This window comes from Gorillibacterium sp. sgz306347 (assembly GCF_059735245.1).
Genome location: NZ_JCAPET010000008.1, coordinates 1 through 57,671 on the forward strand (window position 1 = coordinate 1; position 57,671 = coordinate 57,671).

At 54.5% G+C, this 57,671-nt stretch carries 49 protein-coding genes and 1 pseudogene (1 of these 50 running past the window's edge); 6 read left to right on the plus strand and 44 right to left on the minus strand.

All coding sequences use genetic code 11. From position 1 onward, the window contains the following. Positions 1–331: 331 nt before the first annotated feature. On the plus strand, positions 332–874 hold the full coding sequence (locus AC6I6H_RS06310) for a cupin domain-containing protein (protein WP_497952890.1): 543 nt from the start codon (positions 332–334) through the stop codon (positions 872–874). Here the strand turns inward: AC6I6H_RS06310 and AC6I6H_RS06315 are convergent. The 6 genes from AC6I6H_RS06315 to AC6I6H_RS06340 form a co-directional block, all read right to left on the minus strand. After that, complete coding sequence (locus AC6I6H_RS06315; protein ID WP_497952891.1) at positions 871–1,110, minus strand: hypothetical protein; 240 nt, start codon at positions 1,108–1,110, stop codon at positions 871–873. The genes AC6I6H_RS06310 and AC6I6H_RS06315 overlap by 4 nt on opposite strands. A 60-nt stretch (positions 1,111–1,170) precedes the next feature. After that, positions 1,171–2,982: an ABC transporter ATP-binding protein gene (locus AC6I6H_RS06320; protein WP_497952892.1), complete on the minus strand. Its 1,812-nt coding sequence runs from the start codon at positions 2,980–2,982 to the stop codon at positions 1,171–1,173. A gap of 4 nt (positions 2,983–2,986) precedes the next feature. Continuing rightward, the gene (locus tag AC6I6H_RS06325; RefSeq protein ID WP_497952893.1) at positions 2,987–4,855 is read right to left on the minus strand and encodes an ABC transporter ATP-binding protein; all 1,869 of its coding nucleotides are present in this window, start codon (positions 4,853–4,855) and stop codon (positions 2,987–2,989) included. 200 nt (positions 4,856–5,055) lie between these two features. Further along, entirely contained in the window at positions 5,056–6,192 is a 1,137-nt protein-coding gene (locus AC6I6H_RS06330) for a glycosyltransferase family 61 protein (RefSeq protein ID WP_497952894.1), read from the minus strand. A 247-nt stretch (positions 6,193–6,439) separates the two neighbouring features. Then, positions 6,440–7,474 (minus strand): zinc-binding dehydrogenase, encoded by a 1,035-nt coding sequence (locus tag AC6I6H_RS06335; protein ID WP_497952895.1) that lies wholly within the window; start codon positions 7,472–7,474, stop codon positions 6,440–6,442. 124 nt (positions 7,475–7,598) lie between these two features. Further along, on the minus strand, positions 7,599–7,994 hold the full coding sequence (locus tag AC6I6H_RS06340; protein WP_497952896.1) for a MerR family transcriptional regulator: 396 nt from the start codon (positions 7,992–7,994) through the stop codon (positions 7,599–7,601). A gap of 401 nt (positions 7,995–8,395) precedes the next feature. Between AC6I6H_RS06340 and AC6I6H_RS06345 the strand changes: the two genes are divergently transcribed. Beyond that, entirely contained in the window at positions 8,396–11,062 is a 2,667-nt protein-coding gene (locus AC6I6H_RS06345; protein ID WP_497952897.1) for a cation-translocating P-type ATPase, read from the plus strand. A 121-nt stretch (positions 11,063–11,183) separates the two neighbouring features. Here AC6I6H_RS06345 and AC6I6H_RS06350 read toward each other — a convergent pair whose 3' ends face one another. From AC6I6H_RS06350 to AC6I6H_RS06370, 5 genes and pseudogenes are all read right to left on the minus strand, one after another. Then, entirely contained in the window at positions 11,184–11,468 is a 285-nt protein-coding gene (locus AC6I6H_RS06350) for a HesB/YadR/YfhF family protein (RefSeq protein ID WP_497952898.1), read from the minus strand. Next, positions 11,468–12,517, minus strand: coding sequence for a UDP-N-acetylmuramate dehydrogenase (locus AC6I6H_RS06355; protein WP_497952899.1), 1,050 nt, complete (start codon positions 12,515–12,517; stop codon positions 11,468–11,470). The genes AC6I6H_RS06350 and AC6I6H_RS06355 overlap by 1 nt, the downstream gene beginning before the upstream one ends. 129 nt (positions 12,518–12,646) lie before the next feature. After that, the gene (gene ppsA / locus AC6I6H_RS06360; RefSeq protein ID WP_497952900.1) at positions 12,647–15,280 is read right to left on the minus strand and encodes a phosphoenolpyruvate synthase; all 2,634 of its coding nucleotides are present in this window, start codon (positions 15,278–15,280) and stop codon (positions 12,647–12,649) included. A gap of 383 nt (positions 15,281–15,663) precedes the next feature. Beyond that, positions 15,664–16,768: pseudogene (locus AC6I6H_RS06365) on the minus strand (Gfo/Idh/MocA family protein). A 33-nt stretch (positions 16,769–16,801) separates the two neighbouring features. Next, positions 16,802–17,461, minus strand: a complete 660-nt coding sequence (locus AC6I6H_RS06370) for a ThuA domain-containing protein (protein ID WP_497952901.1) — start codon at positions 17,459–17,461, stop codon at positions 16,802–16,804. Between the two features lie 307 nt (positions 17,462–17,768). Here AC6I6H_RS06370 and AC6I6H_RS06375 point away from each other — a divergent pair, with 307 nt between their 5' ends. Next, on the plus strand, positions 17,769–18,467 hold the full coding sequence (locus AC6I6H_RS06375) for a helix-turn-helix transcriptional regulator (protein ID WP_497952902.1): 699 nt from the start codon (positions 17,769–17,771) through the stop codon (positions 18,465–18,467). A 19-nt stretch (positions 18,468–18,486) separates the two neighbouring features. Here the strand turns inward: AC6I6H_RS06375 and paiA are convergent, their stop codons facing one another. Next, complete coding sequence (gene paiA, locus AC6I6H_RS06380; RefSeq protein WP_497952903.1) at positions 18,487–19,008, minus strand: spermidine/spermine N(1)-acetyltransferase; 522 nt, start codon at positions 19,006–19,008, stop codon at positions 18,487–18,489. Between the two features lie 24 nt (positions 19,009–19,032). Further along, entirely contained in the window at positions 19,033–19,485 is a 453-nt protein-coding gene (locus AC6I6H_RS06385) for a MarR family winged helix-turn-helix transcriptional regulator (RefSeq protein ID WP_497952904.1), read from the minus strand. 188 nt (positions 19,486–19,673) lie between these two features. Here AC6I6H_RS06385 and AC6I6H_RS06390 point away from each other — a divergent pair, with 188 nt between their 5' ends. Then, entirely contained in the window at positions 19,674–20,222 is a 549-nt protein-coding gene (locus tag AC6I6H_RS06390; RefSeq protein WP_497952905.1) for a GNAT family N-acetyltransferase, read from the plus strand. A 23-nt stretch (positions 20,223–20,245) separates the two neighbouring features. On the opposite strand, the gene AC6I6H_RS06395 is transcribed toward AC6I6H_RS06390, so the two are convergent. The 20 genes from AC6I6H_RS06395 to AC6I6H_RS06490 form a co-directional block, all read right to left on the minus strand. Beyond that, positions 20,246–21,463, minus strand: a complete 1,218-nt coding sequence (locus AC6I6H_RS06395; RefSeq protein ID WP_497952999.1) for a GTP-binding protein — start codon at positions 21,461–21,463, stop codon at positions 20,246–20,248. A gap of 113 nt (positions 21,464–21,576) precedes the next feature. Further along, positions 21,577–21,942: a (2Fe-2S) ferredoxin domain-containing protein gene (locus AC6I6H_RS06400; RefSeq protein WP_497952906.1), complete on the minus strand. Its 366-nt coding sequence runs from the start codon at positions 21,940–21,942 to the stop codon at positions 21,577–21,579. 15 nt (positions 21,943–21,957) lie between these two features. After that, complete coding sequence (locus tag AC6I6H_RS06405; protein WP_497952907.1) at positions 21,958–22,860, minus strand: class I SAM-dependent methyltransferase; 903 nt, start codon at positions 22,858–22,860, stop codon at positions 21,958–21,960. Positions 22,861–22,902: 42 nt separating this feature from the next. Next, positions 22,903–23,703, minus strand: coding sequence for a heme ABC transporter ATP-binding protein (locus AC6I6H_RS06410; RefSeq protein WP_497952908.1), 801 nt, complete (start codon positions 23,701–23,703; stop codon positions 22,903–22,905). Continuing rightward, a complete protein-coding gene (locus AC6I6H_RS06415) occupies positions 23,700–24,695 on the minus strand; it encodes a FecCD family ABC transporter permease (protein ID WP_497952909.1) in 996 nt (331 codons plus the stop codon). The genes AC6I6H_RS06410 and AC6I6H_RS06415 overlap by 4 nt, the downstream gene beginning before the upstream one ends. Positions 24,696–24,790: 95 nt before the next feature. Next, positions 24,791–26,008: an ABC transporter substrate-binding protein gene (locus tag AC6I6H_RS06420; RefSeq protein WP_497952910.1), complete on the minus strand. Its 1,218-nt coding sequence runs from the start codon at positions 26,006–26,008 to the stop codon at positions 24,791–24,793. A 179-nt stretch (positions 26,009–26,187) separates the two neighbouring features. Then, complete coding sequence (locus AC6I6H_RS06425; RefSeq protein ID WP_497952911.1) at positions 26,188–27,132, minus strand: TIGR03943 family putative permease subunit; 945 nt, start codon at positions 27,130–27,132, stop codon at positions 26,188–26,190. 21 nt (positions 27,133–27,153) lie between these two features. After that, positions 27,154–28,161: a permease gene (locus AC6I6H_RS06430; protein WP_497952912.1), complete on the minus strand. Its 1,008-nt coding sequence runs from the start codon at positions 28,159–28,161 to the stop codon at positions 27,154–27,156. Positions 28,162–28,348: 187 nt separating this feature from the next. Continuing rightward, positions 28,349–29,977 carry an alkaline phosphatase gene (locus AC6I6H_RS06435; RefSeq protein ID WP_497952913.1) on the minus strand — a complete coding sequence of 543 codons (1,629 nt, stop codon included), beginning with the start codon at positions 29,975–29,977 and terminating at the stop codon, positions 28,349–28,351. Between the two features lie 168 nt (positions 29,978–30,145). Then, the gene (locus AC6I6H_RS06440) at positions 30,146–31,354 is read right to left on the minus strand and encodes a hypothetical protein (protein WP_497952914.1); all 1,209 of its coding nucleotides are present in this window, start codon (positions 31,352–31,354) and stop codon (positions 30,146–30,148) included. 140 nt (positions 31,355–31,494) lie between these two features. Further along, on the minus strand, positions 31,495–32,427 hold the full coding sequence (locus AC6I6H_RS06445) for a helix-turn-helix transcriptional regulator (RefSeq protein ID WP_497952915.1): 933 nt from the start codon (positions 32,425–32,427) through the stop codon (positions 31,495–31,497). A 172-nt stretch (positions 32,428–32,599) separates the two neighbouring features. Then, positions 32,600–34,510, minus strand: a complete 1,911-nt coding sequence (locus tag AC6I6H_RS06450; RefSeq protein WP_497952916.1) for a cellulase family glycosylhydrolase — start codon at positions 34,508–34,510, stop codon at positions 32,600–32,602. Positions 34,511–34,525: 15 nt separating this feature from the next. Next, complete coding sequence (locus AC6I6H_RS06455) at positions 34,526–35,653, minus strand: SGNH/GDSL hydrolase family protein (protein WP_497952917.1); 1,128 nt, start codon at positions 35,651–35,653, stop codon at positions 34,526–34,528. An 82-nt stretch (positions 35,654–35,735) separates the two neighbouring features. Next, the gene (locus tag AC6I6H_RS06460) at positions 35,736–36,092 is read right to left on the minus strand and encodes an ArsR/SmtB family transcription factor (RefSeq protein ID WP_497952918.1); all 357 of its coding nucleotides are present in this window, start codon (positions 36,090–36,092) and stop codon (positions 35,736–35,738) included. Continuing rightward, positions 36,043–38,439, minus strand: a complete 2,397-nt coding sequence (gshAB, locus tag AC6I6H_RS06465) for a bifunctional glutamate--cysteine ligase GshA/glutathione synthetase GshB (protein ID WP_497952919.1) — start codon at positions 38,437–38,439, stop codon at positions 36,043–36,045. The genes AC6I6H_RS06460 and gshAB overlap by 50 nt, the downstream gene beginning before the upstream one ends. Positions 38,440–38,742: 303 nt before the next feature. Further along, positions 38,743–39,351, minus strand: a complete 609-nt coding sequence (locus AC6I6H_RS06470) for a flavin reductase family protein (protein WP_497952920.1) — start codon at positions 39,349–39,351, stop codon at positions 38,743–38,745. 27 nt (positions 39,352–39,378) lie between these two features. Then, positions 39,379–39,990 (minus strand): alpha/beta hydrolase, encoded by a 612-nt coding sequence (locus AC6I6H_RS06475; protein WP_497952921.1) that lies wholly within the window; start codon positions 39,988–39,990, stop codon positions 39,379–39,381. Then, positions 39,987–40,937 (minus strand): ring-cleaving dioxygenase, encoded by a 951-nt coding sequence (locus tag AC6I6H_RS06480; protein ID WP_497952922.1) that lies wholly within the window; start codon positions 40,935–40,937, stop codon positions 39,987–39,989. The genes AC6I6H_RS06475 and AC6I6H_RS06480 overlap by 4 nt, the downstream gene beginning before the upstream one ends. A 118-nt stretch (positions 40,938–41,055) precedes the next feature. Continuing rightward, entirely contained in the window at positions 41,056–41,514 is a 459-nt protein-coding gene (locus AC6I6H_RS06485; RefSeq protein WP_497952923.1) for a MarR family winged helix-turn-helix transcriptional regulator, read from the minus strand. A gap of 160 nt (positions 41,515–41,674) precedes the next feature. Then, on the minus strand, positions 41,675–44,146 hold the full coding sequence (locus tag AC6I6H_RS06490; protein ID WP_497952924.1) for an ATP-binding cassette domain-containing protein: 2,472 nt from the start codon (positions 44,144–44,146) through the stop codon (positions 41,675–41,677). Between the two features lie 188 nt (positions 44,147–44,334). On the opposite strand from AC6I6H_RS06490, the gene AC6I6H_RS06495 reads away from it, so the two are divergent. Next, entirely contained in the window at positions 44,335–45,102 is a 768-nt protein-coding gene (locus tag AC6I6H_RS06495; RefSeq protein WP_497952925.1) for a MerR family DNA-binding transcriptional regulator, read from the plus strand. A 37-nt stretch (positions 45,103–45,139) separates the two neighbouring features. Here AC6I6H_RS06495 and AC6I6H_RS06500 read toward each other — a convergent pair whose 3' ends face one another. From AC6I6H_RS06500 to AC6I6H_RS06515, 4 genes are all read right to left on the minus strand, one after another. Continuing rightward, complete coding sequence (locus AC6I6H_RS06500; RefSeq protein WP_497952926.1) at positions 45,140–45,754, minus strand: DedA family protein; 615 nt, start codon at positions 45,752–45,754, stop codon at positions 45,140–45,142. Positions 45,755–45,777: 23 nt separating this feature from the next. Next, on the minus strand, positions 45,778–46,419 hold the full coding sequence (locus AC6I6H_RS06505; protein ID WP_497952927.1) for a hypothetical protein: 642 nt from the start codon (positions 46,417–46,419) through the stop codon (positions 45,778–45,780). 22 nt (positions 46,420–46,441) lie between these two features. Continuing rightward, positions 46,442–46,756, minus strand: coding sequence for a PadR family transcriptional regulator (locus AC6I6H_RS06510; protein WP_497952928.1), 315 nt, complete (start codon positions 46,754–46,756; stop codon positions 46,442–46,444). 198 nt (positions 46,757–46,954) lie between these two features. Then, entirely contained in the window at positions 46,955–47,842 is an 888-nt protein-coding gene (locus AC6I6H_RS06515) for a fructose bisphosphate aldolase (protein ID WP_497952929.1), read from the minus strand. Positions 47,843–48,000: 158 nt separating this feature from the next. Here AC6I6H_RS06515 and AC6I6H_RS06520 point away from each other — a divergent pair, with 158 nt between their 5' ends. Next, positions 48,001–48,786: a PhzF family phenazine biosynthesis protein gene (locus AC6I6H_RS06520; protein ID WP_497952930.1), complete on the plus strand. Its 786-nt coding sequence runs from the start codon at positions 48,001–48,003 to the stop codon at positions 48,784–48,786. Between the two features lie 60 nt (positions 48,787–48,846). Here AC6I6H_RS06520 and AC6I6H_RS06525 read toward each other — a convergent pair whose 3' ends face one another. From AC6I6H_RS06525 to AC6I6H_RS06555, 7 genes are all read right to left on the minus strand, one after another. After that, positions 48,847–49,812 (minus strand): ABC transporter ATP-binding protein, encoded by a 966-nt coding sequence (locus AC6I6H_RS06525; protein WP_497952931.1) that lies wholly within the window; start codon positions 49,810–49,812, stop codon positions 48,847–48,849. Next, positions 49,805–50,788, minus strand: coding sequence for an ABC transporter ATP-binding protein (locus AC6I6H_RS06530; RefSeq protein ID WP_497952932.1), 984 nt, complete (start codon positions 50,786–50,788; stop codon positions 49,805–49,807). Before AC6I6H_RS06530 ends, AC6I6H_RS06525 begins: the two co-directional genes overlap by 8 nt. Positions 50,789–50,795: 7 nt before the next feature. Then, entirely contained in the window at positions 50,796–51,725 is a 930-nt protein-coding gene (gene opp4C / locus AC6I6H_RS06535; protein WP_497952933.1) for an oligopeptide ABC transporter permease, read from the minus strand. Positions 51,726–51,738: 13 nt separating this feature from the next. Then, positions 51,739–52,692: an ABC transporter permease gene (locus AC6I6H_RS06540; RefSeq protein WP_497952934.1), complete on the minus strand. Its 954-nt coding sequence runs from the start codon at positions 52,690–52,692 to the stop codon at positions 51,739–51,741. Continuing rightward, complete coding sequence (locus AC6I6H_RS06545) at positions 52,689–54,443, minus strand: ABC transporter substrate-binding protein (protein ID WP_497952935.1); 1,755 nt, start codon at positions 54,441–54,443, stop codon at positions 52,689–52,691. The genes AC6I6H_RS06540 and AC6I6H_RS06545 overlap by 4 nt, the downstream gene beginning before the upstream one ends. A gap of 292 nt (positions 54,444–54,735) precedes the next feature. Continuing rightward, positions 54,736–55,644 (minus strand): ArsR/SmtB family transcription factor, encoded by a 909-nt coding sequence (locus AC6I6H_RS06550; RefSeq protein ID WP_497952936.1) that lies wholly within the window; start codon positions 55,642–55,644, stop codon positions 54,736–54,738. Between the two features lie 58 nt (positions 55,645–55,702). After that, positions 55,703–57,671, minus strand: the 3' portion of a protein-coding gene (locus AC6I6H_RS06555; protein WP_497952937.1) for a DEAD/DEAH box helicase. The gene runs 1,331 nt beyond the window's last position; 1,969 of the gene's 3,300 nt are visible here — the last part of the coding sequence; the start codon falls outside the window, past its right edge — the gene reads right to left on this strand; it ends in the stop codon at positions 55,703–55,705.

Consider the following 57,671-nt stretch of genomic DNA (forward strand, 5'->3'; position numbering starts at 1 on the left):
GCGCGTGATGGACATTGGACCACGGCATAGCCAAAAAATCCACCCCGAAATAACGCAACTTTATTTTCATTTTCTGTGATGCCCGCCAGGGCATGGGCGGCTAATGGGAAACGCGGATCAATGATATGCAAATGAGCATCAAATAGGGTTCGCATATAACTCTCCTATCACAGCGGATGTTCAAACCGCTCCCGGGCAGCCCCCCATTCATTATGCCGGGTCAGAGCACCTTTTCTTGGACTTCCGCCCAATGTTGAAGGCTTGAAGTCCCTTCTCTAGGCACCTGCATATGGTAAAAGGGAATCCTGCTCCTGGAGGAGATGAATGAGGAATGTATCCTGTACCACCACATTATCACTATCAAGGGCTAAGTCCTTTGTATAACACCTGGGGTGATAACCCCCTTCAACTTCACCCGTTTCATTATAACTATTATTATAACGAGAAAAACCGTAAGGGACAGATCCCCTTAAAAGACTATGGCCCGAATCCGTTCGTCGTGAATATTGACCAGGCAGCCAAGCAAAATCAAACGTACCGTACTGCTTTATGGACCGGGAAGCATTTTCAAGTAACCCTGATGAGTATTAAGGTTGGCGATGATATCGGATTGGAAATTCATCCGGCAACCGATCAGTTCATACGGATTGAAGAAGGCCAGGGCCTGATTCAAATGGGAGACAGAAAAGACAAATTAAATTTCCAGGCAATGGCTCGCGATGACTACGCCATTATGATACCGGCCGGAAAATGGCACAATGTAACGAATACGGGAACAACCCCGCTGAAGCTGTACGTTATCTATGCCCCTCCCCATCATCCCCACGGTACGGTACACGAAACAAAGAAAACCGCCCAAGCTGCTGAAGGCTAGTCACCCCGTTTGGGAACGATTTCCCGCTCGGCCATGAGAAGAAGCGGATTGTATCCAAGCGTTGGTGTACAGAAAAAGCTGTCGAGGTCCTTTCTCGACAGCTTTTTTGTATTTACCAAGGTTTCGTTGTTAATCTCATAAAGCGGTTTGAACAGAAAGTTCTTCTGTTGATGGCGGGTGCGGTAGCTGTTCTGCTTCCAGAGATACGTGTCATAAGTATGCTCAGCCTGAGGCATCAAAAATTCCTTTGGCTTGCTGAAGTCGCCGGCAAGTCCGCAATTAAATATGCATATGATCTATTCGGCTCCTGCTGCAAGCCGGGAAAGCTTTTGCTGCATCGCGAACTGGTTGTAATAAAGGTTGGCATAAATGCCCTTGCGCCGCAGCAATTCTTCATGGCTGCCGCTTTCGGCGATTTCTCCGTCATGGACGACCATGATGACGTCGGCGCAGCGAATCGTGGAGAGACGGTGAGCAATGATGAAAGAGGTCCGGCCCTCCAGCAAAGTGTCCAAAGCTTCCTGGATATGCTGCTCGGTTTCGGTGTCTACGCTGCTGGTTGCCTCATCCAGGATCAGGATGCGCGGGTCCGCCAGGATGACGCGCCCGAAGGCCAGTAGCTGGCGCTGACCGACGGACAGCTTGGAGCCCCTTTCTTCCACCTGGGTTGCGTAGCCGTCCGGGAACCGGTCGGCAACCCGGTCTACCCGAACGCTTTGGGCTGCCCGCTTGACTTCCTCATCCGTGGCATCTTTTTTTCCGTAGCGGAGGTTTTCCTCAATGGTTCCCGAGAAGATAAAGGAATCCTGAAGAACAATTCCCATCTGACTCCGTAAGGAGGGGAGAGAGACTTCCTTCAGATCATGGCCATCGATCAGCACCCGTCCCTCGCTGGGGTCGTAGAACCGCATCAGCAGGTTGACGATGGTGCTTTTTCCGGCTCCCGTCGGCCCGACGAGGGCAATGCGTTGCCCCGGCTTCACTTCGAAATTCAACCCTTTGATCACATCGGCTTTATCCGCATCGTAGCGAAAGTTAACGTTGTCGAATACGACGCGGCCCTTAATGGAGGGCATCTCTTTTGCGTCCTTGCGGTCCCGGATTTCCGGTTCGGTATCCAGAATTTCAAAGATCCTTTCGGCGGAGGCCATGGCGGACAACAATTGGCTGTAGACCTTCGACAAGGCCGACAATGGGCCCCAAAACCGCCACAGGTAATTGATAAAGGCAACGATGAACCCGACGGACAACTCCCCCGAGATCACCCGGCTTGATCCATACCAGAGAACGATAATGGTTCCGAGCATGCCGATGAGATCCACCAGCGGCCACACGGTCAGCTCAAGGGAAACGGCCCGCATAAACGCCTTCCGGTTCCGATTGTTAATCTCGTTAAATTTCTTTTCATTTTGCGCGCCTCGGGAAAAAGCTTGAATGACCCGGATTCCCTGAATCGTTTCGTTCAGATTGCCGTTGATGGCGGACATGGTTTTCCGTGAACGGGTCCAGGCCTTCTCGATTTTCGTACGAAAGCCGCTTACCAGAAAAACCAGGAAAGGCAGGACCGTGAAAGCCATGAGCGCCAGCTTCCAATCCCAATACAGCAAAATAACGACGATACCAACCAGGTGAGTAAGCTCCATAATGATGGTGACAAGACCGCCGTTGATCAGTTCTCCGATAGCGTTGGTGTCATTCGTGACCCGGGACATAATCTTTCCAGCCGGCCTTCCGTCAAAGAAACGGAAGGAAAGCGTCTGCAAGTGATCGAACAGCTGCTGCCTGAGCTCATACAGAATACGCTGCCCGGTGAAGTTCACCCGGCGGATCTGAATCCGCTGAAGGAAAAAGGATACTACCTTTATGGCGATGATGGAGATGGCAAAGATGTGGATGGCTCGATAGTTTTTCTTTTCCATTCCTTCGTCGATGGCATAACGGATCAGCATGGGCTCCAGGAGACTGAGCAGCATACCGATGATAACGACGACAGCCACGACGGACATCGTCTTCTTATGGGGCTTCAGGTATCCGAGCATACGGACCAGATAGGCTTTATTAAATCCCTTCTCTGATTCATCCTCGGAATCCCATTCGATTTGGCTCATCTTCTCACCCCCCTGTTACCGCGAAAGCGCGGTCTTTGTCTTCGTCGTCGGGATTCAAGAATCCCGCCATTCCTTCCGCGTCCTGCTGCATCAGGAACAGCTTGCGGTAAAATCCGTCCTGCGCCAGCAATTCCTTGTGGGTACCCTGCTCCACTATACGGCCTTCTTCCAGAACAAGGATCCGGTCCGCACGTTGAATGGCGGACAGCCGTTGGGCTACGATAAAGGTCGTGCGCCCTTTCATAACCTCTTGAAGGGCCTCATGGATGGCGGACTCGGTGGCCGTATCGACGCTGGCCGTCGCTTCGTCAAGAACCAGGATCGGCGGATCCATCAGAATAGCCCGGGCAAGAGCGACCCTTTGACGCTGGCCGCCGGACAATCCCACGCCCCGCTCGCCGATGACCGTATCGTAGCCTTCCGGCATCGTTACGATAAAATCATGGATTTGGGCGCGGCGGGCTGCTTCCTCAATCTGCTCCCGGGTCGCATCCAAATGGCCGAAAGCAATATTGTCCCGGATGGTTGCCGAGAAAAGGAAGGTTTCCTGGGGCACGATTCCGATTTTCCGGCGAAGACCGTCGAGATTGTACTCCCGGACGTCTCTTCCGTCAAGCAGGACGGCACCCTCCGATACATCGTAGAAGCGGGCGAGCATTTGGATAAGGGAGCTTTTCCCGGAGCCGGTGCCGCCGAGAACCGCGATGGCCTCGCCGGGGCTGACCCTCAAATCGATGCCGTTCAGCACCCCCTTGATCTCCGTGTTCCCGGTATCCGTGGAGCTTTCGGCAGAACCATCCGAAGCGCTTTCCGCAACGTTGCCTGCGTTTGATTGCGGATAACGGAAGGAGACGTTCCGGAATTCCACGGCTCCGCGGATGGTATCGGCGGGAATCCCTTCGTTCGCCGGGGAGTCAATATCCACCGGGGTGTCGAGAATTTCGAATACCCGGGGAGCCGCTTTAAAGGCTTGCTGCATGATGTTGATGATCCAGCCCATCATATTGAGAGGCCAGATCAGCCCCCAGGCGTACCATTGGAATGCCGTCAAGGTGCCCACGGTCATTTCGCCTTTGATTACGTAGATTCCGCCAACCCAGTTCATCAGCAGGAAGACGGCGCCGCCAAACAGGTTCATGACGGGGAAGGAATTGGCTTCGAGCTTGGCCCGATTCATGTTGGTCTCGAAGTTCGTTTCGTTGCGTCCACCGAATTTTTTCCTTTCCAGGCGTTCCTGGGCGAAGGCTTTCACGACGCGGATACCCGCGATATTTTCCTGCAGGGTGGTTGTCAGCTTGCCCATTTGCTCCCGGATTTCCCCCCACGCAGGCCCGACCTTCCGGTTGAACTGCCACAGAGCAAGCATCAGCAGGGGAACCGTGGACATGCTGATCAGCGTGACCTTCCAGTTCATCAGCATCATGACGACAATGGTTCCGATGAAGGTAAGAGCACCGAGAAACATGTTGATGAAGCCGAAGGAAATAAAGTTTTTGACCGCGTCGATATCACCGGTCATTCTGGACATAATCTGTCCCGTCTGGGCCTTGTCGTAATACGAAAAGGATAGCTTTTGCAGATGGGCATACAGCCTTTGCCGCATGTCGAAAATTACGTTTTGGCCGACCAGCTCCTGATTGTAACCTTGAAGATAACTGATGACGGTTTTGAGAAGTTGCCCGCCAGCCAGAAGCAGACAGAAAAAGACGACCACCGATAATTTTTTGGCTTTGATTCCGTCGTCAACGGCGAGCTGCAGCAGCCACGGCGAGACGAGGTCGAACGTTACCCCCAGCGTCATTAAGAATAAGGCGAACAAGGCCCGGCCTGCATAAGGTCTGACGAAACCGAGCAAGCGGGTGAAGAGCTTCATGAGGTTTCCCTCCTTCTCTTTTCTATCTGTTTTTGAATGCGTTTTCTTGGCAGCACAAGGGCATCTTACCATCCTCCGGTAAACCCGACAACAGAAAAAAAAGATTAAACGAAATTCAACTTGAAAATAGACGATGCCCCTTTTCCAAAAATACAAAAGAGCCTCAAGAGTTGCCTCTTGGGCTCCTTTTCTTCACTCGTTTAAGAATCCAATCCTGCCAGCTGCAGAGTGCGCTTCAACCGCTCGGTATCCACATAAATGTCTTCCAGTCCCGTAAAACGCACGGCGGGATCCGGACAGCCTTTCCCATAGAGCATATAATAATCCAATGCATTGTGGTTGCTGATCATCCAATACGTAGGGACAATATGCCGGTCATGAAATAATTCAATGACCCGGGTACCCGGCCGGCAAAAAGCAAGGTTGGCCAGCCCCGCGCCATGGGGACCCAGAATGGCCTTTGCCGCTGCGAATAATTGAATTTGTCTGGCAACCTTCCATTCTTCAAGGTAAATCGTCACGAAGCCGTATTCTTCCAGACAGCGAACCACTTGATCTTCATTGACGATACGCCGTGAACCTGCTTTGTTACGCGAAATATAAATGCGCTCCGGAACGGCCAATTGCGTGTCCCGGTACGGCAGCAATAGTTGGCGCAGGGTTTCCGTAGCCCAAGGGGGATAGTGGGAGTTCATTATCAAGGACGGAACGAGCAGCCTGTCGGGCCTGATGTAAAGTTCCGGACTTGCCCGGATGACAAGCGATTCGGGTATGCCCAGCATGGACTGTGTTTCTTCCACAAAAGGTCCGTAAGGATTAGGATTCATTACGATGCTGGAATAAGGAATGGAGCTCATCTGCAGCATAACGAATCTAGGGAGTACATCATATAACCAGTGAAAATAATTATAGCTTCCGCAAAATGTTAAAACGGCCGCCGTACCGTTTAAATATTGAAGCTTCGGATCGTTCCAGCTGCAAAATACCGGATGCTCTTCGGCCTTTAACATTCGATGCCGCTCGGCATCGTATTCCTGGGACAGATCGAAAATCAGTCTCCCCTCCGGCGACAAAACCGCACCGGACCGTCCCCATACTCTGCCGCCGGGGATGATGGCCATGTATCCGCCGAAAGGTTTTAATTTGTATGAGGTCAGGTCGCGATGGATATGGGCTTCAATGGTTTTGGGCGATACAAACTCCGCTACACCGCCGAAGTCAAATGGAATAACCTTTCCGCATTCATCTCCGGTTTCCTTTTGACCCGATTCCATCTGCCACTCCGAAATATCCCGGTAATACTCTTTAGGAGGCTGTTCGTTAACTGAAAAAAGCATCGTTCACCCCCCGCTTTCCTATCGTCCTCCAACCACATTACGTTATTCTATGAAACAGCGAATCTGCAGACACGATTCCTGCGGAAAAGGGCAAAAAAATTGAAAGGAGGGGTTTCTTGCAGCTTGCAGTCCTGATAGGGCTTTTTTATTTTTTCCGGGCGTTCACAATAGGGGCCCTTATCTCCCGCTTTCTCGTCATTCTGGGCATCCATTCCAGGCTGCCGTTTTGCTGCATCTTCATTCCGTCTTAAGGTCGGATTAATACCTTGAGGGCTTCCCGGTTGTTCATCGCCCTGTACCCCTCCGGAACACCAGCCAAGTCAACCGTTACGTCAAAGATACGTCCAGGCTGAAAGGTGCCGTCAAGAATATCGGGAAGCAATTCTTCCATGTAGGCTCGCGTCGGAGCCGGACCTCCCGTAAGCGTAATGTTGCGCCCGAAAAGACTGGCAAACCCGACGGGAGCTTCGTCATACTGCGGAACGCCGACACGGCTGATCACCCCGCCGGCCCGGACGACGCCGACACTCATCTCGTAAGCAGGCATCAGTCCGACGCATTCAAGTACGACATGGGTACCTTCCCCTTCCGTCAATTCGCGGACTTTCGCAATCCCCTCTTCTCCGCGTTCGGGAACAATATCCGTGGCGCCGAATTCAATTCCAAGATCCGTCCGCTCCTTGTGCCGGCCCATAAGAATAATTTTCTTGGCGCCAAGCTTTTTTGCGGAGAGCACGGCAAGAAGACCGACCGCTCCATCGCCGATAACCGTAACGGTCGTGTTTTCATTCACGCCGCCCATCTTCGCCGCATGATAACCGGTGCCGTATACGTCGGACAAGGTCAACAAAGACGGCAATAAAGGAGACGTTTCATCAATGCCGTCAGGCAATTTGAACAGGCTTCCCTGTGCTTGAGGCACCCGGACATATTCGGCCTGGCAGCCGTTCATGAAGCCCCCATGCACGCAAGACGTCATTAACCCTTCCCGGCAAAAGGGACAAGTGTTATCGCCGTATGCAAACGGAACGATGACCAGATCGCCTTTCCGGAACCCGGTAACTTCCGAGCCCGTCTCTTCAATTTTCCCGATCACTTCATGTCCCATGGCTTCGCCGCTGCCGTGTTCATGGGCGCACATGCTGCGGTAAGGATGCAGGTCGCTTCCGCAAATGCAGGCGACAACCACCTTCAAAATGGCATCCGTCGGTTTCTGAATCTGTGGAACCGGAATCTCTTCAACCCGAACATCACCGGCTGCGTACATTACGTTTGCTTTCAATCCATTCTCCACCTTTTCATTAAATTTATTTCACCATTCCGTTTCCGGTTTGCTCGGGTCCCCCGCAGCCGCCAAATGAATGTTGTTTGATGCTGTGCAAAAAACCAACATGATGGGTAAACAATCAAGGAGAGCTTTCCCCGTCTTGCAGCTTTTTTTCTAGAGGGACCATGGTTTCTTCATAATTTTCCACTTTGAATTTCAAATAATCACGGGCACGCGTCATCGATTGAATGCGTTGCTCCAGCTCTTCCAACTGATCTCGCAGAATTTCTTTTCGCGCGGGGATGTTTGAAGGATCTCCTTTTTGGAAAAGTAAAATATATTCAATCAATGCTTCCGTACCGAGGCCAGCATCCCTCATGTGTTTTGAAAATTTAATCCAGCCGATATCATGCTCCGAAAAATCGCGAACGCCATTTTCGTCTCGCGTTACAGGCGGAATCAATCCGATTCGCTCGTAATAGCGAATGTTTTCGGGCTTCACTCCGGTTAATTCACTGGCTTTTTTGATGTTCATAGGCTTTCACCCTCGTTAGAAGCAAATTTGATGAGTTCACTATAAACCTTAAAGTGCACTTCAACGCAAGAGAGAATCTCTACAGGGCATTTTGGTGTTTTTATCCTTAAACAATTAAGATGTCCCGGTTCGTTTCCATTATCCGTTCGACCGGCGGATCGCTCTTCCGCTCCCCCCTCCTTAAGAGACCGCAGCGAATGGTCTTCCTTGACTTTGCTAAAAATAGGCGTAAGCAATCCCGATTTCCAATAGTTGAAACTTGCTGCCGGTTTTATCGTACCTTTTAAACAAAAGGTTCAAATAACTGCCGAACGGGTGAACGGATAAAACATACATACGATAACCGATCCCTTTACCGGCAGCCTGAGAGAAAACACAGCACAGGAGAGGAGTTATCATCAGTGGAGTATTACCGCAGCAGTACAACCGAAAGCTTGCAGGAATTGCAGACCACCGTCCAAGGGCTTGGCTCCGCGGAAGTGGAAAAGCGACGGGATAGGGACGGATACAATGAGTTAAAAGGAAAAAGCAAAGATCCCCTCTGGAAGCTTTTCCTGGAAAACTTCAAGGATCCTATGGTCGTGGTGCTGCTTATTGCAGCAGGCGTCCAGATTTTTATGGGACATGTTATGGAATCCCTTATCATTTTCCTCGTCCTGATCCTGAATGCCGTTATAAGCGTCGTCCAAACCCGCAAAGCGGAAAGCTCGCTCGCTGCCCTGCAGCAGATGTCGGCGCCGGCGGCGAAAGTTCTGCGTGACGGGTCATTAACAAGCGTGCCTGCAAGGGAGCTTGTACGCGGGGACATTGTCATCCTGGAAGCCGGCGACTACGTGCCCGCCGACGGCCGTATTCTGGAATCCGAAAGCCTGAAGATTAACGAAGGCATGCTGACCGGGGAATCCGAGGCTGTCGAGAAGCATTCGGGTACCATTGACAGTGAAGCACCGCTTGGCGACCGCCGCAATATGGCCTTCAGCGGCTCTTTGGTGGTATACGGGCGCGGAACCTTTGTTGTGACGGGAACCGGGCTGACGACTGAAATCGGGAAAATCGCCGAGCTCCTCGAAAGCGCCGAAGCCAAGCAGACGCCGCTGCAGCGTAAGCTGGAAGCGTTCAGCAAGCAGCTCGGGATCGCTGTTCTGGTGCTGTCCGTATTGATTTTCGCCATCCAGGCCCTTCGGATCTGGCTGTCGGACGACACGGTCGATACGACGGAAGCAATTCTGAATGCCGTCATGTTTGCCGTCGCCGTGGCGGTTGCCGCCATTCCGGAAGCTCTCTCCTCCATCGTCACCATCGTCCTGTCCGTCGGGACAAACAAGATGGCCAAGCAGAATGCCATTATCCGTACGCTGCCGGCCGTCGAATCGCTTGGGTCCGCCAGTGTGATCTGCACCGACAAGACCGGCACCCTCACCCAGAATAAAATGACGGTTGTCGATTACTTTTTGCCGCAAGGGGACAGCGATCAATTTAATCAGAAATCGGAAAACTGGTCGCTGGAGGCCCGACGGCTGCTGCATATTGCCGTGCTCTGTAATGACTCTAACATTAATGAAGACGGAAAAGAGCTGGGCGACCCGACGGAAGTGGCGCTGATTGCCTTCAGCAACAGCAAGGACAGGGATTACAGGGAAATCCGCGACAATTTCCCCCGCGAAGCGGAGCTTCCCTTTGACTCGGACCGCAAGCTGATGTCTACCCTGCACACCTTTGACGGACAGAAAGCATTGCTGACCAAAGGCGGACCGGATGTGCTGTTTGACCGGTGTACGCATGTCCTGCTGGGAGAACAGGAAGTGCCCTTGACTCCGGAAGTGCTGGAGCGTTTTATTAAAGCCAATGAGGATTACTCCGGCAGAGCCCTGCGAGTACTGGCTTACGCCTACAAAACCGTGCCCAACTCCGTAACGGAAATCGGGCTGGAGGATGAGCAGAATCTGGTGCTCGTAGGGTTGACCGCCATGATCGATCCTCCCCGGGAAGCCGTCTACGGCGCGATCGCGGAATCCAAAATGGCCGGCATCCGCACCATCATGATTACAGGCGACCACAAAACGACGGCACAAGCCATCGGCCGGGATATCGGCTTGATGAGCAAGGAAGAAATAGCCGTAACCGGTCAGGAGCTCGACGCCATGACCGACGATGAGCTTGATGCGAAGTTGGAGCAGATTGGCGTGTACGCCCGGGTTTCCCCTGAGAACAAGATTCGGATCGTCCGCGCATGGCAGCGGAAAGGGAAAATAACGGCCATGACCGGCGACGGTGTAAACGACGCCCCGGCCTTGAAGCAGGCGGATATCGGGGTTGCCATGGGCAGCGGAACCGCCGTAGCCAAGGATGCGGCGGCGATGATTTTGACGGACGATAATTTTGTATCGATCGTAAATGCAGTATCGGTAGGCCGAACGGTGTTTGACAATATCAAAAAAGCGATCGCCTACCTGTTCTCCGGCAACCTGGGCGCGATCATCGCCATCCTCTTCGCCCTTGTGTTCGGATGGGTGAATCCCTTTACGGCCATCCAGCTGCTCTTCATCAATCTGGCGAATGATTCCCTGCCCGCCATTGCTCTGGGCATGGAGAAGCCCGAACCGAATGTGATGAAACGGAAACCGAGAGACTTGAAGGAAAGCATTTTTGCCGGCGGGATGATGCAGGCCATTATTACCCGCGGGCTGCTAATCGGGATTGCAGTCATTGTGTCTCTGTATATCGGGCTTCAGACTTCCTCCGAAATGGGCGTTGCCATGGCGTTCACGACTCTGATCCTGTCCCGTACGCTTCAGACCTTTGCCGCCCGTTCGAACAGTCAAACCTCTATTGAAGCAGGTTTTTTTAGCAACAAATATGTGATTGGAGCGGTGCTTGTCTGCCTGGCCTTTTATGGCATCACGGTTCTGCCGGGAGTCCGGGACATCTTCTCGATTCCGGCTTCGTTCGGAATGTCGGAATGGCTGATTGCAGCCGGCCTGGCCCTTGGCGCCGTCATCCTGATGGAATTGACCAAGCTCCTCCGCAGAGCCTTCGCCTCAAAATCGGCGGAGACCGCCAATCGATAAACTGCACCAACGGGGGATCAAGTTCTTATCTTTTGGTCCGGACGAGAACCTGACGATACCCAAACTAAAAAACCGCGGGATTCCGCGGTTTTTTAGTTTCCAAGCTCTTGTCCGGCAGCCTTTAAATTTGTTCGCTTTTCAAGAAAATTCCGTCGTTGTTACTGTCTATGCTCAATTTCTTGTCTTTCATAATCCACTCGTCGCTTTTTTCCACAAAAAAATAATAACCGCCGACCGGCTCGACAAACGCAGGGTCAATCGGCGCTGCATTGGCATTGATCCCTACCGAAAAGGCATCGCGGCCTCCTCCGGCATACTTTGCATAAATTCGGACATATTGACCGTCTTTTAGTTCCCACTCCTTTTGAAAGGATTGGAAGGCTTCATCAGAAACGGAAATTCTCATTATACGGTCCCCTCCTTTCGAATCCTCCGGCTTGAATCCGGAAGAACAACCTCGGGCTCCGGAACAAAGCCGAACGTCCGATGGATTTCGTCTTGGATGACGTTCATTAAATAGGCAATATCCCGAGCGCTTGCTTGGTTGCGGTTAACAATTATATTGCCATGGTGCGGGGAAATTAACGCTCCCCCCTGCTCCAAGCCCTTAAGATTGAGCTGTTCCACTAAAGCGCCTATGGGAGTGCCAAAATCATAATTGTTTTTGAACACGGAGCCGCAGGACGGATAGGAAAAATGATGCTTTTCAAGCCGATACCGTTCAATCCTCTTCATCGTCTCCGGAATAAGGATTCCCTTTTGTTCCAGCACATGTACTTCCCGCGAAAAAAAATCGTAAAAGGCCTTGAGATTCGAGGGATTTTGAAGATCCAGCCACCGGCCCAGTACCCTCTGCAGCTCGAAATCCTTCTCTCCAGTTGGGATTACCCGCATATCGGCTCCGAGAATAAGCCAGTTCCGTTCTTGAAAAACCGATTTTTTATACCCGTATTTGCATTCGCTGACCTCTATACTCCGGGTGATAAACGGATCGTGATCCAAATCGATATAGGAAACCCGTTCAAGTATGTCGCTCATTTGGAACCCTTCATATTTTGCATTCATGTAAATGCCCGCGCCAAGACTGCCAGGCAGCAGATAGGTTCGCTCCATGTCCGGAATGGCATAATGAAGGCCGGCAATCGCCAGCATGGACATGGGCACACCTGCCGAGACATACCAGTTTGTCGTGGTGTTTTCCCAAAAAGCGAGTCTTTTTAATGAAAGAAACAATTGGTCTTTCGGCAAGTCATCCGGAAAAAGGACGTTGGAGCCCATTCCGAATATGAAAGCGGCAAGCTTCCGTGATTTGCATTCTTGCAAAACCGCTCTTAATTCTTCTTCCGTTTGGGGTGCAGAAAAATAGTCTGCAGCTCCGCCAATTTGATAGGAGCAGTGCCCGGCAAGCGACTCTTTTTTTAACATACCCGTAAATCCCCCATTAATTCCGCTCATCCCCGACCTCGCATGGCTGCCTCGGTTTTCTGGAGACGGAGTCCTGAGGTTATTATACGATTTCTGCCGGTATTCTTCTAATCCATTGGACTTTAGGTCTTTGTTGTTCCCAGATTTCCTGAACTGCCGCTACAGGATTTCAATATACCCGTCTGTTCCGTTCACCCGGATTCGCTGCCCGTCTTTTATTCGTTTGGTAGCATTCTCCGCCCCTACGACTGCCGGCAAGCCATATTCACGGGCGATCACCGCTCCATGCGTCATCAGCCCGCCAACTTCGGTGACCAGACCTTTTATGGAGACAAACAACGGGGTCCAGCTCGGATCCGTGAAGGAGGTGACCAAAATATCCCCCTCTTCCAGCTTCGCGTCTTCCATGTCCAAGATAACCCGTGCCCGTCCCTCGATAACGCCGGATGAGACGGGCAGCCCCGCAATGGCTCCTGCCGGGAGATTTTCCCGCTTGTACTTCCCTGACAGGATTTCACCATCGGACGTCATCACACGCGGCGGGGTTAGTTTTTCGTAAAAGCTGTACTCGTCTTTGCGTTTGGTAATGATCCGGTAATCCAATTGCTTTGTGCGCACGGCTTCGCGAAGCTCTTCAAAGGTGAGCTCATAGATGTCTTCTTTTTCACGAATCACGCCGGCCTGGACAAGCTTCTCGGCTTCTTTGAGCAAAGCCTGTTTGTAAAGGAAATAGCGATTCACCATGCCGTATTTCGGGTATTCCCGGAACCCGCTGAAATTTCGGATCAGGTCGATCCTTCGTTTGGTTTCTTTGGCTTTTTGTTCGCCATCCGGCAAAGCCTTCAATCGCCCTAACAGCTCTTGTTCTTTCTTCAATGCTTCCTGGCGCCCTAACTCAAACTTTCGTTTGCCGGCATCCGGTGCGAAGTTTTTAATGTTATTAAGAATCAGAGGGAGAAGCATGGTTGGTTTTTCGCTCCAGCGAGTCCTCGTTATATCAATTTCCCCGGGACAGCGCATTCCATATTTGCCGAGGTAATCCAGAATCGCGCCGCGGGCTTCCTTTCCCCCTTCAAGCCGGAGCCGGAGCAGTTCCTCCAAAAAATCATCCTCGTTTACCCGCTGCAAATAATCAATGACCGCCGGATAAGAGCGAATCGTATCTGCGACCTCCAATAGCGCCAGTCCCATCTCCGAAGTAATGTTGTGCGGTACGGATTGGGAAAGCGGATCTGCTGCGTTTTTTTCGCCTAACCATCGATTCATCTTTTCGTTGATCCAAGCGGAAGCATCCATAGCGGCCATGATAACGGCTAAAGCTTGCGGGTTAAACAAAAACAACTTTTTTAATTGCTGGAGATCTTCCACAATAAAATCAAACAAAGCCGAGCCGGCTTTCGTTTGTATGGTCCGCTTTAACTCTTCGATTGAGGTTTGACTGCTCTTGATCAACTCGGAAACGATGGCCGGATCATATTCAGTATCCTTTTCCGCTTGAGACCCCGCAGACTGCGGTATATCGTTACGGCTTTTACTTGGGCCGGGCTCTTTTTTATCGATTGGGCTTGGTTTTTGATCCGCTTCCCGTTCGAGGATGGTCAACAGGGCGTCTTTGATGAGGGGATCGGATTGCCCCAACGTATTCAATAAAATGTCTCTGCCGGCGGGTGAAGCCAGATTCGGGGCGACGTCCACAAACAACCTTCCGCCTGCCTGATGCATGGGGGCAGGAGTCGTCATCAGGTAAAACGACAGACCCAACGGCTTGATGGGGTCCGTCATCATTTGTTGATGGCCAACGGAGACGTAAACGTGAGGTTTTTCATCATTGGCTTCGGGTATCGGGTATAAGGTCGTGATTGGACGGCTCTGAACCATATAAAAAGCATCATCAGCCAAACACCATTCGATATCTTGCGGGTGACCGAAGAAAGCTTCGACCTGTCTACCAAGGCGTGACAGCTGCAAAACTTGCGAATCCGTAAGCGTTTGCGTCTTTTGCCGATCCGGATCAATCCGCCGGGTCTCCGTTCCTCCTTCTTTTCTTCCGTAGACAGCCACTTGTTTGGCTGCAATTCTTTTGTCGACGATTTTCTCTTCCCGAACTTTATAGCAATCGGCCGATACCAAGCCGGAGACCATTGCTTCGCCAAGTCCGAAGCCTGCGTCAATTGACAGCACCTTTCGATTGGAGGTCACGGGGTCTGCGGTAAATAAAATCCCCGATGCCTGGGGAAAAACCATTCTTTGCACGATAACCGCTATGTAAATCCGGCTGTGGCCAAATCCGTTTTGCATCCGGTAGACGACCGCACGATCCGTAAACAGGGACGCCCAGCATTTGCTGATATGCCGCAAGATCGCTTTCCTGCCGATGATATTCAGAAAGGTGTCCTGCTGACCGGCAAAAGAGGCATGCGGCAAATCTTCGGCCGTCGCACTTGAACGTACGGCATAGGCATGTTCTTCGCCAAGACGGGAGAGATAGTCAGCAACGGCGTTTCCAACATCGGAAGGAAGCCCGGTTTCCCCGATAAGCTGCCGGATTTCCCTGCTGATTTCTCCAATTTGAGCCCGATCGTCTGCTTTTAACAGACGGAGCCGGTTCAACAACGCCTGATACGTTTTGTTAGCTTCAATGGCTTTTTGGTACCCTGCCGTTGTGATACAAAAACCTTCCGGCACTTGGATTCCTTTCAATTTGGATAGCTGCCCCAAATTAAACCCTTTCCCGCCTACAAGCGCTACCGGCGTTTTTCCCATCTCCTGAAAACCGATAACCAAAGAACTCATTTCACATCTCCCCTAATCATAAAATGAAGAAAACCATTTGACAGGAGTTTGCCGGCATGGTACAATAAAAATGTAAGATGCATTACTTGTGCTTATGATCGAAAACGCAGATGTAATGAGAGTATATCATCCGCTTTGTTTCGATGCAATAAGAGGACAGAATAACTCCGGTTAAATATACAGGACACACCTTTCCAGGTGTGTCCTTCTTCATGGCGTGCGAAAATATACCTTTGTCGCAATGACCACTTCATCCCGATTCGCGTAATCCTTCAGCGCCCGTCCGAGATACTCCTCGCTCCCATCCTTATGGTGGGCCATTATTATACAAAACGGCCGGCCCGCAGTTCGATAAGAACGTCGGGCCGGCCGTTTTTCTGTGATTAATCCAAATAACCTTCCACCAGGCCGAGCCGCAAAGGCTTCGGCAGCTCGCAGTTGGTTGTCAGCTCCACATAACGTTTGGAATCCGAGCTGGTATGGAACGCATGCATGATTTCCAGGACGTGACAGGCGAGCTCGCCGTTGGCCCGCGGCCGGTTGCCGGACGCGATACAGTCCGCCATGTCCGCAACTCCGATTCCCCTGCTGTTGCCGGCATAGCTGTGTACCGGCGGAAATTCCATAAACGCGCTTCCGTTTGCGGGTTTGAACAGGATGGGCCCGCCGAAGGTGTTGGGATCGGGAACAATCAGCGATCCCCGGGAGCCGTAAATTTCGATGCGGGGAAGAGTGCTGTCCCAGACGTCAAAGCTTGTCACGACAGTCGCCACTGCGCCGCCGGCAAACTGCAGCGTTCCAGCGACATGCGTAGGCACCTCGACCGCAATTTGTTTTCCGAATTTCTTCGGGCTGGTAATCGTCCGTTGAGGAAATGAGGTCTTCGTCATGCCGCATACGGTTGCGGCCGGTCCCAGCAGGGAGACCAGCGCCGTGAGATAATAAGGGCCCATGTCGAACATGGGGCCTCCGCCGGCCTGATAGTAAAACTCCGGGTCCGGGTGCCAGCTTTCATGCCCGTGACAGACCATGAACGCCGATGCCGCTACCGGCTCCCCGATATAGCCGTCATCGATCAGTTTTCGGCAGGTTTGAAGACCGGTTCCCAAAAAAAGTATCCGGAGCGCAGCCAAGCATCAGCCCCTTTTCTTCTGCAAGGCGAACCAGTTCACGCCCATGCTCAAGCGACAGGGACAACGGCTTCTCGACATAGACATGTTTGCCGGATTGCAGCGCTTGCCTGCAAACCTCGTAATGTCCTGCCGGTGTAGTCAAATTCACGACAATTTGAATCTCCTCGGAAGCCAGCAATTCTTCTGTGGTCCAAACGTTCGGAACTCCGTATTTCTCCGCAGCCTCCGCCGCCCGTTCTTTTATAAGATCGGCACAAGCGTAGACTTCCGTGTTTACAAAAAGCCTGGATAAATTCTCAAAATAGATGCCGCTGATATTGCCGCAGCCAATAATCCCGACCTTTACCTTGTCCAAAACCATCCCACCTTGCTGATGAAGTGTATGTACTTATCTAGCGGCCCAGAGGAACCCTCTGCGCATCAGTTCCTTCGCTTCCGGGATATCGAAGATATCCGCATGATGGCCCAGCGAGTTATAGAATACCCTGCCCTCTCCCCACCTTTTGGTGTACACAACCGGCATGGTAATCGCGCCATTTGCGGAGTGCGGGCCTTCACTGATGGAAAATGTCGTGGTCGCCAGCACATTTACCGAAGGATCGACATGGAGGAAATACTGCTCCGACTTTACCTTGAAATCCCGGATTCCTTCAATGATCGGACTGGAGCTGGCGGCCACCATATTCACCTCATAGTCCACTCCATCATTAAAGGGATGGGCTACCCATTGCGAACCAGTCAGAAATTGCCATTCCACGCAATTGCGGAAGGAGTCGCACATCCCTCCATGGCAACCGGCCAGGCCGACTCCGGCTTCCACTGCCTTCAATACGGGCTGGAGCTGCTCATTGCTGATCTCCCCCATCGTCCAGACCGGAACAATCAGGTTCAGCCCCAGCAGCTTTTCCTCGTCCTTAAAGCTGTCCAGTGTATCGGATACCTCAACATCAAAGCCTTCGGCTTGAAGCAAAGCCGAAAATACGGCGGATACCTCCACCGGTTCGTGACCTTCCCAGCCGCCTCTTACAATCAAAGCTTTTTTCGGCATAACTAACGACTCCTTCGGGTTCTGATAATTTTGACATCGCTCAGTTCGATTGTAAGGCTATCGCTTTGCTGCGGCTCGTCATTTTCATTGCCCGGCTGGTCATTTTTTGCTATTATCTTAAAAAACAAAACCTCAAAGCAGCCCTATCATCCGCCTTGCGGCAAAGGAGCATTATGAAAGCCTATCATGAAAACCGGATGTATCCTTCCGGACTCCCTTTCACTTCCATGCTTTTGCCAAATATGAATTTTCTTGCCCATTGCACACGGATCTGGAATTTGTATATGTTTGCGAAGGGTCCATTCGAATGGGGATTAATCAGGAGAGCCGGCTTCTTCACAAAGGAGACATGGCGTTTTGCGGAAGCGGGGATATTCATTATTATGACAGCAGCGACTGCGAATCGGTCATTTTGCTGGTCATCTTCAATCCCCAGCTGATCGGCAGCCCCGGAGGATGGCCGAAGGACGTACGCCTGGCGAGTCCCTTCATCCGGCCGGGTGAGGAGTCAACCGCTGATGGAAGGCTTCTTTCGAGTGTGTCCGGGCTTATGCTCCGTTTGCACAGGGAATTTAACGATCAGGCTGCGCACCATGAACTGTTTATTACCGGAATGCTGCATGAGCTTTGCGGAATGATCCTGCGGCATCTCCCCTGTGAAGCGGCCAATCAAAAAAAGGACCGGCGGCGAATAACCGGCATGAAGGTTATGCAGGCCGTGCTTGATTATCTCGAAGCCAATTATTCCGATGTAATCACGCTTGAGGATGCGGCAAAACAGGCCAACATGAGCCTGTTTTACTTCTCCAGGTTCTTCAAAACGACCACCGGTATGAGTTTTGTCTCCTACCTGAACCACATTCGGGTAAACAAAGCCGAAGAGCTTCTGCTGCATACGGAGAAGCCGATTATTGACATTGCGCTGGACTGCGGGTTTACCAATGTCAGAACCTTTAACCGGGTGTTCAAGCAATTCAAGCACAGCACGCCGTCCAGCTTACGGTAGAGGAAGGTTGAAAGTCACTTCACTTCGGTAGTATTTTGGTCATGATATAATCGATCTGTTCCTCGTCTCCCATATAGAAAGAATGGCTTCCGGTTTGTTCAAACCCCATTTTTTTATAAAAGGCGATGGCGCTGTCGTTTTTCTCCCACACGCCTAACCAGATCTTTGTTTTGTGCTTTTGCTTCGCCACTTCTTCCGCTTGGTAGATGAGATATTTCCCAAGTCCTTGTTTGTGGCAGGTTTTTCTTATATAAATGCGTTCGATTTCGAGCGACTCCTCGCCCATTCTTTCCGATTGCGCCTCGCCTGTGTTCACCTTTAAATAACCGGCAAGCTCCTTATTCCTGTAAATAAAATAGAACGAAGAAGCGGCTGCCGACAGCTCCTTCTCCAATTGCTTCGTGTGAAAGGCCCGTTCCAGGTAGGCTTTCATGGCTTCGGGGGAATTCTGATGCTTAAAGGTATCATTGAAGGTTTCAACGCTTATTTCCTGCAGCAGGCTCAAGTCTTCTATCGTACATTTTTTCATCTCAATGTTCATAGCCGTTATCCTCCTGTGCGTCCATCAATACGCTCTCTTGTTTCCCTTTTTCACAAACTCCCAGTCTTTCTCGACGTTTTTTCTCACTCTTTGCAGCAGCTTCAAAAGGGTTTCCGCCTCTTCTTCGGAGAAGCCGGATAATGCAACCGAATTGGAATGATCGTTTTCGTTTTTTATCGAAGGGTAAACCGCCTCCCCTTTTTCCGTTGGGAACAGTTTTTTTATTTTCCGGTTATGCCGGTCATCCCTTTTCTCAATAAATCCGTTCCTTTCAAGCTTCTGTATTGCACGCGCTGCCGTAGTCCGGTCCACCTTTATCATTTCCGCCAGCTTGTCCGGAATGATTCCCGGATGTTCACATATTCGCACGAGGTACAAATACTGTCCTCTGGTAAGGTCGAATTTTTTAAATTCGATATTGCTTATCGAATCCAGCGACCGGGCGATCATCCCGACCTCACGGAGAACTTCCTCCATAACCCCGCCTCCACTTTCCGTCTCTAGCGATGAAGTTATTTCGATAAAAGCATCTTACATTATTTTTGTTGTATTTACAACAATATACTAGCCGCTGGCTGCTCTTTCCCTTTTGACAAACCGTTCGTTTCCCGTTATAGTTCCGTTGTCCAGATTGGCTGGATGAAGGCTTAGCGGGGAGGAAAAGCATGAACCAACACCAGAAAATCATTATTCCAATCATTCTTGAGCGCTTCGAAGCTGCCGTGGCGCAGCCGGAGGATACCGAGGAAGTGATGTCCCTGCTGGTCGGGGTAGCGGAATGGCTAAAAAGCCGGGGGTCCAGCCAGTGGAATGGCCTGCTTAAAGGAGAGGACTCCCATAATACCAGAGAGGCGATCCGGCGCGGGGATGTCTTTGTTTTTAAGGACGGCGGGGAAATGGCAGGCATGGTCATGCTGCTTCGCAAGCCGAGCCCATGGGACGTCCAATTGTGGGGAGACAAGGCGCAGGAGGCTGACGGAGCGGTCTATTTGCACCGGTTGGCGGTTCGTCGGAAGTACGCCCGCACCGGTCTTGGCCAAAGCATTCTGAACTGGTGCGGCGCGGGTCTCCGCTTCATGAACAAGCGGCTGATCCGGCTCGACTGTATCGCCGATAATCCCGCCTTAAACTCGTTTTACGCGCGGAACGGCTATGTTTTTGCCGGTGAAAAAGACGGATTCCGGACCTACGAAAAGACGCTGGAAACCGGATGAAAAGGGAAAGCCCCTTTTCATCCTCAACTCCCGATTTCCTCCCTCACCGGCTCCAGACTGGTCCAGGCCGGCAGAGGGTCCGCAAAGAAACTCCAGTCTTCTTCCATTTCGCTGTCCGTCAAAAGGCAGCGGTCCAGGGAAGCGATGATTTCTTCCCGGTCCATTTGAATGCCGATAATCACCCACTCCGTCGTTCGGTCCCCCCATTGAGGGTCCCAATTTACGAGCAGTTCGGGGGTTTCGCGCAGGAGCGCTTCTTTCTCCGCCGCGGAAGCGGCCGCGATCCAGTAGCCGGCCGGGCCGAATTGAATGGATGGGCCCGCTTGGCCGATCGACGCCGCAATATCGGAGCGTGTGGCAATCCACAAAAAGCCTTTGGAACGCACCACTTCCTCCGGCCATTCTTCAAAAAAGCGAAGAAGTCTTTCGGGATGAAAAGGCCGCTTCCGCCGGTAGACAAACGATCCGATTCCGTACTCATCCGTTTCCGGAGCATGCTCGTTCTCCAGCTCGCGCATCCATCCTGCGGAGGTGCTGGCGGCGTCAAAATCGAACCGGTTCGTGTTCAGAATTTCCTTGGGGTCAATCCGGCCATAAACGCTGCGAACCAGCTTCGCACGAGGTTGAAGCGTGCGCAGGACAGCCTCCAGCTTCCGTAAATCTTCTTCCGCCAGGCGGTCGCACTTATTAAGCACCAGCACATCGCAAAATTCAATTTGATCGATAAGCAAATCGACTACATCGCGCGTGTCTTCTTCGCCGCTTGCCTGCGACCGTTCAAGCAGGCTGTCCCCGGAAGAAAAATCCTTCCAGAAGCCGTAGGCGTCCACAACCGTCACCATGCAGTCCAGACGGCAGTACCGGGTCAGATCATATTTCCCGTTCTCGTCCTGATAGGAGAAGGTTTGCGCAATGGGCAGCGGTTCGGCGATTCCCGTCGATTCAATCAAAATGTAATCATAGCTGTTTTGTTCGGCCAATTGGCTGACCTGCTCCAGAAGATCCTCGCGCAGCGTGCAGCAAATGCAGCCGTTGGAAAGCTGCACAAGCTTCTCCTCCGTTCTCGACAAGCTGGAGCCGGAACGAATGAGGGCCGCGTCGATATTTACCTCGCTCATGTCGTTGACGATCACGGCCACACGCAGCCCATCCCGGTTGTTCAGCACATGGTTTAGCAGCGTGGTCTTGCCGGAGCCAAGATAACCGCATAGCACGGTTACCGGAATCAGATCCTTTTTCATCATGGTGAATTCTCCTCTCGGAATCATTTAGGCGCTCTTTTATTTAGTAATATTTACGATTAATTAAAGCACGAAATTGCAAAAGTAACAACTCGAGGCTCATCCCCGCAAAATCAATCCCCTTTAGGTTTCTCGACGCCGTTTGCCGGAGTGTTTTGGGATACCAGCCCGTTATCGTACGTGTACGATAATTTCGGTTCATGCTTCTTGCCGGCAAGCGCTTGCCGGACCAGCACTCTCCCGTCTTCGGGTGTCATTTCCCTGTACCAGGCTCCTTCCGGATAGGCAATCACGACGCACGCATCGTCACAGCGGCCATTGCAGCGTGTCCGCGTCGTATGGATGCAGGGATCCGCTTTTAATTTTTTGATTTCATCGCGAATTTCGTCCGTCAACCGCTCCGCACCGCCTCTTTTGCAGCTTCCTCCTTCGCAGATCAGAAGATGGGTCGTGGTGCCGGTCAGATTCCATGTCGTCACAGGCGTTTTCCTCCTTCACGTAGATGGCGAGAGTATGGATTTGAGGCGCATGTGGTCTTTCAGGTTAATCCCTGCGGTCGGATGCCAATGAATCAGGGCGGCTTTGAATTTGTGGGTATAGGAATACCCGCTCCCGCTCGCTGCTGCATGCTCGAACAGTATTTTTTCGGCCGCTTTCCGGTCATAATTCGCATCCAGAATGTCGCTCAGGTTGCTTCGAATCAGCTTTTCTTCATTCTCGTAGAAGTAGGTGCGTTCCAGATCAAGAATGCGGCAATTGGCGTCAATCCCCAGCTCGTATAAAAGGTTTAACAGGTAAATATAATCCCTGCGCTTGAATTTTATTTTGCAGCCCAGTTGACGGGCTATTTCGAGATAATGCGGTTTTTCCGGTCCGCTCGTCAGCCCGATAATCGCCGTGCGCTGGGCGGAATTGTTCATGTTCACAAGTGCCGCTTCGATTTCCGACATGCGGTAATAACAATTGATGCCAAACACGACATCAAACTGCCGGCCCAGAACGTATTCTTCCCACTTGGCATGAACTCCGCTCATATTGGTGATCCCATGCCCGAGAGCTTTTTCCTGCAAAAAGCTCAAAACGCTGGAGGAACTGTCCACGCAGGTGAGGCTCTTCACCCGGATGGCCGCGGAAAAGGTATAATTCCCCCAGCCGGGGCCGATTTCAAGAGCCTCATCTCCGGGCTTCAGGTGTGTCAGCAGCTCTTGCCGAACGGGCAGCGCGTACTCGTCGAGCCCGCCGGATGGCGCATCGCCTTTTTTCGCCAAATGCCCCTGCCAGAAAGCCTCTTCCTCTTTGTCGCTGGTCATTCGCTCCGGCAGCCGGCCGCTCCAATCCTTCATTCCTTCCTGCCACAAAGCTTTAAAGTTCATATCAAACCGGACACCATGATACACGGCAATCGTCTCCTCTCCTGTAAAAAGCGGGCGATGCGCCCGTCAAGCCTCCGCATCCGGGACCGCCCGCATGGCCGTCATCTTCAGCCCGCACAAGCCCGGCTCAATCGTCATGGTAACGCCGTAAACCGCCTCCATTGCCGCCGGCGTAAATACCTTTTCCGGTGCGCCGCTGGCAAAAACACGCCCTTGCTTCAGCAAAATGACGGAATCGGAGTAGCGGGCGGCCAGCTCCAGATCATGCAGAATGAGCACGATCAAAACATCGGATTTCCCTGCAAGAACGCGAAGCCCCTCAAGCACCTCCAGCTGATGGCGAATATCCAGTGCTGAAGTCGGCTCGTCCAGCAGAAGGATTTCCGGCTGTTGAGCCAGCGCTCTTGCAATAAGGACCTTTTGCCGTTCGCCGCCGCTCAGCTGATCCATGTAGCGCTCCGCCATGCCGTCCAGCTTCATGTCCGTCAAGATGTCAGCGACAAGCTGCAGATCCTTCCGCCTTACCCCCCACTTCATATAAGGTTTTCGGCCAAGCAGCACCGTCTCCATTACCGTCAAAGGAAAACCGCCGGCACTGTGTTGGGGAACATAAGCCTGCCGGCGGGCAAGCTCGCCCGGCTTAATGGAGCGGACATCTTGACCGGACAGCTTAACCTTGCCGCGGTCGGGCGGAATAATGGAAGCCAGCAGCTTCAGCAAGGTGGTCTTGCCGGCTCCGTTCGGGCCAACAATGCTGACCAGTTGCCCTCTGGGTAATTGCAAGGATACGTTATGGAGAATAGCGCGCGCCCCGTACTGAAAGGACAGATTGGCCGTCTCCAATTGGATTCCCGCCGTCTTCTTCACGCCCAATAGTCCCTCCGCTTCCTGACGAGCAAGTAAATAAAAAACGGCGCCCCGAAAAACGCGGTTACGATGCCGACCGGAATTTCGACCGGTGATAAAACCAGCCGCGCCGCCGTATCGGAAAGCAGCAGCAGCAAAGCGCCGGTCAGACAGGAGCACGGCAGCAGGAACCGGTAGTCCGTCCCGATTATCATACGGCTGATATGCGGGGCGACCAGTCCGATGAAGCCGATAATTCCGCTAAAGGCGATGGTCGTCGAAGCCATCAAGGTCACAAGAGCCAAACACGTCCAGCGTATCGTCTTCACCTTGACGCCAAGCGTACGGGCGACCTCTTCGCCGGAGCTGAGCGCATTCAGGTCCCATGCGTATTTCATCAGCACGCCGAATGCCAGCAAAAACAGCGGCACAAGCAGCTGGACGATTTTCCAATCGGCTCCCCAAAAACCGCCCATCAGCCACACAACCAGGTCTTTTAGAGCTTCATTGTCCGAAAAATATTTGAGGGCCGAGACGCCGGCGGAAAACAAATGACCGATGGCCACCCCCGCCAGCAGAAGAACCGTGGTGGAGCTCTTCTTCAGCTGGGCGATACCGGAAACGACAACGACCGCCAGGCAGCCGAATACAAACGCGTTCAAGGCGATCAGCCATTGTCCGCCAAGGGTCAGGTTGACTCCAAAAACGCTTGCGCCTGCCACAATGGCCAGTGCGGCTCCAAAGGAAGCCCCGCTGGAAACTCCCAAGGTAAAGGGATCGGCTAAAGGGTTATGAAGCAGCGCCTGCATGATCGCTCCTGCCGCGGCGAGCGACATTCCGGTGACAAGAGCCATTGCAATCCGGGGCAGCCTTACCTCCGTAAGGATGTAGCGGTTGATTTCATCCGTCTCGCTCCCGGAGAGCATTCCCCCAATTTCCCGCAGCGGAATCGAAGCGGACCCGCTCGCGGCTGCGTACAGGACGGCCAGCAACAGCAAAAGAAACAGCAGCACAAGAACAGCCGCCTTTCGCCGGGTGCCTTTACGATAGGCGGTATCCAACGGCCGGCGGGACGGTTCGGCCAACGGCCGGTTTCCCGAAACCATCCTCAATCGTTCCCTTTAAAGGAGTAATGCCAGATCCCTTGATAGGGAACGCCCAGCCACTCCTCATAGTATTGCTTGGCATATCGATCGGGATCTACGTCCGCAAACCGGTCGGGATACAAATATTTGGCCAACTGAAGAATGCCGATGTACCTTTTGTCCGAGCCGATAAAGTTCGTGTGGAAGAAGTACACCTCGCGGTCTTTGCCCGCCTGAAGCCGGGGAACGGCCGAAGTATTCATGATATTGTCAAAGGCTTCATCAAGCGGCTGAGGATCGGTTGCTTGATAGCCGCCCAGCCAGGTCCCGTGAAGAGTGATGACATCCGGATTGTGCTGAAGCACATACTCGGTATCCACCATTATGGTGGTGGAAGCTTCCGTAGGGTCCCATTGCAAATCCGCTGCGTCTTTTCCACCTGCCAGAATCGTTGCGTACCCTTCGCCAACGCCCGGCTTTCCCCCTAGCGCCTGGCTCGGGAAGATGCGAAATCCGCCGTCCGAGTTCAGAAAACCGGCCGAAAGGGCCAGTACGCTTTTTTTGTCCTCTTCCTTCATATCTTTTATCCGCTCAGCCGGAATGGCCTCGATCTCCTGCTTCCAATTCAGGAAGTTTGCCGCTTTCTCTTGTTTTCCGAATAGGGCTCCCAACGCTTCCAGTTCCTTATCCATCTGATCGGGCAGATAGTTATTCATTCGCACCACCTGAATGCCGGCCGGCTCCAATTTAGCTTCCAGCGTGTTGTCCGGCCTGTTTGTATAAGCGAACACCACTTGCGGCTTCAGACTGAGTATGGTCTCCAGATTTACTTGACTGGTTTCGCCAACGTCGGGAAGCTTGTCAAAACCGAGATAAGGATTGTTTTTGTGCGTATTGTCGCCAACGGCGATTACCTTGTCTCCCGCCCCGAGCAGCGCAATGGCTTCCGCAGTGTTCCGGTTCAGCACAACCGCACGTTCCACAGGTCGCTTTAGCGTGATCTCATTACCGGAAGTGTCGGTGAAAGTGAAGTCCTGGTTCTCGTCCAAGGACGGCTGCGCAGCTTCTCCGTTTTTTACCTCCGCCACGCCTGCCGGTGAGGAGCTTGCCATTGCTTCTTCGGCGGACGGAGCCGATGCAGAGCAGCCTGCAAGAAGCAGAACCAGACTCATAAGCAGCATGAAAGAAAAATGAGTCAAAGCATGAGATGGCTTTCGTTTGGTCTTTCGGATGGGGTGCATCTCCGGTTCTCTCCTTTGTCATTCTTTTATTAGTAATTTTTACGATTAAAATCGATTCTACTTTCTTTTTTCGTTTCCGTCAATCCCTTTTGCACGCCTTAACCGAAAACAAAAAGGCGGCATTCATTGGAATGCTGCCTGCTCTTCATTTGTCACCACCAAGGAAATTGGGTTGATAGCTACTTGTCCAGGTTGCGGTAATCGGACGTATAGGGAAACACATACGGCGACTCAGGGGCGTCCACGACAGTTATCGCATGCACGGCGATTTCCAGCAGCTCGTTTCCTTGGTAGGAAGAAATTCCGATGACTCCGCTGAGCTTGACCCAAGTATCATTTGCATAATTTGCCGCATTTGCATGCCGGACGATAACGCCATACGGGGAGGCGTCCGCAGAGCAGCAGTTCATGGCAAGCCGTGCAATGACAAACCGATTGTCCGCCATCTCCTCTTCCCGGTAAACAAACCCGGTCAGTTCGATTTTTTTCCCGATAAAGCTGGTCTTGTAGATGTCGATTGCCCCCAGAACCTCCATAAAGCCTTCATCCCGCACCTCAATAAGATCCTTTCGGTAAAGGAGCTTTCCGAGCTGACGGTATTGCTCCATATAGGGCTCGTCCGGGAAAAGAAGCTCCAGGTCCTCTTCGCTCGTCTCCGCAGCCGGGACTGTGATTTCGCGCGGGGCAGGCGATGGCGGGGCCGCTTTCTCCTCTCCAAGCTTTGGAGCGCCGGGCTGCACATATTCGTTTGCATTCAGCTGAATGCCTTTCACGGAAACCACGCTGCTTCCCATAACGGCATGGGGGAAAACAAAACCCAGCAGCAGAGGAAGCGCAAACAAGCCGTAAGTCAGGCCGTTGCCAAGCGGGGAGCGTGCCGTATGATCCGTACAGCCGCAGTCAACGCCGCAATCGGGCGCTTTTCCGTAAAGCGCCGTCCGGGCTTGAAAGACGGCAACGACCAGGAGCGCCAGGGCGGCGAATTTCACGACAGGCTGCATGCGGGGCACGACATACAGGGAAAGCGTCCCGGTACGCGTCAAAAAGATAATATAACCGGTAAAGGCGGCCAGCAGCCCGGCCCGGAGCAAGGGATGGAACCGGCTCGTTTTTTTCTCCCACATTTGCGATCCCTCCCTCTTTTGTCATAAGCGAAATAAGCCAAAGGCGAACGAACCCGCCAGCACCGTGACGCCAATCAGCAAAGCCAAAAGCAAAACGAACCGCGCTTTAAACACACTGAGCAGCATCAGCGTGCTTTTGAGATCAAGCATCGGGCCAAACACAAGAAAAGCCAGAACAGCGCCGGGCGAAAAGGAACCGGCAAAAGAGGAGGCCACAAATGCGTCCGAATTGGAGCAGAGGGAAAGAATGTAGGCGAGGCCCATCATGAACAGATGCGACCAGACGGGCTGCTGTCCAATTTCCATGATTTCCGCACGGGGCACAAAGGCTTGCATGCATGCCGTTAACAAAGCTCCGAAAACCAGGTATTTGCCCATCTCGAAAAGCTCGTTTCCGGCATGCTCCATAGCGCCGTACAAACGGAATTGCTTTCGGTTCAGGGCCCCCTTCATATCCTCAAACCCCGGAATCAGCTCCTCCCTTGTTTTTTTCAAAGGATTGCGGCGGTACAGAAGAAAGATCATCAGTCCGATGAGGTAACCTAGAGCGAGCGCAAGCCCCATGCGGCCATACACAATATCCGGCCGGGTGCGGAAGGCGGACAAAGTGGAAGCAAATACGATCGGGTTTACAATCGGGCCGACGAGAATAAAGACAATCCCGACATAAAGAGGCATCCCCTTGCGCATCAGGCGGCGTACAATTGGAATCATGCCGCATTCGCAAAGAGGAAACAAGATGCCGAGAAAGCAGCCTGCCGCAATTCCCATAAGCGGGTTCTTCGGGATAACTTTGCGGATCCATTCCTCCGGTATGTAATACTGAATGATGGCCGATATCAGCACACCGATTACGATGTAACCAAGAGCTTCAAGGACAATGCTCAGAAACATGGATTTAAACGTCTGAAAATTCTCTACGGCTTGATCTGGGAATGCAGTAAGGAGAACGGGATGCATCGCAAAGAGCAATAGAACACCCGCAGCGCATCCAATAAATACAGAAATGCCGATCCGTGAAATGGTCAATCCAAGCTGGCCCCCTTTGCCCTTAACGGCATGACTTCACCCGTAAACATTACTATTAAATAACGAACCGACCCGTCTGTCAATCCCTTCCAATCACCTCACGGTTTGGTTGCCCGCTACTCTCCATGCCTGCAAAAAAGCCGGAACAGGATAGATTCCCGTTCCGGCTTTTTCAGAAATGGATTTGTCAGTTTATCAAGTCCACCGCTGCCTGCGGCACGAATACTTGAACGCCGTTATAAACAATGACCCCATCCAGGCTTACTTTCTTTCCGTTCACCAAAACGATATTCTTGTAAATTTGCAATTCGAGCCGGGTTCCGTTTTTGGAAACCAGCGCCTTCGGGTTTTGGGCGTCTTTCAAATCCAGCTGGTAGGCAGCGCCTTTCGCTGCAAACGCCTGTTGAGCCGGTACAAAAAGCTGTTTGCTGGCTTGGTCCAGATCCAGTCCTAATACACGGGCCATGTATTTGGCCACATCGGTGTTGTCGATAACCCCGAACGGCCGGTCATTGTTGGGCGCATATGTATACAGCACCACGTCGCCGCCGGTATGTCCGCCTGTCGTCCAGCCGATTCCGGCGCGTTTGCTGATGATCGGACCCACGGCGTAATTCATGCTGCCCGGCTTGGCTTCTTTAATCGCCTTAATCTCTTCCTGCGTCAAATCGGTAATCCCGAAATACTCTTTCATCACCGCTTGCACGTTGCCTCGGACCGAGTTGAATTTCGATTCAAGCCCTTCACCGGTCAGCTTCGCTTTTTTCAGCGGGGCGATAAACTTGGACAACGGTTCTTTGTCATAGCTGCCCGTCGTGGAACGGTCTCCAATGGTGAGTCCTCCGTTTCCATGATCGGTTACGGCGATGACGGCTGTCTGCTGATCCGTTTTTGCAAAGTCCAAAGCGGTTTTTACTGCGTCATCAAAAGCCAGCACATCGCTGATAATGCCGATCGGATCATTCGCATGCGCCGCCCAATCGACTTTGCTTCCCTCCACCATCAAAAAGAAGCCGTCTTCATCCTTGGATAAAACTTCGATTGCTTTTCCCGTCATTTCGGCAAGACTTGGCTGCTTGGTTTTGTCCCGGTCCATGTCATAAGCCATCGCTTTTGGCGCAAACATTCCCCAGAGCTTGTCGGATTGGGAGGCTTTCATAGCTTCCGGCGTTGTCACATAGTCGTACCCCAGCGCCTTAATAGAGGCCAGCAGATTCTCGCCGTCTTCCCGTCCGGCCGGAGTCAGATATTGGCTTCCTCCGCCAAGCACGACATCGAGCCCGTTATAAACCTGCTGCTTGCTAAGCGCGTCGTAGTTGCCCCGATCCGGATAATGGGCGCTGAAATCGGCCGGAGTCGCATGCATAAATTCGGAGGTCGCAATAATTCCGGTTGCTTTTCCGGCCAGCTTGGAGGCCTCCAGGATCGAAGCGACCGGTTTTCGCTCATCCCCTGCAGGGATGGGCGGCTCGCCCCGCATGGTGGCTTTATCCGGAAGAACGCCCACAAAACCCGTGTGCGATTTATGACCGGTGGCGAAGGCGGTACCCGCCGGAGCCGAGTCGGCAATCGGAGCATCCGCGGAATGCGTGCGAACCATTCCGCTGGCCATTTGGTCAAGCGTCAAAGCGGAGCCTTTGTACCATCTGGCCAGCGCCGTCGCATCATTCGCCATACCGTCGGGAATAAGGATGATAACATTTTTGATCGCCGTATTTCCCGGAGCATTTTCTTGGGCCTGAAGAGTGCCGCCTCCCAGAGTGGCGGCGATTAGCGTTGCTGCCAGCATCGCAGCTTTAACCGGTCTTTTGTGCATGTTAAGCCTCCTGTACGTTGAGTTGTCTTTCCAGAATCAGTTTAGTAGCCCTGTGTTAAATAAATGCAAAGCCGGGGTGAAAATATTGTAAATTTTACGGATAACAAAAATAAACAAAAAAGCCACCCGCAGGTGGCTTCTGATTGTATTCCTTACGGCTGGCTCCCGCTAGATCGAAAGCTTGTTATGCTCCATCGCGCGGTAAGCGGCCGTCAGCGCTGCCAGTCCCGATTCTTCGGCGTTCCGGGCCGCTTTCAGCACGTCGAGCAGCTCCCGCCGGGTTTCCTCCGGCATAGCTGGCGTCCGTCCGAAAAAGGGGAGCACTTCCCGGTATCGGGCCAGACTGGACGCCACTTCCTTGTAAGGGCCAGCCGCCTTCCGCAGGAGGGCGCCCGCCTCGCCGCCGATCCGATCCGAGGCTTCGTCCAGGAACAGCCCCGCATAGCGGCGGCATTCCGCCCATACCTCCCCGTTGTACGACAGCCCGTCGGGATCGGCCTCCTCCGGCGCGTGCTCCACGGCATGCAGCCAGTTGTCATAGCCGGCCAGACCGGATTTGTAGCCCGGCGCAATCCATTTGGCCGGATTCCCGGCAAACTCCACGGCAAACTCCAGCGCTTCCAGAACGGCAGTGAAATCGTCCGACGCAGCACCCGTTTCCAGCCAGCCGGCATGAAGCCAGCCAACAGAGGAATTCCCCAGCTCCTCCCAAGGCTTGTACCCCTCGCTGTGGCGGGAATAGTCGTCGTGAATCTGAACGCGCCCATCCATGGGAAAGGCGCAGAATTCTCCCTCGATCCCCTCGCAGCGAATAACGACATCCCCATAGCCGCCGGGCGCAAACGAGACTTTGCCGTCCAGCGCGATTCCTTGTGCGGCGAAAGCCTTCCGGAGACGCTCCCCCGCTTCGCCCCGCGCCACTTCATCCCACACATCCAGGTCTGCCGAAAATTGCAGGGTAGGCGTGCCGATCCCTTTATAAAGGTATCCCTGCTCATTGTAGCCGCAAATGGTGTAAAATTCGGGGATGCCCAGCTCCCAGCCGTAGCAGGGAAGCCCTTTGTCCAGCGCCCGCTTGGTGTTCTCCCAAGCAATTTTCTGCTTGAGGGCAAAATCGTGCTCCGTTCGCCAGCCGTTGACCACATTCACGCTAACTCCCAGGTTGTGGGCGAGATTGGTGATCATCTCGCAGTTCCACGCCGTGGGGCCCGAGCTGCAGCCATCCGGCGCCATATTCAGGATAAGGGCATGGCCAGTCGCTCCAAATAGCCAGGCGTCCGAATCGGTTTTGCCCAGAAATTCCATACACGCCTTCAGCGCCCCCAGCCGGGTCACCCAAAAGTTTCTGTACTTCAGTTGGTTCAGCACAACGCTCATCCTTCTACACGCTCCTTTGGTTAGTCGGCAGGAGCTTCCAAACGGAAGCCGGTCCAGCGTAAACACTAACGCTCCGGGAACCACAGCGGCCTGGGCATCTCCTGCACCCCTATCCTAGCATGCGACCACGCCATATAATGTCATGGCTGCCCCTTTGCCTGCAGGGACGCTTGCATATGCAGCAGCCGGTTTTGCATCATGTTCCGGAGCCACCCCGGCCGTTCGATCCGATATTCGCACGGACAGCCGAGCAGAACGGAGCCAAGACTCTCCGCGTTGCGGAAGAAAATCCGGAAGCGGCGGCCATCCAGCCGCTCATACCGGTGCCGGAGCAGAGGCACATATTCCGGAACGGCTAGATAAAGAACAGCCGAGTAAGGTTCCTCTGCCGCAACGGGTACCACTTCGCCGGCTCCGACCAAAGGGGAGATGGCGTACCGCTCCCCTCTCAGCTGAACCCTGGTAATGGAGCGCAAAAACAGCAGCCGGATGCATCCGGCAGTCTCGTCAAAGCCCAGCACGCAGTTCTCGGAATCGTAGGGAAACAGCTGCATGGGAGCAAAATGCTCCATCTGCTCCATCCGGCCGTCAGCACTGTAATCCATGCGCACCTTGATCTGAAGCCGAACCGCCCGGTGCAACACATCAAATTTGTCCGTCTCTCCCTGATTCAGGCTGTGCACGGACAGACTGCTCTGCTCCGGAACGAGAGCGGCGTTCCCCGATTCTTTGCTGGATGATCCGGGCATGGTCAGCCGCTGAAACAGCTCGGCCAGCTCACGTCCCTCGGGGCCGCCCGTTTTTTCGTAACGGTAGGACAGATAGGTTAAGCTGCGGGCTTGGGAATCGGTCAGCAGCATGGCCGGCAGCGCAAAAGTATTCGCAGTATAAAAATAGCCGTTCCGCCGCCGGCAATAGGCGAGCGGGGCGCCCAGCGAATCCCTCAAATACTCGATATCGCGGGCCGCCTGCCGCTGGGAAATGCCGAACTGCTCGGCGATCAATCGGCTGTTGGGGTATGCCGAAGCCCGAACCTTTCCGTCAATCCACAGGATTCTGTGCCAGTTGCTCATTTTTGCTCCTTTTGGTAATAGGCTTTTCATAGAATGTAGCAAATTCGCTTCAGAAAACTCAATAAAAAAAGTTACTTTGCCGGAACGCACTCGTTCCTTCCTGATCAAATAATGCATCGTAGACAGAAAAGACGCTCCGTACCGGACGGAAGCGTCTTCTCTTCTTACAATTTCAAATAGGCGGCCTCCGGTTTTTTCGGCCGGCCGTCCGGGCGCCAATCGCAAGCGCCGCAAGCAGCAGCACAGCGCCGCCGCCCAGAAGATAAAGCGTGGAGTCGGGATTACTCCCTTCTGCCGGCTGTTCGGCAGGCTCCGTAGAAGGCGACGCATTCGGCGCGGGGGTACCGGTGGAGGATGGTGCATCGGGTTCCTGTCCTGCCGCTTCGCGATCCGGCGAGATGCCCAGAACCTGGTCGCCGCTGACGGACAGTTTGTAAGCAAGGACTTCTCCGCTCCGGAAATGCAGCCTCAGCTGTACGGCACCGTCCTTCACCTGCTCGAAGAAGGCGCTTGACAGCTGCACCAGATTGTTTTCTTCATCCGGCTCGAACGCTTTCCCGTATTCCTTGAACGGGGTCCATTCATCCGGTCCCGCATTGCCTCCTCCTTCATATACCGCCTCCAGCGCGGCCAGCCGGTCGCCGTTAAACCGGACCGGGATGACAAAAAGCTCGCGCGTTCCTTCGGCGCTTCGCGTCACCGGCTTTTGGTACGGGTAGAGATGAAGCTTCCAGTCCGCGCCTGCGGAAAAGGAGCAGGTCAGCGTTGCAAATTCACCTGACTCTTCTGTAAGCAGGGTGCGCAGCAGGCCGGCTTTTAATGTCAGCCGCTCGTCTTCCAGCTCATAGTCGGTACCGGCTGCAAGCTCGCGGTTTCCGGCCTTGATCGCAGTCAGCGTATTGCCGTTCAGGTTCATCCGAAGCGTCGCATCTGAAAGCTCTTCCCCCTGCCGAATATAGATGGAGTCGGAAGCGGCGGTGGAGGAACGTCCGGTAAGCCCCGCCTTCATGACGGCATAGAAATCGGGATTTTTCCAGGTGAAGGCGTTGCGGTCGAAATGCTGCCCGTTGTCCCACAGCATGGTCGTCAACTTTTTCTCGCGCGCGTAATAAGCAAGATACTCGAGGTATTTCAGAACTTCCCCGTGCTGGATGGTCTCTACGTATTTGTCAAAGCCCAAGAGACCGAATTCGCCGATGATAACCGGAATCCCGCGTGCGACAAAGGTGTTGTAGGCGCGGTCGAAGGCATCCTGCACGTCTTGTCTTGCCGTTTCGTCAAACGTCGTTGATCCGCCCATGTTGACACTGAACGGATAAAAGCCGTAATAGTGAATGGTTGCGATCAGATTCGGGTCGTTCAGCTTTTGGAACGTTTGGTGCAGCTCGTCGAGCCGGGCCTGGGTATGACTCGAGGTAATCGAGGAGAGAACGAGCGGCCGTGTCCGGTTCCCCCCACCGCTTTCCCGGACGATCCGGTGAAACGATGTGTTCAGTTCCTCCACCATTTCAAAATAGACCGGCTCGTCCTTGTTCCAATCCTCGGAAAAGCGCGGTTCATTGATCCCTTCGAACAGCAGCGTATTCGGATAATCCCTGAAATGAGCCGCGACCTGACGCCAGACGGCATTATATTTCGTCATCACCGTATCGCGCTCGGCTTCCATGTTCAGCATCCAGTGGGAATCGTGATGAAGATTGATGATGACCGCCAGCCCCTCGTCGAGCGACCAGTCCACCACCTCCTGAACCCGGCTCATGAATTCCTCCTGAACCTTGTAAGCCGGAGCTTCTCCCAGCCGATGGTTCCACGTAACCGGAATCCGGATGCTGCGGTACCCTTGCTGCTTGATCGCTTGGATCAGTTCCCTGGTTACAGCCGGATTGCCCCAGGAGGTTTCCGATCCGCTTGCCTCGAGCGTGTTGCCCAGGTTCCAGCCCGGCTGCATCGCCTCCACCTGCGCCTGCAGGCCGCCCGCCGCTTCGGCTGCGGTCGCGGAAGCCGGCTGAATCGGATTCCCTCCCATCATCATGCCAAGACAAACCATTAAAATCGCGTGCCGCCGTCCCCCTGCTTTCCCCATAGTCCCGTCTCCTTTTTACCAGTTCATGAGCTTCTTGATTTCAGCCGTCAGTTTTTCCGCGGCCTTGGTCTGGGTGAATTCGGACGGATGCCAGTCCGCCCCGTACCCGTCGGAAGCGGAGTGTACCTCAAATTTCATCGACGCAAGGTTGGCGTCTCCCGTTTCCGCCTTGTAATCGGCCGCCGCTTTTTCCACCAGAGGATACAGCCGGTCTGTCATTATTCCGAGGGTGCAAAGAATCGTCGCCCCGGCATTCCGGCTTCTGATTTGCTTGAGGAAGGCGGTATACGCTCTCGCATACGCTTCCTGTTTGTCCGCATCGTCTTTGGTGTATGTATCGTCATTTGTTCCCAGATTCACGATGATCAGATCCGGTACAAAAGAAGAAAAATCCCAGGCAAGCGACTGAGCCTCCACCGTACCGTCAAAACGTCCGACGGAACGCCCTACTTTTTCATAATAAGTGGGGACAAGCTGGTCGGCGGATTTCTGGTCCGATTCCGTATAGCCGGAAAGAATGCCGTAGCCGCTGTAGGCCACGATGCTGTAGTCCGCCTGAAGCGCTTGCGCGGTTTTGTAGGCATAGGTTTTGGTCACGTCCTCGGTGGCAGTGGAAAACGAATGCGTTTCGTCCTCGGCGTCGACCCCGTAACCGGCGGTGATGGAATCGCCGATAAATTCGATCCGGTGCGCTTTGGCCGGGGCCGGCTTGATCCCCTCCGGAGCATCGGCGCGAATTTCACGAATTCCCGCCGTCGACATGGGCGCCTCCGACAGCTTTACAATCCGGACCGTTACCTCCTGCGGCGTTTCGCTTTCGAATACCGTAAACGCTTTCAAAGGAGCGTTGAGCTGCTCGTCGACAACGCGAGCGCCGTTGACAAAAATGCCGATTCGCGCCAGATCGCCGGTGCCTTGGGAAGCGTTTTGGTCTCCCTGAAGGACGATCTCCGCCCGTTTGCCGTGAAAGGTAAACTCCGCTCCCCCGCCGGATAAAGCAAGCCACAGCGTATCGTTTTCATACCAGGTGCGCCCAAGCGGTTTGACGCGATCCTTCGTGGCGCTGAAAGACTGCAAGCCGCCCGTTTCTCCTTCCTTTTGTGCTGTGGATGCTGTACTTGTTTTCGTTTGTTCGGATGCCATTGGTAGCCGTTCCCCCTGATTCGCATTGTAATAAGCTGCTGTCACGGTTTTATTATACATCGAATGCTCCCTGCGGTTCTTGTCATTTTGAACAACACTCGCCGGGAGAAGGCTCCTCGTTTCGAAAAATGCAGCAAAGAGCCGGCGAAAGCAAGTGATTGATTTCTTCCTGGTTCAGCGTGTAGTAGCTCCATGTTCCCCTAGTTTCCTTCCGGATCAGATTGGCGTCCAGCAAAATTTTCAGGTGATACGAAAGCTTCGATTGCTGCATTTCCACGATGTCGCAGAGCTCGCAGACGCAAATCTCTCTTTTGCGGCAGAGCTCATTCATGATTTGAAGCCTTTTTCGATCAGCCAGCGCTTTGAACTTTTTCTCGTATGCTGCAAAATCAACCGTCTTTTCCGGGACGGCACGTTTCACGGGAATCTCGATTTTCATGATCCTCTCTCCCCTTTACCGGTCCAAACAAGAGATCGAGCACCTTCTCCTCCGCTCGCCGGTTTTTTCCTTTGTACGGGTAGCTGTGAATATGGATCGCCGGATTAAAATTCAGCTCAATGATGCCGAAATTCACCGCGTTGGCTTCGTTGCGGTAGTCCTCAATCATCATGTCGACGCCGCAAATGACTGCGCCGGCGGCTTTGGCGGAGGCTACGGCCGCTTTTTTGTAGCTGTCCGGAATAACATCCGTCATATCGATGCTGTCGCCGCCCGTGCTGATATTGGAATTTTCCCGCAGATAAACGATCTTTCCGGCAGGCGGTACGTCATGCCGGGTGTAAGAATGAGTTTTTAGAAACAGCTCCTCGGCTTCACCCAGCTGAAGCTTTTCCAAAGGGGTTTTATAGCCCTTCCCCCGCAGCGGGTCCTTGTTTTTTTCATGGACCAGCTGTTCAATCGTGTGCAGCCCGTCTCCTGCCACATTGGCGGGAACACGATGGAGCACGCCAGCTACCTCGTCTCCCATGACAAGGAAGCGGTATTCTTTCCCGGGAAGGAATTCCTCCAGAAGAACGGTCCGGTCATGAGCAAAGGCCAGTTCAAACGCCCGTTTGTAATCCTCTTCTGTAAACGCGCGGTCAAAAATCGTAATGCCGAGCCCGAAATTTGTTGACTTCGGCTTGATCACAACCGCTTGGCCGCGATAAGCGGGATAGCTGGCGGCCGCTTCCTCCAGCGTTCCGAAGGCCTCGCCGTTCGGCACACGGATTCCTTTCCGCCGCAGGACGTCTTTCGTCACCCTCTTGTTTTCCATAATCAGCACCGTGCTGTAGGAGTCCAAGGAGGTTTTGGTCGCCTGCTTCACATATTCCTGACGGTCTCCTTTCGCCAGCCGGACAAAATTGTCCTCGCGGTCCACCAGTTCAAAAGCGATGCCGCGTTTGACGGCAGCCTTCAAGAGCAATTGAGTCGATAATTCCAGATCCTCATAACCGGCGAAACGGAACCCCGTTTGGCGGCTCTCGTTTGCGTACTGCTTGGCTTTGTCTAAATGATACGACAAAAAGGAGGACTTCTGAATACCTGACTTTAGAAGCGAAGCGTAACTTTTTTCCGGCCGGCGGATTTTCTCTTCTTCTCCGTTCAGGAGACTTCGGAGCCCGGAGTTAACGGGAGCAAACCGCTCCACCATTTCCTTCATCCCGCCCAGGATTGCGAGAGCGGCCGGCTTCATCGGAAGGCGGCGGTTTTCACGGTCCAATAGCTCGCCCTCGATGCCTTCCGCAATCATCCGGTCCTGATTCAAATGCGCAAGAAGCTGATCGTCTCCGTCAAAAGGCTCATCCTCTTTAAGCAGCATAAACAAAAGAAACAGATGAACCACTTTCATGGTTTCCAGGCTGATTCCGGTTTTGTACAGCGGGTTCAAATCCAGAAGCCGCAGTTCCAGATAATCGGCGCCATGATAGGCAAGCTGCTGCAAAGGGTCCGGCCCTTTCGCGGATTTCAGCCGCACCGGGCTGTAAAATTCTTTAGCGCTCCACAGCTCTTCGGCCTGCACCAGCCGGTTCAGATCGGCAACGTGATCCTCAAGGGTATCGTAAGAGACAAAAAGCGGCTTTGCATTCCGGTAGCCGCACACACTGTTGCGCAGCGAGTTCATGTTCGGGAAAGTGTAGCTCTTTTGGTCATGGGATACGCCCGTTGCCACGCACTGCTCCATGTAGCTTTTATCGAAAACCGGACTGGCGCCGGTCAAATAGACAAGCAGCCAGCGGTGCCGCATCAGATTGCGGGCCACCTTCATATAAACGGCATTTTTGAAGGCTTTGTACGGTTCCTCCCGGTTCGCGGACGAATGCCAATTTTTTAAAAACCGCTCCTGAAAGGAAAAATTGAAATGAACGCCGCTCAGCAGCTGTCTTTTCCGGCCATATTTATCGGCCAGCCGGTTCCGGTAGGTTTCCTCCGCCGGGTCCTCCAGCTTCGCAACGGGAATTTCCCGTTCGTCCGGCAAGCTCGGCGGATTGCTGCTGGGCCACAGGTACTCATCCTTTAGTTCCATGGATACGATGTCATGCAGCGCCTCCATAAACCGATACGTCTCTTCCAAGGTGTCAAACGCGGGGGTGATCAGCTCAATCTGGCTTTCCGAGAAATCGGTCTGAATATAACGGTTTTCCTTTCGGCTGCCGAACGCAGCCGGATGCGGGGTCAGAGCCAGTTTGCCGGCGCGGTCTACCCTCACATTTTCCTTTTCCAACCCGAAGCGCCCTTCAAAAAGCTCCCGGCTCAGGTTGTTGTCCGTTATTTCCCGCAAAAGCCTCTGATCAAGTGCCGTCATTTCCGTCTCCGTCCTTTAATCAAAAAGATTTGATATATTGATTGTAATCCTCTGATTGTTTCAAATCAATACTTCATCAAAATATTTTGATCTATCGAAAAAACATCCGCAACCTCCTGCAGGCTGCGGATGCCGAAGATTAATACGCCGTCCAGCCGCCGTCCGCCGCGATCACAGCCCCGTTGACAAACCGGGCGTCCTCGGATGCGAGAAAAAGGGCACTTTTCCACCGTTCATGCGCTTTGCCTGGGTTGGAACAGCAAAAAACCGTCCCGGTTGAGAGGGACGGCTTTCGAGACTCCTTTATTTAGGGCGCTCCAGTTCAAACATTCGGCCAAGCGCCGAATAGAAGTTGCCGGCCATCCGGCTGACGGGCGCGAGCTTTCCGGCGTCGATCCGTCCGTTCCGCAAAAGCGTTTCGTCGATTACGAACCGGACCACCCGGACGATCAGCAGATCGCAGGCCGGGGCTTCCGCCCCGCCAAGCTCGATGGCGCGCTCCAGCACGCATTCCATCCGAAGCCTGCATTCGGCAATCCCCGGAACCCGGACACATTCGCTTGCGACCGGGCTGAGGCCCGCCAGGACAATTTCGCTTTCGCCGGAAGGCAAGCTCGCCGCGGTTTGATTGATCTTTTCCACATTGGCTTCATCCACCGCATGAACGACGAGCTCGCCGGATGCAATAGCATTGCGCGCGGTATCCTTTTGGACACCGTTTGCCCGCTGCACCGAGATGGACAACAGCGGCGGCGCGCTGGAGACGATGGAAAAGTAGCTGAACGGCGCGCCGTTTAAAACCCCTTGCTCCGAAAGCGTCGTCACAAAGGCGATCGGACGCGGGATGATGCCGCCGATCAAAAGCTTGTAGTTGTCTCTTTCGCTTTGCGCGGCCGGATCAATCGAAATCATCGGTTTCCCTCCCGCTCTGTCGGCTCATTACCCTGCAAAATGCCCTTGGTACCAGCTTACCGCGGCATCCGCTTCGGTCGGGGTCAACTGGTGCCCATAGCTTTCCCAGTGCACCGAGACCCCGGCGCCCGCCCCGGCCAGCAGCCGCTCCAGCTCTTCCGTTTCGGCCGGAGGGCAGATCCGGTCGTTGGTTCCGGCGGCGATAAAAACCGGCACCCCGGACAAATCCGGAAGCTCGACGGACCGTAACGGAACCATGGGATGATGAAGGATCGCGCCGCGGAAAGCATCCCGATAATGGAATAGAAGGCTTCCTGCGATGTTGGCGCCGTTGGAGTAGCCGACCGCCACGAAGTTGCCGCGGTCCAGGCCGTATTCCGCAGCGGCCTGACCGAGAAAATCATAAAGCTCCTTCGTCCGGTACTTCAAGTCTTCTTCATCAAAGACACCTTCCGCCAGACGGCGGAAGAACCGGGGCATCCCGTTCTCCGACACATTGCCGCGAATGCTCAGCCTCGCGGCATTCGGAGCAATCCGGTCCGCCAGCGGGAGCAAATCCCGTTCCGTTCCTCCCGTGCCATGAAGCAGCACCAGGGTAGGGGCGTCCGGCGATTTTCCCTGCTCAAAGAGATGCTTCATCCTTTCTTCACCTCCGGCACCCGTACTTCGATCGGCAGCAGATTGGCTTCGATCTCGGCGCGATGCGGCTCGTACCAGGAGGGCAGCATCAGCTTTTCCCCAAGCGCTTCCGCCGGCTCGTCGTTGGCAAATCCCGGCGGGTCCGTTGCGATTTCAAAGAGGATTCCGCCCGATTCCCGAAAATAAATCGCGTTGAAATACTGCCGGTCGATGATTTGGGTTGGCTGATAGCCGGAAGCCTGAACCTCCGCCTGCCACCTGGCGTGCTCCTCGAAATCCTTTGCCCGCCAGGCGATATGATGCACCGTGCCGGCTCCTCCGGTTCCCCACTCCATATCCGCGGTTCGAACGTCAATCAGATTCGCGATGGCCGCAGTCGTTTGAAACCGCGCGTGCCCCCGGTCCTCGCCGACTTTTTTCATGCCCAATGTATGCTCCAGAACCTGCATCGTTTGCTTCGCGTTTACGCTGTAGAGGACTGCTCCGCCAAACCCTTTGATCGCCTTGTCGGCCGGAACGCCGCCGAACGCCCACTCGCTGTCCGGTCCTTCCGCCCGCTCCACGATTTCCAGCCGCAGACCTTCGTGGTCCGAAAAATGCAGATAGTCCTCGGAGAACCGGGTTTCCTTGGTGAAGGAAACGCCGAAGCTATTCAGCCGGTCTTCCCAAAAGCCAAGCGCACCCGGCGGAACGACGTAGGTGGTGACGCCCACTTGGCCGCCGCCGATCCGTCCCTTGCGGGAGCCGGGCCACGGAAAGAACGTGATGATCGTTCCGGGATTTCCCGCCTTGTCGCCAAAATACAAGTGATACACTTCCGGCGCATCGAAGTTTATGGTGCGCTTGACGAGCCGCAGGCCGAGAATGCCGGCATAGAAATCAACGTTTCGCTGCGGATCTCTGGCAAAGGCCGTAATGTGATGAATACCCGACGTTTGCATGGTCATTTTCCTCCACCCCAATCGCATGTAGTAGAAACAACTAAATTAAATATCTTAAATTAAAGATAATTGATCCGAAAGGATTTGTCAACACTTTTAAAGTAACTATAAATAAATAAGTTGTTTAATCCCCCGGCGTGCCCGCCGCGCCTTTTCCGAGCTTCTTCAACAGCTCAATCGCCTGTACCTTTTCTTCTTCCTTTAAGGTGGATAAAATCCCCTGCAAGTATTCCGCGTGCTGCGGGAAAATGCCGCCAAAAAAACCGTCGCCCTCTTCCGTAAGCTCCGCGTACGTGATGCGCCGGTCCTCCGCACTCGGCACCCGTTTGATCAGGCCCTTTTGCTCCAGCTTGTCGATGTTGTACGTAATGCTTCCGCTGGTAATCAGAATTTTGTCCCCGATTTGCTGCAGCGGGATGCGGCGCTTCGTGTAGATTGCTTCCAGGACCATAAACTCGGACGCGGACAAGCCGTGCTTCTTCATGTCCTTTGTCGCCCGCTCCATGACCGTTTTGTAGGCTTTGGACAATACAACAAACAGCTTGAGCGACAGCTGCCGGTCGGCATTCCTCTCTTCGTTCATCCGTCGTCATCTCCTCGGTTAGGCGGCTTTCTCTTCTTAAACTACCACTTCTTTCACCAGATGCGCAAAAAAAGCGGCCGAGACAGCCTCCCCTTTGAAATGGGAGCCTGCCTTGCCGGCCTTTTGTTCTTCGCCTCGGCGATTGGTTTCGCTGTACCCGTTAAAGCGAGTAGCGGCGCATATGCTCGGCCGTCGCCGAACGGCCGCGAGCCAGGAGCTCCGCCGGCGTGCCTGCAAACACAACCTCCCCGCCACGGTCGCCACCCTCCGGCCCGAGGTCAAGCACCCAGTCCGAAGCTTCGATGACCTGCTGGTTATGCTCCACCACGATTACCGTATGCCCCGCGTCGACCATGCGGTTCAGCAGACGAAGAAAGTTCTCGACGTCAATCGGATGAAGCCCGGTCGTCGGTTCGTCCATCAGGAACAGGTTCCGCCCGTCCGATTGTCCGTTCAGCTCCCTTGCCAGCTTCAGACGCTGCGCTTCTCCGCCCGAAAGCGTGGTCAGCGGCTGCCCCAGCTCCAGGTAACCGAGCCCCGCCTCCTGGAGCAGCCGAAGCCCTTTAACCAGCTTGGGGTGCCCCTCCAAAACGCGAACCGCTTCCTCCACCGGCAGACGCAACATGTCTTTGATTGAATGCCCCTTGTACATCACCGCCAGCACCTCGTCCTGGAACTGGTTTCCGCCGCAAACCGGACACACCACCTCCTGGTCTTCAAAAAACAGCAGGCTGTTGACCACATAACCGAGCCCTTCGCAATTTTCGCAGCGGCCGCCCTTGGTGTTAAAGGAAAAATGACTGGGATCCAGCCCCTTTTCCCGGGCGCTGTCCAGCCTGCCGTAAAGACTGCGAATGCCGGTATACAAATCCGCGAACGTGGCGACGTTGGATCGCTTCATGCGTTGAGCGGGTGCTTGCTCCACCGTGACCACCCGGCCGAATTGCTCCAGCCCGGCAACGCGGCTGCCTGCAGGCGGGCGATTCCCGGCCGCCTGCCCCAGCACATCAAAGACAAGCGTTGATTTTCCTGAACCGGACACGCCCGTTACGGCGATCAGGCAGCCGGCCGGCAGCTCCGCATGGACATTCTTGAGGTTGTTCAAGGCTGCGCCGGCTACCGTAATCGTTCGGCCGTTACCCGGCCGGGGGGCTCGGCGAACAGCCCGGCTGCGCTCCCGAAAATAGCCGCCGGTAACGGAATCCGGCCGCTCCATGAGCTCATCCAGCGTTCCGGTTGCGACGATCCGGCCCCCTTCTTTTCCCGCTCCCGGGCCAATGTCTACCATGACATCCGCCGCCTCCATCACCTCGGTGTCGTGTTCGATCACAAGGACCGTATTGCCTCCATCCCGCAGCCGCTTCAGCACGTGGACCACGCCTTCCGTATCCTTCGGATGAAGGCCGACCGTAGGCTCGTCCAGAATGTAGATGACGCCGGTCAATTCCGAATCCAGGCTGGCGGACAACTTGATCCGCTGCCATTCCCCGCCGGATAGCGTAACGGTTTGGCGGTCGATGCTCAAATACCCGAGCCCCACGCGAATGAGCCGCTGCACTTTGGTCTTCAGATCAAGCAGGTACATTTCCGTGAGCCGCCGCTCCATTTCGACTGCCGTCCGATCCGCGTTTTCGATCCAGTCATGCAGCCTTTCCAGCGGCAGCGCTCCAAGCTCCGGCAGACGGGTTCCCGCCACTTCGGCGCTTCGGCTGATCGCATTCAACCGCTCCCCCCGGCAGCCGGGACACTCGATAGAAGAAAAGTACCGGTCCGCGTCTTTGCCCGCCCCGCCTTTTTCGGCCAGCCGGCGCCAAAGCGTCGTCACCACCCCCTCGAATTTGCCGTCAGCCGCCGTTTTGGGCGGCTTCCGGCCGGGGAACGCCTGCGTTAACTTTTCGCTTGCAGTGCCGTGGTACAGGATTGTTTTCTGCGCCTCGCTGAACCGGGAGACGGGAACTTGCGGTTCAACCGGCAGGCCGTAGTGCCGAAAAGCCTGATACAGCACTTCGATTTGATAATCCTTGTATTTGTGCTCCCAATATGCGACCGCTCCATCCTCCAGGGACAGCGATTCGTCGACGCAGCGGCTCTTGTCGACTGTCATGACCTTTCCGAGCCCCTGGCACTCGGGGCAGGCGCCTTCCTTCGTATTGTACGAATAATGCGTGCGGGTCAGTTTGTCCATCCGGTGCCCGCAGCGGCTGCAGTGCATATAGACCCGGAACTCGCCGTTTGTTTTCTCCGTCTCCTCCCGGCATTCCGCGGCGGACACCGTTTGCCCGCAATTGGGGCAGGCTCTGCGGGCCAGCTTCTCGTACACCATCCGCAAATCGGTGTAAATATCGGTCACGGTTCCGACGGTGGAGCGCGGATTGCGGTTATGGTCCGTTTGTGTGATCCGGATGGCCGGCGATACGTGCCGGACCGAATCGACCTCGGGCTTGCGGATGCCCTGCAGCCCGATGGCCTCCAGATACTGCCGCTGGCATTCCGAAAAGAGAACGTCGTTCGCAAGCGTCGATTTGCCGGAGCCCGATAAACCGGTGAACACCACCAGCTTGTTTCTGGGGATACGGAGCGAAATGTTTTTCAGGTTGCCCTCGCGGGCCCCTTCGATAAGAATGGCGGTCAAGGCGATCCCTCCTGGCTTCAGCCGCGCATTTGTCTTGGTTGCGGCCTCGTGATACCCGTATCGTACAACATTGACGCAATCTTTCGCTTTCGGCTCTCTCGCCTCTTGCCAGACGGCGAATAATCCCGTTAAATGTTGTTGTGGAGCTTGAAGGTTTTGCTTGAAGCAGGAAAGGAGCTGCGGCCGAATTGGGGTATACGCCGAAACAGCTGGCGGAAGAGCTCGGGGTGAGCACAACCACCCTGCGCCGATACGAGGAAATGGATTTGATTCCGGAGGTGCCGCGCACGGAAAGCAACCGCAGGAGCTACACGGACCTGCACGCCTTGGCTTTTCACGCCATCCGCGCTCTGCTTCGGGGGTATGAATTTCCGAATGTGTACGAGGCCATGCAAAAAATGAAGCACGGCAGCAGAGAAGAAGCCATGTGGCTGCTCAATCGGGAGCATTATCAGCTGCAAATGGAAAAACAGCGCGTGGAGGAGGTGCTTTCGCTCATCCGGCATACGGATTTTTCCCGCTACGGGGGCCGGACGGTGAAGGAAAGGATGACAATCGGGGAAGCGGCGAGGCTGGCCGGTGTGAATCCGTCCGCCATCCGCCATTGGGAGCAGGAGGAATTGATTGCTTCGGAGCGGAATCCGGCCAACGGCTACCGGATTTATACGCGGGCCGAGCTGCGGAAAATCATCGTCGTCAGCAGCTTGCGGAAGACGGTCTTCTTCATTGAAAGCATGAAACAGCTGTTGAAGGAGCTGGAAACCAACCGGATCGAAAAAGTGGAGCAGGCGTTTCAGGTCGTATTGGCAAAGCTGAACGACCGCCTGCTCCGGCAGTTCCAGGGCATCGCAGCGTTTGTAGCCTATGCGGTTCCGGAACAGCGGACGGGAAAAAGCCCTGCCCCCTCTCCCGCGTTTCATTACCGCCCGGGAGAGTCGGCCGCCCGGATGCCGTAACCGGAAGCCGCCCGGGCGGGCGGCTTTTCGCACGTAATCAGGAACGATTCCGCACCCGTTTCCGCACGTAGAGGAAGACAACCGCAATAATGCCAAGCGCCAGCAGTACATAAACCACGTTGGAATAGACGTCCATGTATTCCGTAATCGTATCCCAGGAAGCGCCTACGGCCGCTCCGACCAGGACAAGCACAGTGTTCCAGATCAAGGAGCCGATGGTGGTCAGCAGCAAAAACAAAGGGAAACGCATGCCCGCGCTCCCGGCGGGTATGGAAATCAGGCTGCGGATCAAGGGCACCAGGCGGCCGAGAAAAACGGCCCAGGTCCCGTGCTTGCCAAACCAGGCGTTCGCTTTCCGAATGTCCTCCGGCTTCAGCCGCAGCACTTTGCCGTACCGGACGATGATCCCTTCCAGGCGCTGCGCAGAGAAGAACCGTCCGACCCCGTAGAGGCAAACCGCGCCGGCAATCGAGCCAATGGTGGAGGCGATCACGACGCCGGTCGTCGTCAAATTCGTCGTGGTGGTCATAAATCCGCCGAAGGTTAAAATCACTTCCGAAGGAATCGGAGGAAACAAATTTTCAAGCGCGATCAATAGAAAAATGCCGAAATACCCGTATGCTTCCATAAATTCCGTAATCCATTGTTCCATTTCGTTCGCTCCTCATGTCGTTTTTAACTGAAAAATCCCGTAACCTTGCGGTACAAAAACCAATTCAGAAGCCGGTAAAGAAAGAACAAGGCAATAAAGGCCGCGCCGTAAACCAGCAGCATCGTTTGCGGGATGAGCACGGAAAGCGCAAACGGCTCGGTTCCATACAGCAGCGTCAACAAAGCAGCAGCCGCAAGCATCATAAGACCGTACCCGATTAAATAATGGTGGCCATGCGACTCGAACGGCTTCGTATGCTTGGAAATCGACAAAAATTCCTTGACCCGGAACTGGTTGACGGCTTCGCTTGCCGCTTCTTCCCTGGATTTTCCGTTTCGCTCCAGGTCGGCAGCAAAATCCTCCAGGTAATTTTGCAGCTCCGTCTTGTCTTCCCTGCTCATGGCCAGTTGGGCGATGTACGCCGGGATATCGTTCTGCTTCCGGTACAGCGCGTTCATGCGGAGATGGGTTATGTAATTCGCCGCGCCCCAAAAAGCCGCTAACGTAAAGGAGGCGTAATAAGCGATGGATATGCCGAGCTGATCCCCGGGGTTGACCGACTCGTCGATATAGAACGCGACGGCGCAAACCGCAAGCGAGGCCAGCAAAAGCAGCGGATGGCGCAGCTCCTCCAGGCTAAACAGCTTTCGCACCAGGTTGTTCATCTTCGTTCTCACCTCCTTGCCGCTAAACAAACCGGTTCACGATCTCGGCCGTCTTTTTCCAATCCGCTACAATTCCCGCATGAAGCCTTCGCCCGGCATCCGTGATGCTGTAATATTTGCGCCGTCCGCCATGGCTCTGATCGCCCCAGTAGGCGGATACCGCCTCTTGCTTCTCCAAACGCTTTAAGGCAAGATACAGCGTCGCTTCCTGGATTTCGAACGCCCCTTCCGTCCGGTCCTTGATCGCCTTGGAAATTTCGTATCCGTAATTGTCTTCCCCGGCGAGCACGGACAGGATCAGCAGGTCGATTGTGCCTTTTAACATCTCTGCGTTCAAAGGAATCCCCCCACCTTAATTACTCAACAATGTTGAGTACATGGACAGCATAAGCGATTGTACTTAATATTGCAAGGTACTTTAGTATACTATTTTTACTGCAACCGGTTTCATTATGACGCATGCAAAAAAGCCGACCGGCCAGCGATCGGCTTTAACGGACGGATGTCTCTTTTCGTGCTTTCGTATCCGCTTGATTCAGGTGATGGACGCCTCATAGATGGCTTTGATCGAATCGGACAGCATGGCGTTGAACTCCCCGTCCGACTGCTGCGCGGACAAGCCTTCCGCCAGAGCCCGGGAAAAGCTTGCGATCAGCCCGCGGTTCTGCGCCAGCATCTCGTTAGCTTCTTTTTGGCCATAGCCGCCCGACAAGGCGACCACCCGGACCACATGCGGGTCGTCCATCAGATCACGGTAGAAATCAGTGACAGCCGGAATCGAAAGCTTCAGCATAACCTTGGCGTCCCCGGGCAGGGCGGACAGCTGCCTGCGGATTTCCTCTTTCAAGAGGCTTTCCGTTTGCTCCCGGCCGCTGCTCTGGATGTTGACTTCCGGCTCGACGATCGGAACGAGGCCATGCGACAAAATCTGCTTCCCGATTTCAAACTGCTGCTCCACCGCTTTCCGGATCCCGGCCGGATTGGCTTCGTGAATGACCGAACGCATCTTGGTCCCGAAAATATTCCGTCCGACCGCCCGCTTCAGAAGGCCGTCCATCTCCGGCATCGGCTTCATGAGCTGCACTCCTTCTCCCGCTTCGGCCAACCCTTCGTCGATTTTCAGAAAAGGCACGACGCCCTTCTCCTCCCACAGATAGTCGGCGGTGTAACGGCCTTCTATCTGCCGGTCCATGGTGTTCTGGAACAAAATCGCACCCAGGATATACTCGGAACGAAACGCCGGGCTGGTTATGATCCGTGTTCTCATTTCATGCACAAGCGCATACATTTCGTCTTCCCCCGAATAGGCGTCTTCCCCGATCCCGTATTGGGCCAGCGCCTTCGGCGTGCTGCCGCCGCTTTGATCCAAGGCGGCGATAAAGCCTTTTCCGGTGCGGACGCGTTCGAGCTGTTCCTGATTCATTGCGATCACCTTCCTGATGGATTTCGGTTTCAAGTACATTCTATTTATTGGACAAACGCGCTTGTTTTTAAACACGCGCAGGCATTCCCTTTGCCGTTTCCGCAGGCGGCTTGTTGTGCTATGATGGGACAAAATCAAAGTCTCTGGAGGTCGCTGCCGTGAAGTGTTACGTGGTCGATGCATTTGCGGAAAAAGTGTTCGAGGGAAATCCGGCCGGGGTTTGCGTGACGGAACGCTGGCTGCCGGAGGAGCTCATGCAGAGCATTGCGGCGGAAAACAATCTTTCCGAAACGGCCTTTGCCGTACGGGAAGGCGGCGCTTACGGGCTGAGATGGTTCACCCCGGCAGCCGAAATCGAATTGTGCGGGCATGCCACCCTGGCCACGGCCTTCGTCCTCGCCGGCTTCTTCGCGCCGGAGGAAGAAACGTTTGTCTTCCGCACGCTGAGCGGCGAATTGACCGTCACCCGGCGCGGGTCCCTCTTTGAGCTGGATTTCCCGGCCCGGATGCCCGTCCCTCATCCGTTGACCGAGCAAATGGTCGAAGCGCTTGGCGTCCGGCCGGCGGAAACCTACTTGAGCCGGGACCTGATGTTTGTGCTGGAGAGCGAAGAAGCGGTGCGCCGCGCTTCGCCGGATTTCGGCAAGCTGAAGCTGCTGCCGGACGGACTGGGCGCTTCCATTACAGCAAGAGGCAAGGACTTTGATTTCGTATCCCGCAGCTTCTTCCCGAAGCTGAATGTGAACGAGGACCCCGTTTGCGGTTCGGCCCACTGCAATTTTATTCCTTATTGGGCGAACCGCCTCGGCAAGAACAGCCTGCTTGCCCGGCAGGCGTCCAAACGCGGCGGGACGCTCCGCTGCGAGCTTGCCGGAGACCGGGTCAAAATCGCGGGAACGGCGGTCTTGTATGCCGTCGCGGAATTGCACCTGGAAGCGCAATAAAGGCGAAAGACCCTCCCGGCTGCTGCCCGGAAGGGTCTTTCGTTTCTTTCCCTCTATTTGCTACACGAGGTGGCAGGCCACAAAATGGCCGCCGCCTTGCGGCCGGAACGCCGGCTCTTCCTCCCTGCAGCGGGCTTCCGCATATGGGCAGCGGGTGTGGAAGCGGCAGCCCCGCGGCGGATTTGCAGGACTTGGGATATCCCCGCGCAGCACAATCCGGTCCCGCTTCAATTTGGGAACGGGGACGGGAACCGCTGACAGAAGCGCCTTGGTGTACGGATGGAGCGGGTGATTGAACAGCTCGTCACGGCTGGCCGTTTCGACCAGCTTGCCGAGGTACATCACGCCGATCCGGGCACAAAGGTGCTCGACGACGCTTAGATCGTGGGATATAAACAGGTAGGTCAGGCCTTTTGTTTCCTGTAAGTGCTGAAACAGATTGATAATCTGCGCCTGAATCGACACATCCAGAGCCGAAACCGGTTCATCCGCTACAATGAGCTCCGGATTCAAAATGAGGGCGCGGGCGATGCCTACCCGCTGGCGCTGGCCGCCGGAAAATTCGTGCGGGTACCGGTCCGCATGATACGCGGAGAGGCCGCAAAGGGCCAGAACCTCCGCCACCCGTTCCCTTAGCTCCGCTTTCGAACACATCCCGTGCTCCAGCACCGCTTCCCCGATCGCATCGCCAACCCGTACACGGGGATTAAGCGAGCTGTACGGGTCCTGAAATATGAGCTGCATTTTCGGGCGAAGGGTCCGCATATCCCGCGGGGGCAGCTTGTACAGGTCGATGCCCTGGAAACGAACCTCTCCTCCGGTTTTGTCGGTCAACCGGAGGAGAGTCCGGCCAACGGTGCTTTTTCCGCTTCCCGACTCGCCCACCAGTCCGAAGGTTTCGCCCGGCCGGATGGCCAAACTGATGTCGTCCACCGCTTTGACATGCCCGACCGTCCGGTTCAACAGACCGGATTTTATCGGAAAATACGTTTTGATATGGCTTGCTTCCAGCAGAGCGTCAGACACGCGCGGCCACCTCCCCATACAGCCAGCACGCCGCTTTGTGCTTCTCGCCAAGCGCCTCAAGCGCCGGCTCCTTCTCCCGGCAGATGGCCATGCAGTGCTCGCAGCGGTCGTGAAAATAGCACGACGGCCGGAGCTCAAGCGGGTTCGGAACTTGCCCCGGAATGGAATACAGGGAGGTCTGCCGCCGGTTCATCACCGGCTTTGATTTCAGCAGGCCCTGGGTGTAGGGATGCTGCGGCCGGGAGAAAATTTCCACCACTTCCCCTTCCTCCACGACTTTTCCCGCATACATCACAATGACATAATCGGCCATTTCCGCCACCACGCCGAGATCGTGCGTGATTAACAGAATCGCCATGTCCGAATCGTCCCTTAATTGCCGCAGCATATCCAAAATTTGCGCCTGAATGGTTACGTCCAAAGCAGTTGTCGGCTCGTCGGCGATCAAAAGCTTTGGACTGCAGGAAATTGCGATGGCGATCATAATCCGCTGGAGCATGCCGCCGCTGAGCTCATGCGGGTAAGAATCGGCGATTTGCTCGGCCCGGGGAATGCCGACAGACTGGATCAGCTCGACCGCGCGCTGCCGCGCCTCCCGTCTGCCCATCTTCCGGTGCTCCCGGAGCACCTCCACGATCTGGGTTCCGACGGGCAGAACCGGATTAAGCGACGACATCGGCTCCTGGAAGATCATCGCAATGTCATTCCCCCGAATGGTCCGAAGCTCGTGCTTGCCGATTTGGAGCAAATCCCGCTCCCCGAACCGGATTTTCCCCTCCACTACTCGGCCGGCGGGCTGCTCCACCAGACCCATGATCGAGAGGGCGGTGATGCTTTTTCCGCAGCCCGATTCGCCGACAATACACACTATTTCACCTTGACGCACGTGAAAATCCACGCCGTCCACCGCTTTGACAACGCCTTCCTCCGTCGAGAAATGCGTTTTTAACCCGCGCACTTCAAGTAAATTCGCCATTTGTGCGTCACACCTGCCTTTTCTGCTTGGGATCAAGCACATCCCGGAGTCCGTCGCCGAAAAGATTGATTGCGATCACGGTGGCGAAGATCGAAAAACCGGGCGGAATCCACAGCCAGGGCCGCTGCTGAAAATCGATCATGTTGTTGGCAGCGTCGATCATATTGCCCCAGGTGGGCGTCGGCGGCATGACGCCGAGTCCGAAGAAGCTGAGAACGGACTCGCTCAGAATGGCTCCGCCAATGTTGAGCGTCGCAATGACAATCAGCAGCGGCACCAGATTCGGAAGCAGGTGATGAAAAATTTTCCGGCGGTCGCTTAACCCAAGCACAATTGCAGCCTGCATAAATTCCCGCTCCCGCAAACTGAGCAGCTGGCCTCTGACCATGCGGGCAAGCCCGGGCCAGCCGACAAAGCTCAGCATCAGCATAACGATGTACATCCGGTAATCCGTGGGAACCTTCCACTCGGACAGCAGCGCACCGAAAATAAAAAGCAGCGGTAGGCTCGGGATCGTCAGCAGCAGGTCCGCGACGCGCATGATAACCTGATCCGCGATCCCGCGGTAATAGCCGGCAATCGCGCCAAGCAGCGACCCGATAAAAACCGACAGCAGCATAGAGGCGATTCCCACCGTGAGCGAGATTCGGCCCGCCTGCATCACGCGGGTCAGAACGTCCCGTCCGAGCGCGTCCGTTCCCAGCCAATGCTTCGCGCTTGGCGGTTTGTTCATGAGCGCCATGTTGATTTTGTTGTCGGTGTACGGCGAGAAAAACGGTCCCATAAAACAGACCGCAAACATCAGCGCCACAACGGCGAAGCCCGCCAGAGCCAGCTTGTTGCGGGCCAACTTCTTCAGCGATTGTTTCCATAACGACGGCGCCGCCGCCCGGCGTGCTTGCGGGCGGCCGGCCGTCTGTTCCCGAATGATTGACATAAGGGCCTCCTTGCTAAAGCCTGACTCGCGGATCGGCTATATGATATAAAATGTCCGACAGCAGGGTGCCGATGACCGTCAAGACGGCAATAAACATCGTAAAGCCCATTAACAGCGGATAATCGCGCAGGGTGAAAGACTGCATATACAACTGGCCAATGCCAGGCCAGTTGAAAATTTTCTCAATGATCAGAGAACCGCCGAACAAGGAAGGAAGCTCAAACCCGACCAGCGTAATGGCGGGCAGAAGCGCGTTTCGCAGCGCGTGCGAGTAGAGCACCTTTCCCTCTTTCAGCCCCTTCGCCCGGGCGGTCCGGATATAATCCTGCCGGATCACATCGATCATGTTGCTGCGGAAATAGCGGGTTAACGAGCCGATGCCAAGCAGCGTCATGACAATCACGGGGAGCGTCATGTGCTCGATTACTTCTTTGACATAGGCGAATCCAGTCGCATTGCTTCCGGTCGTCAGCATCCCTCCCGGAGGGAGCCATTTCAGGTCCACCGCGAGCAGCTTGATCAGAAACAGCCCGATAAAGAAAGACGGAATGGACATTGCCGCAAAAATCGCCACCATCACCAGCGTATCGAACCAGGAGTATTGCTTGTATGCCGCAATGACTCCGATAATCACGGAGATAACCCAAGTCAGAAAGGTCGACACAACCGCCAGCAGAAACGAATTCCAAATGTATTGATGAAAAAGTGTCAGAACGGGCTTTTGCTGGGCCATGGAATACCCGAAGTCGCCCTGAAGCGCATTTTTCATCCAGATGGCATACCTCTCCAGCAGGGGTTTGTTCAAGCCGTAAATTTCGCGCAGCTCCGCCTTTCGCTCCGGGCTCAGCTTGATGTTGCCGGTGATGAAGTCGCCGGGCGTCAGTGCGTACAGGCTGAAGATCAACAGGGAAGCCGCGAAAAGAATCGCAAGCATGTAAAGCAGCCGCTTTGTCAGATAGGTGCTCATTTTACGCTATCCAGCGACCATTCCGGCAGACTGCCGGACAAGCCGATGAACGGACTTACCGACAAGTTCTGAATCCGTCCGTTGTATGCATAAACCGTCTTTTTGTAGCTGGTGAAAATAACGGGCAATTCCTCGTTCAGAAGCTGGTAAATTTCCTTATAGACGGCTTTGCGCTCTTCAATATCGGTTGTCGCCAGTCCCTTATTGTACAGCTCCGTGAATTTCGGGTTGTTGTAGCCCTTGATCTCGCCGTTCAAAAATTGCAGCAGGCCGTCGGACGGGTCAGTCAGCATGGGCGTGGAGAACGAAACCAGATCATAGTCTCCGCCCTCCACCTTTGAAACAAGGGAATTAAAATCGGCAAATACCTCCGGTTCAAATTGCACGCCGAGCTCCTTGAAATTTTCCGTTGCCACAGCGATGAATATATCCGTTGGCTTGCTTTTGGACCCCAGAAAATGAATAGAAAGCTTTTTTCCGTCCTTTTCGCGGATTCCGTCGGCGCCTGCCGTCCACCCGGCTTCGTCCAGCAGCTTTTTGGCCTGCTCCGGGTCATAGCCGTACGGATTTATATTCTCTTCCGTATACGACCAGGAAATCGGAGACGCCGGGATGTTGGCAACGGCCCCTGCTCCTTGGTTGGCATCCACATAAATGCTTTTTCGGTCTAGGCCATAAGCGATGGCCTGCCGGACCTTTTTGTCCTTCAGAGCTTCGTGCTCCAGATTTACTTGCAGATAGCCGTATGTACTCGGAGTATACGGCAGCAGATTCAGGAAGCCCAACGCCTTCAGCTTGTCGATGTTTTCCTGCGTGGCGCTGAACGAGGCAAAATCGATTTCGCCTGTTTCGATGTACTGCCACGTATCGCCTTCCGCCGTTTTATAGATGAAATGCTCTGTCTTGGGTTTTCCCTTGTAGTAGAACTCGTTCGCGACAAACCGCACTTCCTGGCCGGGAATGAATTTCTCCAGCTTGTAGGGGCCGTTGCCGACCGGTTTGTCATGGAGCTCGCGGATGTAGTCCAGCTTGCCGAATTGGTAATCCTTCCCGTAGTACGCCTTGGACAGCACATCCGAACCCAGCGTCACCAGGGCGGTAGCATTCGGCTGCTCCAATGTCACGGAAATCGTTTGGGGGTCCGTAACCTTAATGCCGGATATAGCATCGGCCGTACCCGCTTTGTAGGCTTCTCCTCCGGCGATATGCAGCGAGCTGACCTGCGAATCGCCGTCATATGCTTTGTCGTGCAAAATGGTCCAGGTGAACGCTACATCCTCCGCCGTCAGCTGTGTTCCGTCGCTGAATTTCAAATCGGGACGGAGGTGATACGTGTACGTAAGATTATCGTCCGAGATATCCCAGCTTTCCGCGATCCCCGGAGCCGGAACTCCTTTATCATCAACGGTGACAAGCGAGGCATAAAGCAGGGAAGCAACGTTTCCATCGTAGCCGCTTTGATGAAAATAAGGCGTAAACGCTCCGCTCGGATCCGTGAGGGCAACAATAATCGTATCATTCCGCTGTTTGGCTGCGTCCGGCAGCTTCGAGAGATCCGCCGCCGCTGCGGCTTCCGTTAATCCCTGAACACCGCCAGCAGACGTTGCCTCCGAAACGGCCGCTGTTCCTCCGTTCGTGGCTGCTGCGCTATCCGCCGGTTTTCCGGCATCCGACCCGCTAGTGCAGGCCGCCATCACCACGGTCAAACTCAAAATCGCACCAAGCGCTTTGGCGGCGTTTTTCTTTTTCATTTCTTCTCTCCCCCTTATGAAGTTCCGGCATGAATTATTATTCCGATAAATACACTATGTTTTGTCGGAACAATGCCTATTATATGGTATAACCTGGGTTCTGTAAATACAGAACTTCCTTTTGCTTTTTCGACTACAAAACGACCTGCCAAAGCAATCAGGCAAATGCAAAAAGAGCGCCTGCTTTTCCTGTATGGATAAGCGGCGCTTTTACAGCAATCGGCATATGAGGTTTTTGTACATGAACGTCGGAAGCGTTCTTCCGCTCCTGTCCGGCGCAAGCTGTAAACAGTCAGCTGCGTTCGATGTAAGCAGTCAGTATCCCCTGAAGCCTGTTTATCGCTTGCGGCCGCAAGGCGTATTCGACTAGGGCCTCTCCCTCCAGCCGCGCTTGAATTACTCCCGCGCTCCGCAGCTTGGAAAGATGATCGTGCGTGATTCCTTTTGAGAGCCCCAAATGGCGAACAATCTCGATGAACGTCCGGGGCTGCTTGTGCAGAAACCGCAAAATCCGCAGCCTGCTCTTTTCCGCAAGGCTGCGGATCAACCGGTACTCATACACGGGCAGAAAATCCGGATCGGCCAGGTCAATCCGGGCGGAATAATGGCAAACGGTCAGTTTTCCATAATGATAGATTACGTTAAGGGGTTGAAAATGAAATTGGGGAATGAGCAGCACGCGCTCCAACCCGTCAAGTGGAGAAAACAGCAGGCCGTTGGTTGTTTCTTCCACGAAAGCTGCCGGATGCTCTGCCGGAAGCTGTCTGGTTCTCCGGTCGGCCTCCTCCCCGAGAGCTTGCGCGACTGCCGGGTCAAAGCCACGAAAGTACTGCTTGTCCCAGCGGGAGAACAGCGCGAGGACTTTTCCGCGAAACTCATTCATCTGTGCGGGAAAATAACCGCTGTAATCCGCAATTTGCTCATACAACTCTCCGGCTGTACATCGTTCCATCCAAGCCAGAAATCCGTCCACTCCCTTCTCGGGACACAAATAAACCAGAAGGGAAATCACTTTCCAGTCGGCGTCGATGGCCATGCGGTCAAGCCCCTCCGCAAAAGAAGGTTCCAGCGCAGCCCGGACCGAAGATGCCCAGGAAGCCGTCAAATCAACCTTCCGGTGGGATTTGCGGCATATGAACGTGTGCAAGCTGTTCAAGCATTCATAGAGATTATCATACTGGACCTGGGGGAGATAACTCATTCGCACGCACCTTTTTTGTCTCCCATTATACCGTTTCCGCCTTTCATCGATCTACTACCTACTGCTCAACGACGTATTCCACAGCCAGCAGCGCGCGAATGTCCTCTTCCGTCAACGCGGACAACGCTTCCCCTCCGGGCTTGATCACGTCCGCGATCAGCGTCTTTTTCTTTTGCTGCAGCTCGTGCATTTTCTCCTCGACCGTTCCGCGCGCCACCATCCGGATGACCTGTACGACTTTTTTTTGTCCGATCCGATGAGCCCGGTCTTCGGCTTGTTGTTCCACGGCGGGATTCCACCAAAGATCGTAAAGCACAACCGTATCCGCTCCGGTCAGGTTGAGGCCGGTTCCCCCTGCCTTCAGGGAAATCAGGAACAGGTCGCGTTCCCCTTCGTTGAACCTCGTGCACAGGTCGACCCGTTCGGATACTTTCGTTCCCCCGTCCAGGTAAAAGAACGGCACGCCGCGGGCGCCCAGCTCCCGGCCGATCAGCCCGAGCATTTCCGTAAATTGCGAGAACACCAGAATCCGCCGGCCGGACCGGCGGCAGTCCTCTATCGTCTCCAGCAGCTGCTCCAGCTTGGCGGAGCCGCCGCGGTAGCCTTCGACAAACAGGCCGGGGTGGCAGCAGAGCTGGCGCAGCCGGGTAAGGCCGGCCAGGATGCGGATCCGGTTCTGCTCGAAGTCGTTGTCGTCCAGATGCTTCATGGTTTCCGCCTTCAGCTTGGCCAGGTAGGCGGCGTAGAGCTTTTTTTGCTCCGGCAGCAGCTCGGAAACCTGGAGTGATTCTATTTTCTCCGGCAGCTCCTGCAGCACGTCGCTTTTCAGCCGGCGGAGCAGAAACGGACGGGCCCGGCTGGCGATGGCGGCTTGCGGCAGCTCGCCGAACGCCTTCCGGTTCGGATACAGGCCGGGAAATACCGCGTCGAAGATCGACCACAGCTCCTCCAGCGCATTCTCGATCGGAGTTCCGGTCAAGGCGAACCGGAAGCCGGCCCGAAGCGATTTGACCGCCCGCGCAGTCTGGGTGGCGTAGTTTTTGATGGCCTGGGCTTCATCCAGAATCAGCGTATGGAAGGACATGCCGGCATAACGCTCGATGTCCCGGCGCAGAAGCGGATAAGAGACAATGACGGCATCGGCGTCCGCCGCCTGCCGAAGCGCGGCTTCCCGCTCGGGCTTGCTTCCGTCGGCGATCACCGCCTTGAGGCCGGGCGCAAACCGGTTCAGCTCATTGCGCCAGTTGTACATCAGCGAGGCGGGCGCAACAATCAGCGCCGGTTCCCTGCGCGCCCGGATGTCCGGCAGCACGGAAACCAGGTAGGCGATGCTCTGCACCGTCTTGCCCAGGCCCATGTCGTCGGCCAGAATCCCGCCGAACCGGTAATGCGCCAGCGTCTTGAGCCACTGAAAGCCGAACAGCTGGTAATCCCGCAAGACGGGCGCAAGCTGCTCCGGAACGGCAAAGTCCAGGTGATCGGGGTTGCGCAGATGCGCCAGCATCCGCCGGATCGGCTTGTCCAGCCGCACCAGCTTTCTCCCTCCCCGGTCGCTGGCGTCCAGCAGATGGAGCCCCTGTCCGACGTGCATCCCGAACCCGGCGTCCGTCGGGCCTCCCTTCGGCAGGGTTACCTCGTTCAGGAAACGGACAAGCTCCTGAAACTCCTCCGTCTCCAGCGGAAGCAGCGCCCCGTCCCGCAGCCGGTGGTATTTCCGCTTTTCGGCCAGGGACCGGATCACGTCGCGGATTTCCGCCTCCGGTATGCCTTCCATATGAAAGCGGAACGCGAGCCAGTCCGTCCGTTCGTCCAGCTTCACGGAAATGTGCGGCGGCGGATTTTTCAAAAGCACGCGGACCTTCACGGCGGAGGTGGCGTAGATTCGCGCCAGCTTCTCGAGGTGAGGCACCGCATGGTACAGGAACTGATATTCGCTTTCCTCGTCCTGCATGAAATAGCCGCTTTCCGTCCGGGCAAACCCGGCGTTCTCCAGCAGCTCCAGTATACGGCTCTCCTTCTCGCCTTCC

Excerpts from the sequence above, each read along its gene's own strand:
- AC6I6H_RS06310 (WP_497952890.1), top strand. The coding sequence starts at position 332 with ATGTATCCTGTACCACCACATTATCACTATCAAGGGCTAAGTCCTTTG.
- AC6I6H_RS06315 (WP_497952891.1), bottom strand. The coding sequence starts at position 1,110 with ATGCCTCAGGCTGAGCATACTTATGACACGTATCTCTGGAAGCAGAAC.
- AC6I6H_RS06320 (WP_497952892.1), bottom strand. The coding sequence starts at position 2,982 with ATGAGCCAAATCGAATGGGATTCCGAGGATGAATCAGAGAAGGGATTT.
- AC6I6H_RS06325 (WP_497952893.1), bottom strand. The coding sequence starts at position 4,855 with ATGAAGCTCTTCACCCGCTTGCTCGGTTTCGTCAGACCTTATGCAGGC.
- AC6I6H_RS06330 (WP_497952894.1), bottom strand. The coding sequence starts at position 6,192 with ATGCTTTTTTCAGTTAACGAACAGCCTCCTAAAGAGTATTACCGGGAT.
- AC6I6H_RS06340 (WP_497952896.1), bottom strand. The coding sequence starts at position 7,994 with ATGAACATCAAAAAAGCCAGTGAATTAACCGGAGTGAAGCCCGAAAAC.
- AC6I6H_RS06350 (WP_497952898.1), bottom strand. The coding sequence starts at position 11,468 with ATGAGAATTTCCGTTTCTGATGAAGCCTTCCAATCCTTTCAAAAGGAG.
- AC6I6H_RS06355 (WP_497952899.1), bottom strand. The coding sequence starts at position 12,517 with ATGAGCGGAATTAATGGGGGATTTACGGGTATGTTAAAAAAAGAGTCG.
- ppsA (WP_497952900.1), bottom strand. The coding sequence starts at position 15,280 with ATGAGTTCTTTGGTTATCGGTTTTCAGGAGATGGGAAAAACGCCGGTA.
- AC6I6H_RS06370 (WP_497952901.1), bottom strand. The coding sequence starts at position 17,461 with ATGCCGAAAAAAGCTTTGATTGTAAGAGGCGGCTGGGAAGGTCACGAA.
- AC6I6H_RS06375 (WP_497952902.1), top strand. The coding sequence starts at position 17,769 with ATGGGGATTAATCAGGAGAGCCGGCTTCTTCACAAAGGAGACATGGCG.
- paiA (WP_497952903.1), bottom strand. The coding sequence starts at position 19,008 with ATGAACATTGAGATGAAAAAATGTACGATAGAAGACTTGAGCCTGCTG.
- AC6I6H_RS06385 (WP_497952904.1), bottom strand. The coding sequence starts at position 19,485 with ATGGAGGAAGTTCTCCGTGAGGTCGGGATGATCGCCCGGTCGCTGGAT.
- AC6I6H_RS06390 (WP_497952905.1), top strand. The coding sequence starts at position 19,674 with ATGAACCAACACCAGAAAATCATTATTCCAATCATTCTTGAGCGCTTC.
- AC6I6H_RS06395 (WP_497952999.1), bottom strand. The coding sequence starts at position 21,463 with ATGAAAAAGGATCTGATTCCGGTAACCGTGCTATGCGGTTATCTTGGC.
- AC6I6H_RS06420 (WP_497952910.1), bottom strand. The coding sequence starts at position 26,008 with ATGCACCCCATCCGAAAGACCAAACGAAAGCCATCTCATGCTTTGACT.
- AC6I6H_RS06425 (WP_497952911.1), bottom strand. The coding sequence starts at position 27,132 with ATGTGGGAGAAAAAAACGAGCCGGTTCCATCCCTTGCTCCGGGCCGGG.
- AC6I6H_RS06435 (WP_497952913.1), bottom strand. The coding sequence starts at position 29,977 with ATGCACAAAAGACCGGTTAAAGCTGCGATGCTGGCAGCAACGCTAATC.
- AC6I6H_RS06440 (WP_497952914.1), bottom strand. The coding sequence starts at position 31,354 with ATGAGCGTTGTGCTGAACCAACTGAAGTACAGAAACTTTTGGGTGACC.
- AC6I6H_RS06445 (WP_497952915.1), bottom strand. The coding sequence starts at position 32,427 with ATGAGCAACTGGCACAGAATCCTGTGGATTGACGGAAAGGTTCGGGCT.
- AC6I6H_RS06450 (WP_497952916.1), bottom strand. The coding sequence starts at position 34,510 with ATGGGGAAAGCAGGGGGACGGCGGCACGCGATTTTAATGGTTTGTCTT.
- AC6I6H_RS06455 (WP_497952917.1), bottom strand. The coding sequence starts at position 35,653 with ATGGCATCCGAACAAACGAAAACAAGTACAGCATCCACAGCACAAAAG.
- AC6I6H_RS06460 (WP_497952918.1), bottom strand. The coding sequence starts at position 36,092 with ATGAAAATCGAGATTCCCGTGAAACGTGCCGTCCCGGAAAAGACGGTT.
- gshAB (WP_497952919.1), bottom strand. The coding sequence starts at position 38,439 with ATGACGGCACTTGATCAGAGGCTTTTGCGGGAAATAACGGACAACAAC.
- AC6I6H_RS06470 (WP_497952920.1), bottom strand. The coding sequence starts at position 39,351 with ATGATTTCGATTGATCCGGCCGCGCAAAGCGAAAGAGACAACTACAAG.
- AC6I6H_RS06475 (WP_497952921.1), bottom strand. The coding sequence starts at position 39,990 with ATGAAGCATCTCTTTGAGCAGGGAAAATCGCCGGACGCCCCTACCCTG.
- AC6I6H_RS06480 (WP_497952922.1), bottom strand. The coding sequence starts at position 40,937 with ATGACCATGCAAACGTCGGGTATTCATCACATTACGGCCTTTGCCAGA.
- AC6I6H_RS06485 (WP_497952923.1), bottom strand. The coding sequence starts at position 41,514 with ATGAACGAAGAGAGGAATGCCGACCGGCAGCTGTCGCTCAAGCTGTTT.
- AC6I6H_RS06500 (WP_497952926.1), bottom strand. The coding sequence starts at position 45,754 with ATGGAACAATGGATTACGGAATTTATGGAAGCATACGGGTATTTCGGC.
- AC6I6H_RS06505 (WP_497952927.1), bottom strand. The coding sequence starts at position 46,419 with ATGAACAACCTGGTGCGAAAGCTGTTTAGCCTGGAGGAGCTGCGCCAT.
- AC6I6H_RS06515 (WP_497952929.1), bottom strand. The coding sequence starts at position 47,842 with ATGAATCAGGAACAGCTCGAACGCGTCCGCACCGGAAAAGGCTTTATC.
- AC6I6H_RS06530 (WP_497952932.1), bottom strand. The coding sequence starts at position 50,788 with ATGGCGAATTTACTTGAAGTGCGCGGGTTAAAAACGCATTTCTCGACG.
- opp4C (WP_497952933.1), bottom strand. The coding sequence starts at position 51,725 with ATGTCAATCATTCGGGAACAGACGGCCGGCCGCCCGCAAGCACGCCGG.
- AC6I6H_RS06540 (WP_497952934.1), bottom strand. The coding sequence starts at position 52,692 with ATGAGCACCTATCTGACAAAGCGGCTGCTTTACATGCTTGCGATTCTT.
- AC6I6H_RS06545 (WP_497952935.1), bottom strand. The coding sequence starts at position 54,443 with ATGAAAAAGAAAAACGCCGCCAAAGCGCTTGGTGCGATTTTGAGTTTG.
- AC6I6H_RS06550 (WP_497952936.1), bottom strand. The coding sequence starts at position 55,644 with ATGAGTTATCTCCCCCAGGTCCAGTATGATAATCTCTATGAATGCTTG.